We start from the raw sequence: 55289 nt of genomic DNA, 5'->3' as shown, positions 1-55289 counted from the left end.
TACCACCAGGACAACCGCTCGCCGGGCAGTCTGCCGGGCACGAAGACACAGATGACCATCCGCTCGAAAACCTATAAAGGTAGCGGATTTAACGAACTGCGTTTTGAGGATGCGACGGACCAGGAGCAGGTGTATATCCATGCGCAGAAGAACATGGATACCGAGGTACTGAATGACCGTACCACGACGGTGAAGCATGACCATACGGAAACCGTAACCAATAACCAGAAGGTGACGGTGAGCGTGGGACAGACTGTCAACGTGGGGAGTAAAAAGGAAGGCGGTCATGACCAGACGGTGACGGTAGCGAATGATCAAAAAACAACGGTAGTTAATAATCAGATCACCGAAATTACTGAAGGAAATAAAACAACCGATATAGATAAAGGGGATCAGGAAATTATCCTGCATGAAGGTAAGCAAACAATAAAGGTAAAAAAAACCATCAGTGTTTCCTCAGAAGAGAAGATAGAGTTCATTTGTGGGGAGTCACGTATTACCTTGCTGGAAAATGGCGAAATTACAATTAGTGGAAAAATAATCAAGAATAACGCGAAGGATGAATATCATGTCAATACCAAAAAATTATCAGCGGATGGTAGTGAAGAACAAGTGCTGACCGGTGGCTTGCTGAAATTAAATCCATAAGTAAATCAGTTAATTACCTCACAAAGGAATACGATATGGGTAAGGAAGCAGCAAGGCAAACGGCAGATACAGCAGGACATGATGGTCCAATAACATCAGGTAGTAGTAATGTTACAACTGGAGGGTTCCCGGCAGCTCGAATGGGGGATGCTTTTATTTGTAAAGAGCATGGGCCCGGTGTAATCAGTGAAGGTTCTAAAACGGTTACAATAAATGGAATACCCGCTGCCAGAAAGGGGGACAAGGTTATTTGCGGTAAAAAATCATTACCTCCTACACAAGGACCAAAACCACCTGAATATCATTATGCGACAATAGCTAAAAATACAAATGAAGATGGCTCGGTAAAAAATCCAAATGGATCAAATGATTCTAAAACATATGTAGGATATGCAGTGTCAGCCTTATCGGATGAGGATGGTGACGGTCGATATGATACGAGTAACCTGCAAGCAGGAATTATTGATTTTCAGCTAAGTCATCCGATGGGAGATAGCGGTATAAATTTTAATCTTGGTAGTACTGTTGGCAAGGTTGGTATGACAGCAGGGACTACATCTGGAGCAAAAGGTAGCTCAGCCTCGTTCGATGTAAAGGCAACGGGAGTTTCAGGAAATATTGGCCTTAGCGCAGGGACTAAAGGCGGTGATTATGGAGAGCTAAAAGCAGAAGGGACACTTGGTACTGCGGAGGCTAAAGGCGAAAGTGTTATAATTCATGATGCTGCTGAACATCAATATGGGTTCAAAACCGAGCTGGGTGCAGAAGCTGCGGTAGCGAAAGGAGATATAACCTTTGATGCCGAATCTCCTTTCTGGGGCCTAAAAGTGAAAGGGGGTATCTCTGGTACCGCTGGTTCAATTGGGTTAGCTGGCGGAACTGGACTTTTATTTGATAAGGATGATGTTATGCTTAAGATAAATTTGTCTGGTGATATAGCGTTAGGGTTAGGATTTGGCGGAGATATAGAAATCCAATTTGGTCCATTTTTTAATCATTCAACAGGTGGTTCTGGTGTTATTCTTTCAGGTGTGGCAACTGTTATCATTGGAGGTTAAATGAACCGATACAATATAATGTTTAGAATGTTATTTGGGGTTATAGCTTTTTTACTACTTTCCTGTATTAGTGTTATGTTAAATGATGATTTACAATACACTCGATCGTCAACTATATGCTTTCTTACCGGCTGTTATCTGTTTTTGTATTTTTTTGTATTTTCTCTTATTGATGCTGGCGTCAATAATATAGCGTCATTTCATCAGAAATATAACCAAGAAAATACCAAAAAATCATTTCTTAAAAATTTCATTGAAGGAGAAAACCTGGTATCTAAAGGATATAAATTAGCTTTTAATTTGGGTTTTTTAGTTGTGATGTATTTTATGTTAAAAAATGAAATGTAAATAATCCAGAGAGAATTATTATAATGAGAGAAAGCAATAACAAACCATCCTTTCCAGGGTCAGTGACATATAGTTTTGAATACCAGAAAGAACACTTTTGGCGATGCCGCTATACATCCTCAGAAGTAACAAGCTTACATTACAAAATATTACTCCCCTTGGATGTGAAACCGGTTAGCATTAAACCTGAGCTAATTGCAGGAACCAATAACCTCTATGCTATTGGTTGCTATCAGACCATTTCTGGAGCAAAATCTCCCTTTACAGAAGTTGATGTAGTCTATGAGCATATAAATAATGACATCGATGCCAGTGACTGGGGAGAAAATATATTAAACCTTTTAGGTGAAGAAATTCTTTACTGTAAATATTATTATAGCGTTAGTGGTCGATATGCTGACTTTTTGACAAAAAAAGATATCGATAACGAAACCATCACATCAAGAATTAGAGTGTTTAAAAATTATGATTTTGAAAACAACAGGGCCAATGTGATAATGGTAAAAGCCTGTTGTAACTGGAAGGATTATGAATCGCTGGCTGAAGATCTCTTTCATTGCGTGAAGTTTTTCACTTTAATTAATGACTCAAAGTGGCATTTAGCGGAAGAATTAAAGAGTATAAATCTGGATATGCCTGCAAATTATTCTTTTTATTACCCGGCCTCATGGCTGTATTCAGAACGATATAAAAATGAAAAAATGAGCTACTATTCGTTATCTTTAAAAGAAGAAAGTAACGTTCATGGCATTATTGATGGTTATTTTTTATACCATGATGCAGCAATCAATAAAGAACAGATTTGTAAACTAATTGTCAGTCAACTAAAAGAGAATAATTACCCTGAAATTGATGAAATTTCACTACGAGAACGCAAAGATACTTTCAATAAAAACATTACGGAACTATGGGCGGGTGAGTTAAAAGTAAATAACGCAAGAAATGGGGAAGGCATGCTAGTTGCTTTTGCCGGAAAAATTCAGGAAAGTTGGTTCTATGTAATTGGGTCATTTGCTCTACAAAAACAAAATTTCGGTTCCTGGGCTGCGGGAAAACGAGCAATAGATATTATTTTAAATTCACTTAATAACTACGATTTAGAGTATGAAGATCAGTTTTATCTTGAGCATTGATATAACGTTCAATAGATCCAATAAGTTAACTAAATAAATTCATGCTTTCGCCCTTGTAGCGTGCCTGAACGCAAGCGTAACACTGTACTGTCATAGCCACTGAACCGCTGGCAGTCTTTTTTCCTGTCATCATCAGGGATGGTTATATGTCATCAAAAGGATTGCGCTTTACGCTGGAAGTGGACGGGCTGATGGACAGGGAAAGATCACGAAAAGTACGTTTTTCGTACTAATAAAGCCGCATTTTTTGTTTAAAAATCAAGTCAATCCTTATCCTATGCAGGTGTCCTTCTGGTATTACATATGATCAAATATCCCCTGAAAAATAAGGAGAACAGATTATGGAACTTGGAAAGCTAGTGGCACATATTTCAATTATTCCTGATTACAGACAACCCTGGAAAGTAGAGCATAAATTATCAGACATTCTGCTTTTGACAATCTGCACTGTCATTTCTGGTGCCGAAGGATGGGAAGATATCCAGGATTTTGGCGAGGCTCATATTGATTTTTTAAAGGAATAGGGTGATTTTGAAAATGGTATTCCTGTTCATAACACTATTGCCAGAGTGGTATTGTATAAGCCCTAAAAAATTCCATGAATGTTTTATCAACCGGATGCGGGATTGTCATTTATCAGAAGAAGGCGATGTTATTACGATTGACGGGAAGACTCTGCGTCGATCTTATGATAAAAGCCGTCGTCGGGGAGCAATTCATGTAATCAGCGCATTCTCTACCATGAACAGTGTCGTTCTTGGGCAGATAAAGACAGCTGAGAAATCAAATGAGATCACTGCAATACCAAAACTTCTTAACCTTCTGGATATCAAGAAAAAATTGATTACAACTGACGCAATGGGATGTCAGAAAGATATCGCTGAGAAGATTAATAATCAGGGGAGTGATTATTTATTCGCAGTGAAAGGAAATCAGGGACGATTACAATAAGCATTTGAAGATAAGTTTCCATTAAAAGAAATCAACAATCCGAAGTATGACAGCGCAGCAGGTGTTCTTTTAGGTCCCATTACAGTTTCTGGTATACTGTACAATGTGTATTATGGAATTTTTAAATGATTACCCCACAGCGAGCTATTGATATCGCAAAAGATTATTGCGTTCGAAAAAGACTTGGTTGGAGTGAAAGTAGCCTTTATGTTGAAACCAAAATGATAAAAGGCGATCCTTGCTATGTTATTTATACATGTAATGTTGATTTATCAAAACTGGACTGGTTAGAGATGGTTACAACAACTCCTTTTCATGTATATGTCAGTATGGTTACCGGAAAGTGCATTGGTTGTGAGACTGGAAACAGAGGTATAGCATTTGAACGTTAATATATAAATAAAATAACATCTCACATTAGCCCCACATTCTAACTTAAGCCTAATACATAACAAAGAAAATCTCAACTTCGCATGAAATTATAAAATTTATGATGTATAATTATCATAAAATATTTCTCTATTGAGATTGATTAATAAAGTGATATTTTATTATAACCAGTTACAATTTATGATATAGACTATAATGTATATTATGGAGTTACTAAATGATCACACAACAGGCTGCCATTGATATGTAAGTATCCCGCATAATCGTGCCATTCACATTTAGAGATCTTCCGGCATACTCACTCTGCCAACGAAGGAGATCGCTATGCGTAAAGCCCGTTTTACTGAGCACCAGATCATCGCCGTGATTAAGTCGGTTGAATCTGGACGTACCGTCAAGGATGTCTGCCGGGCGGCTGGTATCTCTGAAGCCACTTACTACATCTATGGACTACCTCCGTTTTGCAAGTACAAAATCTGGTTTTGGGTTGTTGCTTACATCTATCCGGCATCAGGAAAACCTGTGCCCAAATGGGTAATCCGCACACAATCGCCTCAACAACTGGACGGCCTCTGAGGCCAATATAATAGTCAGGTTCCGATTGTGCAGGTGCAACCTGTCACCATTTTTCAGTACACTGCAACTCGTCTGGCTGGGTACTAACGTCCAACTGCCTGATATTCGGTATCATTTCTAAGCATCGACCAGATTATTCTCGCGTTCTTGTTAGCCACTGTCACGGTCGTTTTATTAAACCCGCGCCGTTCCTTTAACTGGTTAACCCACTGATGCAGGCCGCCATCATTGTTATTCGTGGCAACTCTGACGACAGCGCGGGCACCATGAATAAAAAGTGTCCGCAAATGCTTGTCGCCTTTTTTCGTCATATTCATTTGTACCTGCCTGTCGCCACTCGAGTGCTGTCGTGGAACCAGACCAGGCCATGCGGCAAAGTGACGACCATTTTTTAATTCAGTTCCTTTGCCAGTCGCGGCAACAACAGCTGTTGCTGTTTTAGGGCCAATGCCTTTAACTTTGGCAATGCGCTGGCAGGCTTCTGATTGCCTGAACACAGCATCAATTTCTTTATCAAAAAAGTTTATACGACGACCAAGATCGTTAAAGAGATCATATAGCTCTGCAATCGTCCTGCGCATTCCAGCGCTAAGACCATTTTCAGCATTTTCAAGGATAAGCGGAACAGCACGACGAACTCCTGAGACTGCCGCGCCGATTGTTATTCCCCGATCAAGCAGCAGTCCCCGGATTTGACAGACTGTCGCAGTACGATGATTGACAATACGCTGTCTTGCACGGTGCAGAGCCTGAATATCCTGCTGTTCAGGGCTTTTCGGTGGAACAAACTGCATCGTAGGTTGCATCAGAGCCACAGCTATCGCCTGCGCATCGTTCCCGTCATTTTTTTTGCCCACGGACAAAAGGTTTTACATACCGGGGGCTGATGACTTTTACGTTATGACCCAGTTTCTCAAACTCACGTTGCCAGTAAAATGCGCCTGTAGATGCTTCTATACCGATCAGACACGCCGGAATATTCACCACCGTCTGGAGTAATTCATTTCGGCCGGTACGTTTTGAATAAACTGGCTTACCGGCCTGGTTTAACCCACAAAGCTGAAAGACATTTTTAGCCAGATCAATACCCAGAAATATGATATTCATGGTGATTCTCCTGCTGAACGCATTTTGTACAGTTAACCGCAGAGGGAGGAGGTAGTCCATCCCATTAACTGGAAGTCTAAATACGGCGGCATGGAAGCTTCTGATATTAAAAAGATAAAGGCTCTGGAGGACGAGAACCGACGCCTCAAACAGATGTTTGCCGATCTCAGTCCTGAGAACCGGGCACTGAAAGACGTCATCGAAAAAAAGCTTTAAAACCAGCCTTTAAGCGTGAGCTGGTAACGCATTTGATAACGACATTCGGACTCAGTATTCGTCAGGCCTGCCGGAGTCTGAATCTGAGCAGAACGGTTTACCATTATCGCCCGGATACCACTCGTGATGAACCTGTTATTTTCGCATTACAGGCTGCTGCCGAACGGTATCCACAATATGGTTTTCCAAAGTTATTTCAGATCCTGCGGCGTCAGGGATATCAGTGGAATCATAAAAGGATCCACCGCATTTACTGTCTGCTTAAGCTGAATTTTCGCCGCAAAGGTAAACAGCGTCTGCATGTGCGTAATCCATCACCGCTGGCTACGCCCGAAGCGTTAAACCAGAGTTGGTCCGTTGATTTCATGCATGACGCTCTGATTTGCGGTCGTCGCTTTCGCACGTTCAATGTCGTTGATGACTTTAGCCGGGAGGTATTGTCGATTGAAATCGATCTGAATCTGCCAGCCCCGCGAGTGGTCCGGGTGCCCGACAGGATCGCGGCAAACCGCGGCTATCCAGCCATGCTTCGCATGGATAATGGTCCGGAGTTTATCTCTCTGGCGCTGGCTGATTGGGCAGATAAACATGGAGTAAAACTGGAATTTATCCAGCCGGGCAGGCCGGCGCAGAACGCTTTCATTGAGCGCTCTAACCGGACATACCGTACAGAAATACTCGATTTTTATCTGTTCAGAACGCTGAATGAAGTGCGGGAAATCACGGAAAAATGGTTGTCAGAATATAACTGTGAACGCCCGCATGAATCACTGAGCAATATGACACCAGAGGAAAACCGACAACAACATTATTTGGCCGGGATCTCAAAAAATGCATGGAACTAAAACGGGTCTATTTACACTCTGAGCGCAGTAACAAAATTAAATATCAACAGACTTGTTATTTAATGTTAAATTTGTTAAACACCCATAGTAACATGACGAAATAAATTTAGATGTGATAATCACTGAATGCTGGACGTTATGGCTAAAACCAGGGCAATTAGACAATCACGCGAGAACAATCATTTTTTATTGGGAATATTCCGAATGCCTCGCGAGATGTTATTAATGCCTGACGGGCAATTAAAGGCTAACTTGTTGATTTAACCTTCTTTGTTGCAAACGATATCCCCCCTTGCTAGAATCTTCGATAACTTCTGTAGATTCTTTTGATAAAAACCATTGATGGTGCTTTTGCATTTTATCTCGTATAACTTGACCATATTTTTCCAGCGGAAGAAGTAAGTGTCTAACTTTATAAATTGAAATGCCGCAAAGATCGGCAATTTCCCGTGTAGACAGACCTTCAGCACTATGATCTTTTAATAGTTCAAGAATAAAAACTTGCTCGGGAACCCTGACCGTAGCAAAGCTGCTTATTCCCATTTCCGCCGCTATCATCTGCAGAGTGTTACACGGTGCGCTATACCGTACGGGTAACGCACCTGAAGGGTAAGAACTCAGCGAGAGTTTCATGGCACAGCCTCCTGGGTTACAAAGGAGTGCCCAGTATGCATTCACACCCGTTTAACTAGCAACATTAGCTGCAAATGATCATGAAAAAAGGTTTTTTATCTAACATTCACGTTGTTTTATTTTAAAAAACCTGCATGTTAGAGAAAAGCAGGGCTTAGCGCGGAGAGGAACATGAGGTTCGACATAGAGGGATTTATCACTTTTGATACCGAGGATGCGTCTCTCGTTAACCTGTTGACCGGTGATTGTATTGAATTATCTCAAACATCGACACGGCTTCTGGCGGAGTTGCTTAATCATCGCGGCGATATCCTCTCGCGCAATGAAATTTTCCAGTCTGTTTTCGATAAATATGGCGCCCGAGCGTCCAACAGCAATCTGAATCAGTATATTTCAACACTGCGCAGAAACCTGAACGATTTAGGCGTTGAAAAGGAAATCATCGTCACGGTGCCGCGTATAGGTTTTAAAATAGCGGAAGATGCAATCATCAATAACGATCGCGAGTATCGAACGCCCTTTCTTGAAGAAAAAGAACCTGAACCAGAACTGACTGAAGTACACCACTCGTTCCATCAGATGATTACCCGCGTTATCGCGCTGGCGATGGCCCTTTTGCTGCTGATCATAAAACCTGGCGCATACAAATCTGAACCCGACTTACATAAAATGGTTAAAGGTCAGTGTGTTATTTTTACGTCTACGTCCTTGTCGTTGATGGATGTTAAAAACAGCTTTGACTTAACGCCGCAAGTCCTCGATTGTTCGAAGGCTAAAGAATTGTACGTTTACAAACAGCAGGTAACAGGCACCCTGGGTAATATTATGCAACTACTCCTCATTAAGTGTGACAGCCGTGGTTGCGTAAGTTTTTATTACAGAGAAAAAAATAATGCCTAAGCGAATTATTTTACTTTTTATCAGTATCGTTGTGTTGTTTATCGGCGCAGTTTACGGTTTCACCCGCCTCCCGGCCTTTTCATGCAAGTCACAATTTTCGATTGTACAAAACATCAACAATGATACCATCCGTAGTGAAGGATTGATTTTTGCCAATCTCACAGATGACACGTTTCTGGTCAGCATTGACGGTTTGTTGGTCCATAATAAACAAAAGTATTTAATCTCGCGCACGCTCAAAATGAAATACCAGCCGTACAACGCCAGTGCGCATTTGTACAAAATAACCCGTGTGCAAATAGTTCGCGACAACACTGACAATGTTGATGATGAGATAGCTAATAGTTTACTGTTTGGCAAAGGGCCGGACGAAAAAATTATTTTTCTTAAAAAGCTCAATAACAATGTAATATTATTTGGTAACCACGCATTTCCGCAGTATGGTTGCAAACGAGATTAATTTGTGTGGTTTTCTTTCACGAAGCACAGCATATGTTAACTTTCTCATATCATGAATATAAACTTAATCGAATCTCTGGCTTGTATTTCAAAAATAATAGACATGATCAATCCCAGACTCAACCTGCATCATGTCAGAACGGCCTACATCGCCTGGCATTTAGCCAGGGAGTCGCAGTTTACCCCCGCGCAGTGTCGCAAGACCCTGCTGGCGGCGCTACTGCACGATATTGGCGGTCTGAATGAAGAGTCGCGCCTTCAACCGCTTAGCTACTATGACAATGAGCTCAATAACCATGCCGCGGTGGGCGCCGAACTGCTGGCCAGCGTGCCGTTATTGAACCCGTTAAGCCCTATTGTGCGCTACCATCACACCCGCTGGGATAATGGCCAGGGAGCAATGGTCAACGGGTCTAAAGTCCCAAAGGAAAGCCATGTGATCTACCTGGCGGATCGGATAGATGTTTTAATCGCGCGCTACCGCGCTAACGATATAATATCGGTCAAAGACGAAATTATTAATATTATTGCGGGCGGCGACAATCTTTTATATAAACCTGAATATATCTGCGCCTTCAGAAAAATAGCAAATTGTGAGCATTTTTGGTTAAAAATCAAATCGACAGACTTTGACGATTATATTAAAGATATTCCCCGGATTCATAACGACTCCGTCTCCTTGCATAATTTTCGTGACATCGCTGGCATGCTGGCTTTTATTATTGATGGGTTTAGCCAGCATGGCGTTCAGCATTCGCTGGTCGTGGGACGCATATCGGGTTATCTCGCCAAAGAGATGGGGATTACGCCAGTACAATGCCTGAAGATTGAAATTGGCGGTTTGCTGCACAATCTGACGTCCCTGACGTGCGGCTCAGCGCCAGCGCATACCGGTGATGAAAATGTGGTCTGGGATGAGCTCTACCCCATTGAAGCGATCAGGGATATCGCGGGCTGGTGCCACACGCATAAGACGGTAACGGCAAGATCCGCCGCGCCGCCAGAAGCCATGATTCTGCGGGCCAGCATCTGGCTGGCGTCATTGCTTCAGGGCGTAACCCTGTCGAGTGAATTCAAAGCACGCGTAGGAGAAACGGCGGAAATCGCCCCGGAACTGGCAGGGATCGTGCAACAGCACAGTACGGTGTTGTTGCAAATCTTTCAGGAGTCGGTCAAAGAAAGGCGAGCATTAGTGCAAAGAATCAACCAGTTAAGTCTAACGTAAACCGCGAGAAGCCTCACTTCTCGCGGTTTTCGATCATCAGGCAGACAAACCGCCGTCCAGTATCAGCGTCTGCCCGGTGAGATAACTGCTTCCCTCCCCCGCCAGAAACGCCACTGCACGCGCAACGTCCTGCGTACGCCCGAGACGGCGCAGCGGAATATTCTGCTGCATCGTTTTCAGATGCGCCGCAGGAATAGCCTGTACCATCTCACCTTCAATCAAGCCCGGCGCCAGACAGTTAACCCGAATACCAAAGCGCCCCACTTCCCGCGCCAGCGAATGCGTCAACCCGATCATCGCCGCTTTACTGGCCGCGTAAGCCGTCTGCCCGCTATTGCCCTTTACCGCCGATACCGACGACATAAACACAATCGCACCGCTGCCCTGGGTCATCATGGCGGGCAACAGGATCCGGTTCCAGTTCACGACGGAAACAAGATTGTTATTCAGCACCTCCTGCCAGTCCTGCGCGTTCTGATGAATGTGCAGACCATCACGGGTCATTCCGGCGTTATGGATGATAGCGGCTGGCGCGCCGAATTTTTCCAGCAGCGACGTTGCCAGTTGCGAAACACGTTCTTCATCGCTGCCGTCGCAGCAGTGCCCCTGCACCCAGGTTGCGGTGCGCAGACGCTGCGCGGCCTCCAGCGTCTGCGCGATCCTGGCCTCGTTGCGTCCGGTAAAGACAATATTCCAGTCCGGCAGCAGGTGGCTCACCAGCGCCTGACCAATCCCCCGGCTACCGCCGGTGATCAGCATCCATTTTTCCGCCATGTCAGTCCGCCATCGCCTTTTCAATACGCTGGCTCAGCTCGCGCAGCGTCATAAAGGGGTTCTTCATGAACATTTCCGGATTCACCGTCACATTAAATTCACGTTTCGCCAGCACCATCAGCTCAACGTAGTCCAGGCTGTCCAGCTCCAGTTCCGGCAGCGTCGTCTCCGGGGTCAACGCGTCCGGCGTCATATCTTTTGCGTCGCAGATCATTTCGCTGATTTTTTTATAGATCGTTTCTTGTTGGCTCATTTTATTTTCCTTTTGTCAGCGCGCCGACCTTCAGGGTAACGGCGCTGCAAATGAAACGTTGTTGATAACAGGTTCGCGCCGCGATCCGCACCACCGCGCCCGTAGCGAGGTCGCCGACGACCAGCGCAGGGAGCGTGTCGATCACCAGCCGCGGCGGTAACGTATTCGCCCGCCACGGCTCAAGAAGCAGACTGTCGAAAATGACCTCCTGATGGGTCTGCATGACCGGGAAACGGTTAAAAAGCGCCTCCAGAGAAGGGCAGTCCGGCAACATCGCGGCGACAGAGGGTTGATGTAGCAGCGCATCGTCCTGTAGCAGATGGCGGAACAGCAGCGCGTCCAGGAAATGCCACTGCTGGGCGTCGGGCAGCAGCGGCTGAAATGACTGATGCAGCCCGGCAAGCGTGGCGGAGTCCAGCACTCGCTGGCTCAGGCCGTCGTCGCGCGGAAAGCCCTGTTCCGGCGTAAGCTGACAGGACAGACAGGTTTCTCCCCCCGCGCGCTCTTTCACCGACACCACGACGCGCTCGCTCGCTTCACGCATCAGAGAGTACGCCGTATCCCGCCACATTGGTCTGCGCAGACGTACGGTGCATTTCAGAAACGGCGCGCTGTCGGCGGGTGGGCTGATAAAACGCTTCACGTCGAGTAACGCGCGCATCCCGTGAACACTAAGCGCGTGTCCCCCGCGTGCTTTCACCCACGCTTCGTCAAAATGCACCGGGTTGTAATCACCGGAAAACGCCGCCCAGCGGCTGGCGTCCTGATGACCATAATGCAGGGGCATCATGCGTGTTTCTCCAGGATCAGCGCCGCATTCGCTCCGCCAAAGCCAAAGCTCAGATTCAGCGTGCGGCGAATGTCGCCCGCGCGGTGACCCTCTATCACATAATCCAGATCGCAGCGTTCATCAGCCTGTTGGAAGTTGGCCGTCGCGGGCATCACGCCGTGGGCGATAGCCTGTAAGCAGACGATACTTTCGAATGTCCCTGCCGCGGAGATTAAGTGTCCGGAATAGGATTTGGTGCTGGAGACCGGGATAGCGTAAGCCGCGTCGCCCAACGCCATTTTGAGCGACTGGGTTTCGTTAATGTCGTTCAGCGGCGTTGAGGTCCCATGCGCATTAATGTAGTCCAGTTGTTCAGGCTCCAGCCCGGCCTGCTGCAGGGCATGGGTGATGGTTTGCACGCGGGCCAGACAGTCTTCCGCCGGCGAGGTGAAATCCCAGGCGTCCGAGAAGTTGGCGTAGCCGGTGATTTCGCCGAGGATCGTCGCCCCACGCGCCAGCGCCCCTTCGCGTTCCTCCAGACACAGCACCGCCGCCCCTTCAGAAAGCACAAACCCGCTGCGATGGGCGCTGAAAGGACAGCTTGCCCGCTGCGGGTCCGACGGCTCCTTGCTGAGCGCCCCCAGCACGTCAATGTTCCACACCGCACAGTGACTGGTGAGCGACTCGCCCGCGCCAGCCAGCATCATCTGCGCCCTGCCGCTGCGAATCACCTCATACGCGTCGCCAATAGCAATCGTGCCCGTCGCGCAGGCGGCAATCACTGTATTCTGATAGCCGTTCAGCCCCCAGAACTGACTGCATGCGGCAGTCGTCACGCTTGGCATGGCGTAAAAACAGTTGAACGGCGAGGCGACGCCCGTCGCGGCAAATTCGCTCTGCGCCTCGTAACTTTCATCCAGCCCTGCCCAGCCGGTGCCCATAATCACGCCGCAGTCCAGCGGGTTATAGAATTCCTGGGGCGGTTTATCGCCGAAGGCCATGCCCATCGCCTGACGCGCCGCGCCAACGGTCAGGCGGGCAAACCGCGGCAGCCGACGCCGGATGGCGGCAGGCACCCCCATCAGACTCGGCTCGTTATCCACCAGCCCGAGAAAATGGGTGTTGATATTCAAGGCAGTTTTGTCGACGTAGCGATAGCCATGTCGTTTGTCCATGATTGCCTGCCAGCTTTCCTCTGCCGTTGCGCCAAGCGGGGTCACGGCGCCATACCCGGTAACGACAACCCGCTTAAAGTCATTATTCAGCTTCATGTTCCATCATCCTGTATTGCGTTTCGCCACCCCCTTGCGCCAGCCAGAGCTGCAGCGTGGCGTAGAGGTAGTCGTATTGGGTTTGTGCAAGGGCGTTCTCTAACGTCAAGATGTCGTCCTGCGCATTGAGCAGCGTCTGAAAGTCCACGGCCCCTGCGCGATAACGGCTTTCCGTCAGCGTTAAGCGCTGCTGGCTCAGCGCCAGCGACTGATGCAGCCTTGCGCGCTGCTCGCTCGCGCTCAGCCGGTTTTCCATTGCCTCATCCACCTCGGCGAGCGCGGCATAGGCGGTGGAGCGAAAGGTAATCGCCGCCTGTTTAACCGCTAAATCCGCCTGCCGCACGGTAAGGCGCTGGGTGTTCCACTGGATAAACGGCAGGGCCAACGCGCCGCCCACGGTGCGAATCGGATCGCTGAACCACTGGTTAAATACCTGACTGCCGGCATTCAACGAGGCGTCAAGGGAGAGCGAAGGGTAAAAACGCAGCCGCGAGGCGTCGTATCCGGCAAGCGCCGCACGCAGACGGGACTCCGCCGCCTGAATATCCGGACGCTGAGCGATAACATACAGCGGCGTTTTTTGCGCAACCGGCACCTGTTGATTGACATCCAACGCAGGCGACTCGTCAGCGTGCTGTTCCGCCGGTCTGTTAAGCAGCAGCGCCAGCGCATTACGCGCGCTGCTGCGCTGTTGCTCCAGCGTACGCAGTTGGTTTCGCCGCTCCAGCAGCGCCTGCTTCGCTTGCAGGACGTCAAGCTGTCCCACTTTCCCGGCCAGAAACCACGACCTCACCTGCTGTAAGGTCTGCTGAGAAATGGTCAATGCTGCGCGCTGGTTGCGGATCTGCTGGTTATACAGCGCGATACGCCAGTAAAGCTGGGCGGCCGTCCCTTGGGTGGAAAGCATCGTCGCGTGATAATCCTGTTCGCTTGCCACCGCCTCCCATTCGCTCTGTTCACGGATACGGGCCAGCTTTCCCCATAAATCCACCTCATAGCCAATAGTGATCCCGCTGCTGTAACTCTCCTGCGACGCGCTACCGCGCCGCACATTTTTGCTGTTGCTGGCTGAACCGCTCACCGTGACGTCAGGGGTGAGGTTGGTATTAGTCAACCCTGCAGCCACGCGCGCCTGCTGGAGGGCGATCGCGGCAGCCGCAAGATCGTTATTGCTGATGAGTACCTGCCCGATAACCCGCGTCAGGCGCGGGTCGCCAAAACGCTGCCAGCCAAAAACCGCTACTGTATCCGGCGCCACTTGCCATTGCCGGGGCATTGAGAGCAGCGGACGCTGGTAGTCGCTGCGGGTCAGTTGCCCACAGCCGGAAAGCAGTAGCGCTGTCAGAAAAACCGCGCCCCAGCGCAATTTTTTGCCGGATGGCGACGTACTACGTGGTGGTAATAGCTTCATCGTCATTCGCGTGCCAGCGCCTCTGTCGGGTTAAGGCGAGCCGCTCTGCGCGCCGGGAAATAGCCAAACGTCAGGCCTATAAGCGCGGAAAACCCACACGCCATCAGCACCGGAAAGGCGGTAAAGACCATCGTGAAGGCGTCGGTGGCGACAGCGAAGATATGTCCTGCCACCCACGAGCCCATAACCCCGAGCAGGCCGCCGAGAGCGCAGATCATCACCGCCTCGATCAGAAACTGATTCATAATGTCTGACGGCCTTGCGCCCACGGACAGGCGAATACCGATCTCATGGGTACGCTCGGTCACCGAAACCAACATGATGTTCATCACCCCCACGCCGCCCACCAACAGCGAAATAGCGGCGATTGCGGTGATCAACAGCGACATAGAGTCGGAGGTTTTTTGCAGGGCGTTTGCCAACTGATCGTCGGTCTGGATAAAGAAGTCTTTTCTGCCATGCTCACGCAGCAGATGCCGTTCCGCGCGCTGCGCCGCGTCATGCGGTTCCAGCGTCGGCTGAAAACGCGCGATCAACGACTCCAGCGGTTTCTCGCCGGTTAGTCGCTGTTGTAAGGCCGTATGCGGCGCCCAGGCCGCCATAAAGCCGCCAACCACTTTCGGACCAGGGCGCGTGGCAACACCAATGACCCGCCACGGCGCACCGGCAATTTGCACGATCTCGCCGAGGGCGTTTTCACCGCCGGGAAACAGCGTATCGCGTCCGGTTTCATCAAGGATGAGCACCGGTTCGCCTTCGGCGACGTCACGCGCGGTAAAGCCATTTCCCTCGACGAAGCGCAATCCCTGCAGCGAGAAGAAGTCCTGTGACACGCCGGAAAGCATCAGCGAAGAATCCAGCCCCTTGCGGACCGCGAGCGTGGTGCTGCTCACCACTGGCGAGACGCCCATAATCCACGGCAGCGCTTGTAAACTCCGCACATCGTCCAGCGACAGCGCGCGTTCCATATCCGGGCGTTTACTGCCCCATCCCGTTCCAGGACGGATCTCCAGCGTGGTGCTTCCCAGCTTGCCGATTTCGCTCATGATCGCCTGACGCGCCCCTTCGCCAACGGCCATCGACGACACGACTGACGCAATACCGATGATAATCCCGAGCATTGAGAGAAAGGCCCGCATCCGGTGCCCAAGCAACGATCGCCACGCCATGCGTACCGACTCATGCAGGCTGCGCCCTAACGACGCGCGTCCGTTGTCCTGATCCGGTAACGCCGAAGCCTGCCTGACAGCGACATGCTGTTCATCGCTGATGATCCGCCCGTCGCTGATTTCAATAATGCGCTGCGCCTGACGGGCCACGTCGCGGTCATGGGTCACGATAATCACCGTGTGCCCGGCGGTATGCAGCTGATGCAGTACATCCATCAACGCCTTACCGCTCACGCTGTCGAGGGCGCCAGTCGGCTCATCGGCCAGAATGATATGGGCGCCGTTAATCAGCGCCCTGCAGACGCTCACACGCTGCTGCTGACCGCCGGAAAGCTGAGCAGGCCGATGTTGCAGGCGGTTCTCCAGACCGAGCTGGCGCGCCAGTCGCTGTATACGGGCTTTACGCTCTGGCTCCGGCATGGCGGTATAAAGCGCAGGAATCGCGATGTTTTCTTCTGCGGTCAGATACGGCATCAGGTGGTAGCGTTGAAAAATAAAGCCCAGATAGCGGCTGCGAAGGTCTGCCAGGCGCAGTTCGTCGGCCTCATGCACCGGCGTGCCGTTAATCAGCACTTCACCGGACGTGGGTTTGTCGAGGCAGCCAATAATGTTCATTAGCGTGGATTTCCCCGACCCGGACGCCCCGACAATCGCCACCATCTCGCCGGCGTGAAGGGTCAGTGAAATATCGCTGAGAACCGGAAGCACCTGCGTTCCGGCGTTAAACGCGCGGCAAACCTGACGTAAAACGATAATCGGCTCCATCCGCTATCCCCGCCCTGCATCCTGCGCCAGCACCACCTGTTCACCCGCCGTTAACCCCTCCAGCACTTCAGCATACTGCCTGTCATTAATGCCGATACGGATGATGCGGGTGCGCGTTTTGCCATTCTCATAAGTGGTAATGGCGTAACGCTCGGTGTCCTGTGCCTGTCCCAGCGCGGCAACCGGTACGCGCAGAACGTTTTTGGCTTTCGCAATCTGGATAAACACCTGCGCCGTCATTGACGTTTTGAGCTCGCGCTCCGCGTTAGGCACTTCAAACGTTCCGGTGTAGTAGACCGCCATCGCCTGCTGATTGCCGCCCATTCTGTTTTCCCCGGACGCCTCCAGCGCCTCCTGCGGCGCGGGCTGAACAAAGCCCATCGTGCTGCTATAGCGTTTTTCCGGGTTGGCAATGACGTAGAAACGCAGCGGCTGACCGGGGCGGATCTTCTGCACGTCCGCCTCTGAAATCCGCGTTTGCACCTGCATGGTGTCGAGATTCGCCAGCACCAGGATGGTCGGCGCGGTTTGCGAGGAGACGATGGTCTGCCCTTCCCGGGTCACAATCCCCAGTACTTCGCCGTCGATCGGGGCGACGATGCGGGTATAGCTCAGGTTAGCCTGCGCGGATTTCACCGCCATCTCCGCCTGTACAATCTGCGCATCGCTCACAGCGATCTGCTGCACCTGCGCGTCGTACTGCGCCTGCGCCTGCTCAAATTCACTGCGCACGCCAGAGCCGTCGCGCATCATCATCCGCTGACGGTTAAGCTCCTGGCGATAACGTAACAGGGTCGCCTGCGCCGACAGCTTTTGCGCTTTGGCGCTGGCAAGCTGCGCGTGGGCGTTGTTAAGATCAGACTCCTGAATGGTCGGGTCGATCTCCGCCAGCAGTTGCCCTTTTTTTACCTTGTCGCCCTGACGCACGTACAGCTTGCGAAGCTGTCCGTTGACCTGCGCCCCAACGTTGACCTGCACCGCCGGTTTCAGGACGCCGGTGACCAGCACGACTTTTTCGATATCCCCTGTACCAATGGTTTCCAGCGCCAGGTGTTCATCGGGAGAGTCAGAGGCCAGCGTCGTCCACGCCACGCTGCTGGCGACGACAAACGCCAGTCCGAAAGCAGCCAACATCCAGCGGGTTTTACGCGTCATACATCGGCCTCCAGAGGGCGCAACTGGCCTGCAATAAGCTGATAAACGCGCGGAAAATGCGACAGTACCTGTTCGCTGTGGGTTACAACAATCAATGATTTACCGGTTTCGTGACAGTGACGGCGGAGCGTCTCCATCACGGTCGCCGCCGTGTCGTCGTCAAGATTCGCGGTCGGTTCGTCGAGCAGCAACACCGGACGCGTACTGTACAGCGCCCGCGCCAGCAACAAGCGCTGACGTTGCCCAAGAGAAAGCGCCGCGTGGCTTTCCCGAATCAGGGCGTCAACACCGCCTGGCAGCCCGCGCACCACGTCACCCAGCGCGAGGGAATCAAGCAGCGCCTCAATGCGTCCGCGGTCGCGTTCACGGTACTGTGCGTCAAACAAAGTGATGTTTTCCCGCACCGAGGCGTTAAACAGGATGTCCTCCTGGCTTTGCAGACAGACAAGCCGCGTGAGCAATTCCGGCGACAAGCGCGTTTCGCCGGCATAACAGCCGCCCGCCTGAGGTGCCAGCAGTCCGGCGATCAGCCGCAACAGGGTACTCTTTCCGGCCCCGGACTCGCCGACGATCGCCATCTGCTCTCCGGCGTTCAGGGTGAACGATACTCCGTTCAGAATCGGCCTCGCCGGATCGTAATCGTAGCGCAGGGCATCAAAGTGAAGCGTGGGCACCGCGCCTGACGGCAGCGCCGGGGTCAACGGCACGGGCTCGGCTTCGTCTCTGCGGGCAAACAGGCTATGGGCGCGGGTATCAATAACGTTGAGCTGTGTTTTTTGAATAATGCCGTAGAAAATCCGCGTCACGTAAGAGGTAAAGATCTGGCGCAGAAAGCTGTAGGCAAAAAAGTCGCCCAGCGAGATGAGTTTGCTGTGTACCATCGGCAGCACCACCAGCATAAACACCACCATTTCCAGACTGCCGGTCAGCTGATACAACCCCTCTTTAACCTGCTGATAGACTTTCTGGCGCTGCAGGCAGGAAAAAAGATCGCGGCTGAACGCTGCAAACTGCCCTTGCCGCTGGCCTTCCAGCCCGGCGGTTTTGACGGTCAAAATGCCCTGGATAGTCTCCATAAAGAAGTCGTTCAGGGTGGCGCTTTTAAGCTGCAACTGCTGCGTGAACCAGCGGTCGCGGATCACCGCCCAGACGCTGATGATCCCCATCACCGTCACCCCCACCGCCGAGATCGCCGCCAGTACCGGGGCGATCCAGAACATCACCGCCAGCGCAATAACGCAAATCACCCAGTCGGAACGCAGACCGTTATCCAGTTCAATCTTTTGCAGCAGACCCACCTGCCAGGCGGTGAAGCGGCTGAAGATCTCCCCCGGCGCGCGTTTTTCAAAGAAGCGCAGCGGATTGCTGAGCAGACGGGAAAATCCGACCCCGCTGTGGATCAACACAAAGCGTTTAATGAAACGCTCGCTAATCACCCGTACGCCCAGCGCCATCAGCGAGGAAACCATAAACGCCAGGATAAACCAGCCGTAGGGAAAATCGCTGTTCCCGACGCTGGAAAACGCCTGATTAATGGCGTTGCTGACCATTGTCGGCATCAGGAACAGCGTGAGGGAGACCAGGAAGGTCAATAACATCAGCCGGTAAATCCCCGGCACCGCCGCGGTTTCCTGCATACTCATGGCGCGTGGCGCAGTCTGCGTCTCATCCGGTAACGACAGGTCAGGATCGGCCTCCAGCGGTCGATCCGGTTCGACAATCAACGCATAGCCGCTGATCTCCTGCTTCAGCGCGGAAAACGGCAACCACTGCTCGCCAATCGCCGGGTTCATCACGCACACCTGATTCCCCTTACGCCAGGCCAGCAGAACGTAATGGCTGGCGCCGTAGTGCAGAATAGCCGGCAGCGGCAGGTCATTCAGTTCGTGATGCTCAAACAGGACCGGCGTGGTGGCAATGCCCAGCCGCGCCAGAATTGTCATCAGCGTATCCAGCGACGTGCCGTGATCGGACGCCGGAAAAATATCGCGCAACGTCTCCAGCGAAACGGTTTTCCCCTGCGTCTGCGCCAGCATCGCCACGCACGCCAGGCCGCATTCGTTGGTTTCTTCCTGAAAGATCTGATTCGGGATGGTGGTTTTCATTTTTATAATTAGTGATTAATAAAATAGAGGGAATGGCTGTGCCAGAGCAGCCACTCCTGCGGATAGTCGCGCAGGGTGGACTCAATAATTCCCGGCAGCGTCTGCGCGACGTCGCGGCTGGCGACCGGAGGATGAATGTGGATACGCAGGCCGTTGTCGTAACTCAGGTGGTAAAACACCACCTGGGCCTTGATCACCGCGGAAAGACGAACCACGCCGTTGTGCAGCTTCGCGCTGCGGTCAAATAAACGGCACGGCAATTTCGCCGCCAGCGCACCTTCGGCCTGCAAGGTATAGTCGGGCGAGATATCGGGAAATATGATCATGTTTTGCCGACCGCAGGCGACATCCGTAATGAGCGTCATCAGATCGCCTGCCAGTGCTTTGTTTTCCTGGTGAATTGAGCAGTACGAAAGCGCGACGCCCCCCAGCGCGCGGGTCTGGGCGTTATAGAGTTCCGCGCTTGCAGAGACCACCACACTGGCGCTTCCCGGCGTGACGCAGGCGCCAACCATCGCCGCCAGCACGTCCGAGACCGTATGCAGCGGCGCCAGAATATAAGGTGTGTTTTGTTGATGCAGCGGCGCGACCACGGCGTCGAGCTGCGCCGCGCAGGCGCGAATCTGTCGCAGCAGCGCCGGACTCTGCCCCCAGGTAGCGGCTTCTTCCAGCAAACGACGGCGGACGGCTATCCATACGGCGTCCACGCGCCCCGAATACCCTGTCAGACAGCGTGCGTTTTCATTGGCCACCGCGTGTTGACAGCGAAACGAGCGTCCCGCCAGACGCAGGGCGCAAAGCCCCCTCGCCACTGCCAGCACCGCGGGGAGGTATCCGTAGCGCAGAATTTTCCGCAGCGCAAACATCGCCGCCCGGGACAGTTCCCGGCGCAGGCGGCGCACTTGTCCCAGACGGTTGCGGATGCTAAAGACGCTCCAGATAATAAAAAACCTGACCACGGAGACTATTTATCCTCTTTAAGCAACTGCTGCATCCGCTGGGCAAATTGCGGAAACTCCCGATCCTGCGCCACCACATAACGTTTATTGATAATAAATATTGGCGTGGCGTTAATCGCATAATGTTCGGTAATTGCCGCCATTTCGCTGAGGCGTTTTTTTACAGCCTCGCTCTGACGGACTGTATTGAATTTCGTCGTATCGATATTATTTTTTACCAGCCAGCCTTGCAGCGCATTGTTATCCGTCAGATCAACACCACGCGTTATCACCGCATTATAAGCGCTGTCGCGCACCTGCTTTTCAATGCCCATAACTTCCAGCGTGGCAAATAACGGAGCGTACGCCGCCAGACCGTTATTATCACCGGCGATGTGAATAGAGGTAAATGTGCTGCCGGGCGGTAACGACCGGCTAAATTCAGCGAGGTTATCTTCGTTTGCCGCACAGTAATGGCAACCGTAGGACATAACTTCAATAATACTGCGCTCTTCTTTTATCGGGCTGTTCGCCACCTGCTCAACGCTGACTTCACGAAACGCCTGCGTTTGAGAATCATCCGCTGAAAATGTTTTGAAAACAAAAATATGATAACAAAGCACCGTCATCAGCGAAGAGATCACGATGAGAAACAGTGAATAACCAATAAGGGTAATACGTTTAAAATGCGTCGCCATAACATTCTCGCCACGGAAAAGAAAAGCCTGGGGGCATGTCCTCCCCCAGGCTGAGCCCGATTAGAAACGGTTCGGGATACCGCCACATTTGCTGGAGTCAGCATCTTTCATGGTCGTGGTGCTGCCGTGTTTGTCGGTGCAGGTCGTCAGTTCCTTACAGGAGGTTACGCCACCGATAGTCACGTTCTGATAGGTTGTTTCGCAGGTTTTGCAGGTTCCGCCCACAACCATTGCAGCTTCGATCGCAGTTAATGTTTTCATTTCTGTTTTCCTTCATTAAGGTTTAATAAGGTGCATTCATTTGCACCGGGAATTCGGCGAAAGCGTTCGCCAAAAATTTTCCACACGCTCAGGGCATAATTCCCTTAAACGCCGCGAACAGGGCAATATTGTTGCGGATATTCAACCGCTTCATTAAATGGCGCTTGATATAACTCAGGCGACGCACGTCCACGTTCACTTCATCGGAAATCTGCGACAACGATTTCCCTTTGAATATTTCTTCCATCAGCCACCACTCATTACCGGAAATGGTGTAATCTTCTTCCCTGTTGTGCAGTTTTTGCCGTGTGTAGTTCACCAGCGAGTGGCTAAAGCAGCATCCCCGATGGCCTTTATCAAACAGATCCTGAAAAAAGGGACCGATATTGTCGATATTTTCACTTTTCAATAACCAGTGCGCACTCGGCAATATGGTATAGAGCGCAAAAAACAGCGGCAAATTATGCTCGCTCAATAAAATCACCAGACTTTTATCTTCCTGCTGATAAAAATCTTTCATCAGTTGCAGCGCGCGAAAACGCTCTTGCGGCAAACTGTCAAGATCGCAAAGAATCAGCAGTCGATGATGATCATCGACTTTTGTCTGGAGCACAGAAATCAGCTGGGCGTAATCATCGGTTAAGGAATATTGCGTCTCAGCCTGCTCGCCGACTAAACGGGCAATTACCGTTTTTAAGCCTTGCGAATAAAAGAAATTCTTATCATAAAGAAAACACTGATACACCATGCCTCAAATCCCTGTTGACGCGCTACTGATAGCTCAATGTGTAATTCGCCGTCGCGGTAAATGGCCCGGTGGTAAGGGTTCCGTTTGCTAAGGCATCTGGCTCCGCTTCAACGAACGCCTGAAAGTTCAGCCGTAAAATCGTGTCGTTAATGGCCACTGGAGTCGTGGCGGCGTTCAGCTGTACCGGGGTGTCGTCGGCCTCCAGCAGACCAATACCCACGCCGCTTGCGTTACCTGGCGCGGTGGCGCTGATCGCCAACCGATCCGCGAGATTAGGGTTAGCCGTCCCGCTGAACGTCACCGTTACGCTGTTAAAAACGCTCGGGGTACAGCCCTGAAGCTTGATGGTGAAGGGCACGGGGACCGTTTTGCCGTTAATGTACAAAGACTTGGTTGATATGTTGCCAAAGTCGACCGGCACCCGCTCTGACTCAGGCGCGATGCTGCACGGATAGGCCATCACCACACCCTTAAAGCTCAAATCGCCGCCGATCAGCTGCCCCAGCGCCCATGCGGAGGGGGTGATAAGCGTCGTCACGAAACAGGCGAGGATCATCATAATGCGCTGCATATTCCCTCCTTACTGGAATTCAGCCACGACCGTGGCCGACGCGTGAAATTCGCCTTCCGGAACTGTCGACGTCGCGCTTTGGGCGATCGGTGCGGCAACCAGATTCCAGTCGCCCTCGTTATTCGCAAATCCGGGCACGTTATAAAAGGTGTTCGGCTTAATGAGATTGCGCTGAGCGTCGCGCAGCGCAATACCCAGCATCGAACGATCGACGCCGCCGGTGCCCTGCGTGCTCAGGTACGAGCCGTCCGTAAAGGCCGGGTTAGGCTGCTGGATACCAAGCTTGATATTCAGCGCCCCCTGGGAAAAGCTGCCGCCTTCGCACTTCACGTGAATCGGCACGTGCTGGCTGAAATTATTGCCGTCCAGCGCGCTGCCGGTGCCCGGAATAGTGCCGAAATCAACGACAATCGGCGTCCCCTGGTTCACCACGCACTTATCCGGTACGGTGATCACCCCGGAGGCGATGGTAATGCGCGATAACGGCGTGCCGCCGATGGCCCCTGGCCCGAGACGCCCAAACAGCTTAGCGATTTCGGACCCCTGTAAGTTCACGCCGTTGATAATGGGTTTGGTGATCATAAAGGTCACCCTTCCCTTAGCCCCGGAAGCAAACTCGTTATCCAGAATCGTACTCGGCACGTTGCAATAGTTTTGCTCAATCCCGTTGGACAGACCTGTAAACGGAACCACTTTATAGTCCCGCACCGTTCCGCCGATATAGATCTCAATTTTGACGTCCATATAGTCATTGAGCTTCAGATAATCCGGGTTGCTCCCCTGCTGGGTTAACGTCGCCTGCGCCGTGTAGTACACCGCCTGATTCGTCATCGGCACAGAACAGTAAGCGCGGCCCTGGAACATCCCGGCCAGGTCAAACGTATCCGTATAGGTTGACCCTGGCTGATTATTGGTAATGTTCGTATTGTTAATGTTGACCATATAGTCATAAGTGCCGCCGACCGGTTCAATTTCGCCATCCACCGCCGACCATGCGGCTCCCGGCATCCCGAGTGCGCAAGCCACCAGTACAGCCGACGCTTTGCGGCGCAACAGGCCTGATACATTCATTACAGATACTCCATCTTCAGGCGCACCAGGCTACTAAACTCACCGGCGCTGACGTGGGTGCCGGTAGACTCCAGCGCCGCCATAAAGCTCAGCTCGCTGTCGCCGTTTTTAATCAGCCAGGGGGCATGGGTCTGCCCGACGTCCAGCGCATTGCCGCTTTTATCCAGCAGCCGAACACCCGCGCCGCGGGTGGTACCGGTCGTGCGCAGCAGTTGCGTATTGTTGATATCCGCCTCGCCGACAAACGTCATTTGCACGGCCTGCTCGCCAGTGCTATACGCGCGCCAGTCTTCGCCGGTGGTACGGGAAGCCAGGCTTCCCCGCGCCTGCGACGCCCCTTTCAGGCAATCTTTCAGATACAGCTTGAAGCGCACCGGCTGGCTGCGATCGCCCGCCTGATGAAAACGCTGGGCGCTAATGTCACCCAGTTCGACGTCCTGGATACGTCCCTGTGTCATAAACACGCAGGGAGAGGCATACACCGAGCCGTGAAACCGGACAATGCCGCTATCTTCGCCGACCTGCTCCAGCGCATTGTGCTGCGGCTGTACCGGTACGTCCGCCGAACTGGAAAACGTCACGCCCATCGCCAGGAGGGCAATACATGGAAAAGGATTTTGCATTGTCAGGTTCCTTCTTGATTAACCCTGTTGAGCAGGCGGCAACGCTTTACAGGTGTTGCCATCGCAACGGAATTTCAGTTCCGGGTGACCGCCATAGTCATTCACAAACATCATTGAGAACTGATTGACGCTTGCATCTGTCACATCAAACTGCTTGCTGGACTTCGGCGCGACCATGATCCCCGGGAATTTGGTGATCTTCTGTCCGGCGCCTTTCGACAAGCCAAGGATGGTGATGTAGTAAGGCGTCGGGTTCTCTGCCGTCATCTTGCTGCCGTTCTTATGGAACACCACCTGATCCTGCCAGACTTCACTTTTTGACTTCGGGATCACCGCCGCCGGGCGGTAAAACAGCTTGATGCGCGACTGCATCGCCAGCTGTAGCGTGTTCGGTTTGTCCGGCTTCGGCGGGATCTCCCGGACGTTGAGATAAAACAGGCTCTCTCTGTCCTTCGGCAGCTTTTCGATACCGTCGGTTTTGGTCACGCGCGCGATCCCCTTCTGCCCGCCGTTGATCCGCTGTAGCGGAGGTAACACCAGCAGCGGCGACGTGATCTTGTTCCCCTTCTCATCTTCAACCCATGACTGGGCGAGGAACGGAACATCCGGGCTGGTGTTGCTCAGATTGGCGCTCGACGACACATCTTTCTCCGTAATAATCACGCGGGTCCGATCCAGCGAGACGCCTGCCTGCGCATAGCCACCCACCGCGCTCAGCGCTAACGCCGCCAGCAGGTATCCGTTATGTCTTTTTTTGCTCATTTTTGGCCTTTTATTACAATGAGATAACTCGTTCTGCCCGGGATTAACGACACGGCAGCAGCGTATCCGCGCGTCCATTTGTCGCGCCTGGTGGGATGGTGATCTTGCACTGCTGTTTTCCGCCCCACATCACGTTCAGCGTTTCGTCAGGGTTGACGCCCGCAAGCCAGGCTTTACCGTCTTCCAGCACCATCGCGACGCTGATACCGTCGGCGTTGTAGACTTCCGCGCCGAACGGCGGAACGCTGTTATCAGCGAGGCGCAGCGTGCCCATCATCTTCATCCCTTTCGCCATGCCGAAGGCCTGATAACCAATCGCCCCTTCGGTAAGCGTTGTGGTGCTGATGGCTTTAGACGGTTCGATGTCGCCGTCCATCGCGTCTACATCCACGCGGGTGTCAAAGCTGTTGTAGCTCACGACATCCGGCACCACGGCAATGCCGAAGCGGTTGGTCCGCGACTTCTCGCCGTTGAGCGGTACGCCGCCAATACCGTTGGTATCCACCATGACGCGAGCGGTGTTCAGCGTCGCGCCGCTGTTGTGAATGGCTGCGCCGTGTCGGGTCGCCGTAAAGCCGCCACGTAACGTGGTGCTCAGCGCCATGTATTCATTCTGGCGATAGCTGGCGTTGGTATTAATTTCCGCCACCTGCGAGCGATGGTTGTAATAACCGTCAACGCTGACGTTGCCTTGCTGGCTGGCGCCTGCGCGAACGCGCCACAGGTTGTTGTAATCGCTGTTGTCGGTATAGGACGCCATCGGGCTGGTTTTGCCGTTGTTGGTCTGGACATCCAGCCCCGCCCATCTGTTGTCGCCCACCGGCACTGACAGGGAGAAGGAAATCGAGTCGTCTTTACTTCCTTTATAGTCAGTACGATAAGCAGAGAGGTTGGCGGTAATACCGTTAATGTCTCCGATACGGAAAGAGCGTCCTACCGACATGCCGTAGCGGTCCTGGCTGCGCTTATCCCAGTAGTTCTGATGCGTCCAGGTCAGGAAGACCGTGGTCGCTTTGCCCGGTTCATCGGCCCAGAACGTTTTATTCCCGGTAATGGTATAAAGTTCTTTTTCGCGGCCCAGGTGGTCATAGCCTTCGTAGCGCTCATCGAGGTATTGCGCCATTGAGCGGAAATCTTCCTGCGAGAAACGGTAGCCCGCGAAGGTGATGGAGCTGTGGTACTCATCAAACGTTTTCGCGTAGCTCAATTTGTAAGAGGTGCCTTTCTTGCGATCGCCTTCCCGCGTGCGGCTCCACGACTCGGTGGCGTCAACCGATATGGCGCCCAGCAGGTTAAGATCGCGGCCAATACCCAGCGAGGCGGCGGTGTATTCTTCACCGGAGGATTGCAGGCCGCCGTACAGCGACCACGCGTTGCTGACCCCCCAGGAGAAATCGCCGGAGAGGAAGGTTGGCCCCTGAAGCTTATGGTTGTAGCGCGACGGCGTACCGCCCGAAATGTTGTAGCGCACATAGCCCGGACGCGTCAGGTACGGAATATTGGCGGTGTTCACCTGGAAGGTAGAAACCGATCCGTCCTGTTCTTCCACGCGCACATCGAGCGTACCGCGCACCGAACTGCGCAGATCCTGAATATTAAACGGACCGGCGGGTACGGTGGTTTCATAGATAACGCGCCCGCTCTGGCTGACGGTGACTTTGGCGTTCGTACGGGCGATACCGTGAATTTCGGGGGCATAGCCCTGTAGCGCTGGCGGCAACATCCGCTCATCGCTGGCGAGGTTGATCCCGGTGAAACGCACCGTGTCAAATACCTGCGAATTCAGGTAGATCTCACCGAGCGTCAGCTTTGCCGCCATCATCGGTAACGGACGGTATGCGTAAATCTGATTCCAGTCGAAATCGAACTGATGGTTCTGGCTGTAGTAGCTGGTCTGATACTCGCCGCGCAGACGCCAGCCGCCAATATTGGCGCCCGCCTGGCCGTAGCCGGAAAGCGAACTGTAGTTTTCATGATCGTTGAACTGGCGGGTAATCTGCCCGTTGAGGCTGTAGTCGAAAATCAGCCCGGCGATGCCCTGATCCCAGCGTTCGGGAGGCGTCCAGTCAGGATCGTTATATTTCATCCACGCCTGCGGCACTGTGATCTCCAGTACGCCGGCATAGTTGCTTAATTTCGCCCCCGGCAGGCTTTGCAGTGAATAGCAGTTTTCATACACCTGAGTAACCTGCATACGCGCGTCTTCTTTCAGCGCCAGTTTGTCCAGCAGGTCGCCATTAATGCACGGCAGCGTGCGTTTGCCTTCGGGAGCATCAATATAACGAATCTTCTCCTGCCCCACCGGCTGGCCATTGATACGAATATCTAACAGGTAGTCGCCAGGGGTAACGTAGTTGTCCGTCGCAAAGCGCGACAGATCGATACGCGTACGATCTGCAGCATCCAGGACATCGGTATTAAATTCAACGCTTTCTTCCGCCCACACCGGTGCCGCATAGCAGCAGCTCATCACATGAAGGGCTATTATCGTTATCTTTGTTTTTAATTTTACCGACATGATTTTCATCCCGAATAAATCCGTAAAAAACGTCCTGCTTCCCGCTACGTTATTGTTATTTTGTTAGTTGTAATCCATAAAAAATTGCGCAACGGCTGTAAATTCACCCGCCTTTATATATTTCTCTACCGGCACCAGTGATGCGGTAAATTTTAAATCGTTATCACTGTCGCTCAGTTCATATCCCCGGGAAGGCTGCCCAAGCGTTAATATTTCACCGTGGCTGTCACGCAGCTGAATGCCAAAACCGTCCGCCTTGCCGCTAATTAATAATGTAGTCGGATCGGATGCCGCCGCGCTGCCAATAAAAGTGACTGAGGCATAAGGATACAGCGAACCGTCATTGCCTCTTTTTACAATCGAGCAACCGGTAAGGCGTACCCGAAATGGCCGCGTAATATTGCCTTCATCATTGCGGTTAATCTGGCTGGCAGACACATTGCCAAATTCGACTTCCACATCGCGGCTTGTCGGGTCCAGACTGCAAGCGGCTTCAATGAGCTCACCGCTCATGGCTAATTTTCCCGGCGTCACGGTTGCACCTGAAGCAGAAGCCGATGCCACCAGAGCACACAAATACAGCGAAATAACGCCTGCGTTGCCTGATTTCATGTTGTCCCTCCCTGGTACGAATAACGCGCTGAAATAAGTGCGGGAATCGCTCCCGCACTCAGACCTGCAAATGGATTACTGGTAAGCAATCTCGAAGTTAACCGTTGACTGGAAGGAACCAGCCGCCACGGTCGCGCTCGCGCTTTCTGCTTTCACATAAGCCACAAACGGAATGGTATTGGTGCCGTTAACCAGCTGAACCGGGGTAGTCGCCTGGCCCCAGACCACGTCCTGGCTGGCGCTGTCGCGCAGGCCGATACCTGCGCCAGACGCGGTGCCGGAAGTGAAGGCTGCGAGAGTGGCATCAGTCGGGTTCACGCTGGTCGGGTTGTAAGACACTTCAGCGGTAGAAGCGACGGTGGTGTCGCAGTGCTGCAGTTCGATGTTCTGATGCACGTTACCGGCGCGCGCACCGTTTGCCAGTGCAGAAACAGGGATCTGACCAAAATCAACAACAACCGGGCTGGAACCTGGCGCCAGACCGCAGGCGGTATTCACCAGTTCACCCTGAAATTCGATCTGGCCATTCGTCGTGTCAGCTAATACCGACATAGAGCCCAGAGCAGCAGTGAAAGCAACAGCCATAGCAACTTTATTCAGTTTCATAACAATATCCTGTTTGTACCAATATCCTGAGAAATAAAGAGTCATCACGTCGCGATCGATATTTCGCTCTGTAGAAAACAACTCTTGGTTTTGTTCCGGAAATGTTCTGGTAATAATTAAAGTTGAAATTATTCAATCTTAATTACCGCCATTCCTTCGAACTGTGCAAAATGCTATCAAATCAAAAATTCACCACAAAGCACTACATTTGCTATGGAAAAGATACGCATTGATAACTCGCAAAAACAAAAAACAGGATGTTATATCTCGCGAAGCTGTGTGATTAATCCTAAACACATGAGGAATTGAGGCGGGAATATTCCTAAGACATAAAAAAAAGACTTAGGATAATTCATATAAACGGCAGAAATAATTTTTCTAACAACACTCGTGAATAAGCGGAAACGCGATGAATAACGTTTAATTCAGGAACATCCTCGCTTATTTCAACCCCTACCGCTCCAGCCTAACGGCATCGTAACCGCACTGCACACGGCATTCTCCGCAGCCGTTACAGCGTTCGGCATCCACCGTGGGGACACCGCTGGCGCTGATAGCGCAGGCCTGTTCCGGGCACGCCTCCACACACTGATTACAGGCGCGCGCCGGGTTTACGCAGGCGTCGTGAAACACGAGACGCAAACCAGTGTCCGGACGCATTTGTGGACGCAGCGCGCCGGAGGCGCAGGCGGCGATGCACAACCCGCAGCCGTCGCAGCTGGCGTAGTCAATTGCCAGCTGTGGGAAGCCATCGTCGTGCGGCGACAGAATGCCCATCGGGCAGGCATCAATACAGTGATGACAGCGGGTACATTGCACGCTAAAAAGCGCGTCTGGCAACGCGCCCGGCGGCAGAGGGTGGGAAAGGTGAAAAGAGGCATCTTCGGGCGCGGTATGTTTTGCCGCGCTGACGAAGGCGCGAAACAGTCCCCGGCGGCTCACGTGCCGGTGAGTCATCAGTTCCTGATAATATTTCTCCGATTTATTCATCCGAAATAAAGCCGTTTCGCAGGCGGTTGCAACGCCTGCTGCTGTTCAACGTCCCGCAGATAACATTCCGCCACCGCAGCAAGACGGGAATAGAACGGACTGATCGTGTTGGCATGCAGCAGCGCGAGATAGCGATACCCCCACGGCAGTAAATGTGTTTCCAGCAGCGTATTCGCGGCGGCGTCATTCCCTTGCTCAAGCAGCGCGCTGTAGGCCAGCAGCATCAGTCCGAACTGATCTTCCGGTTCGGTATGGCGGGCGTCAAAGGCCATACCGTGAGACTGTAAAAACGCACGGTATTCTGCGGTTGTGTCGCCCATCAGCAGGTTATCCCGCTCCAGCCAGACCGATCCCCAGGGCGGTACAGGCATGTCGCCCTGCCCTTCAAACAGGACCGAAAACTGCCAGGCCAGCGCGTCCGCGTCGGGCTGCGGCCAGTCGGCGCATAAACGTGAGATCGGCGTCAGATCGCGCCACGGATACAGCTCCGGCAGCGTCGGCAGACAGTCGATAAGCGCCTTGACGTCTGGCTTTTCCGGCGACCAGTAAAACAGTGCGCCGAGGATACGCGGTAATACGGCACGGGTTGGCATAGTAAAGCTCCTGAAAAATGCCTGAGTATTGCCTGTTGGCGCTACGCTTGTCAGGCCCACAGGTTAGCGCCGCAGGCCTGACAGGTAGGGTTACATCGGCAGCGTCCAGAGATTGTAGAACGCGATACGGCCAACTAACTCCGCGGCGATCACCACCAGCGCCGTCGCCGCGAGAACCGCTACGTTCGTTTTCAGTCGCGACCAGACAACCACGCCCACGATACCCGCCGCCAGCAGCACCGCCTGCGCGGTGAACCAACTGGCTTGCGCCGCGGTCAGGGCGCCGTCAGCGCTCATAAGCGTCGTCATATAGCCAGGACGCAGACAGAAGCTGACGAGGATCGCCAGCACGCTGATCAACAGTCCCAGGCGCAAACCAAACAGCCCGGCGAGAATACCGCCGCCAATGAGCGGCGTCAGCACCATCATCACGGTGGTATAAGAGGAACGCCACGTCACTACCGTTGGCAACTGGTAGATCTGCGGAATCGCCAGAATAAAGACCACGCCGACGATCGCCGCCAGCCACACCAGCCCCTTACACAGCGTGGCGCCACGGTTGAGCAGCAGCCCGAGGGACCCCAACCCGCCCAGCGTAGCAAACACCGCCGACAGCACGATTTCATTGCTCATAGGCGAATGCCCGACGCGCAACAGCATATTCAGCGCGCGCAGCGGCTGGCCGACATGGAAGATCCCCAGCAGGACGCCAACACCAAACAGACACATGACGGAAAACAGCCCCACCGCCATTCGTCGGGCGTCAATCTGCCCGAGCGTGCCGCCGATCAGCAGCAGAATAAACGCCCCAACCGCGCTTTGGGTAAAGACGGTAAAAAAGACCAGCGGTAACTCATGCATGGCGCACCTCCCCCATGTTCACAATTGCCCCTTCCTTGTCCCCCGACGCGCGCGCCTTCGGGTGCGGCTTAATAATCAGGTTCGGATGGGTAAACGACGCGGACGGCAGCGGCGCGATTTCGTTTTCACTGCCATATTTCGCGCGCAGCTCGTCGATCGGACCAAAATCCAGCGCGCGCTGCGGGCAGGACTCCACACAGATCGGGCGCAGATTACGCTCCAGGCGGTCGAGACAGCCGTCGCACTTGCGCATGACTTTCGCCTGCGCATCGAACTGCGGCGCGCCGTACGGGCAACGCATTTCGCAATATCGGCAGCCCACGCAGACGCTATCATCCACCAGCACCAGACCGTCCTCTTCACGCTTGTGCATCGCCCCGGTCGGACAACCAGAGACGCACACCGGCTCGTCGCAATGGTTGCAGGCAATAGAGAGATAATAGGTAAAGGTGTCGTTGTGCCAGCTTTCGCCCTCTTTCACCCAACTGCCGCCGCCGTATTCATACACGCGACGGAATTTCGGGCCGACGTCCAGATCTTTGTTATCCTTGCAGCTGACCTGGCAGGTTTTACAGCCGGAGCAGCGCGAGGAGTCAACGTAAAAGCCATACTGTTTCATTGTGGTTCACTCCTTAAGCGCGTTTGATGTCGACCAGGTTGGTATGCTGTGGATTCCCTTTCGCCAGCGGCGACGGCAAATGGCTGGTCAGGGTGTTGATGCACCCGCCAACGTCCACGCCATTGCTGTCCAGCCGGGTCCACGCGCCCTGCGGCATCGCCACTACGCCCGGCAGAATGCGCTGCGTTACCTTGCAAGGGATCGCCACGGTCCCGCGATCGTTAAACACATGTACCAGGTCGCCGGACTTAAGCTGACGCGCGTTAGCGTCGATCGGGTTGATCCACACTTCGTCCGGAACCGCTTCATGCAGCATCAGCACGTTGGTATAGGTAGAGTGGGTATGGCCTTTGGTATGGAAGCCGCTCAACTGGAGCGGGTATTTTGCCGTCAACGCCTTGTTCAGGTGCGACTCTTTTACCACGCAGAACTCCGGAATCGCCGGAATACGATCGCCTTCCGGTAGTGTCCAGGCTTTCTCCAGATCCGCCAGCGCCTGAGAATAAATCTCGATCTTCCCGGATGGCGTGGTCAGCGGGTTCGCCTCGGCATCGGCGCGGAAGTCGGCAAACGCCAGGCTTTGTTTTTCTGTCGCGACGCGCTGATCGATCACGCCCATCTCTTTCGCCACCGACCACTCCGGCAGATACGGACGCTTTTCGCGGATCTGCTGATAATGCATTTCCGCCCACTGCGCCTGGGTTCGCCCTTCGGTATATTCCTCGCGCAGCCCCAGGTGTCCGGCAATATCGGCGCAGATGTCATAGGTGCTGCGCACTTCCCACATCGGGGTCACCGTTTTTTGGAGGGCGATCATATAGTTGTGCGACCCTGCCGCGTAAGAACTGTCAACCAGATCTTCCGCTTCCAGATAGCTGGTTTCCGGGAGCAGGATATCGGCGTACTTCGCGCTCGGCGTCATATGGTTTTCAATGACGATAATGGTTTCGCACAGCGTTTCGTCAGCGAGGATTTTACGCGTACGGTTGGTTTCACCGTGCTGATTCAGCAGGGTATTACCGGCCTGATTAAAGAATAATTTGATACCGGTTTTTAGCCGCTCGGCGTTTTTCACCCCCATCGTGGTGGCGGTCATTTTCTCCGGGCTTTGAATGGCGTCGGTCCACAGATAACAAGGAATGGAGGTTTTTACCGGGTTGGTCAGAATCGGCAACAGCGGTACGCCGTACGGTGTACCGTATGGCCAGTTACCATTATTGGTGCCTGGCAGGCCGAAATGGCCGGTTAACGCGGGCAGCGTCTGGATCGCACGCACGGTCTGTTCGCCATTGGCGTGACGCTGCGGTCCCCAACCCTGACAAATGTAGCAGGCGCGCGCCGAGGCGATATCCCGCGCCAGTTGGCGGATGCGCGCCGCCGGAATACCGGTGATATCCGCCGCCCACTCTGGCGTTTTCGCTATCCCGTCATCGCCAGTGCCCAGCACGTAATCTTTATAGCTGGCATTCGGCGCCGCGCCTTCCGGTAGCGTACTGCTGTCATAGCCGACGCAGTATTTATTGACCTGTGCTTCGTCAATAAGCTGCTCGCTAATCAGTGTATGGGCGATACCGGCCACCAGCGCGGCATCGGTGGTCGGGCGAATCGGCAGCCATTCCGCATGTTCCGTCACCACTGAGTCGGTATAGCGAGGATCGATAATGACTACTCGCGCTTTAGAGGTCTCCAGCGCGCGACGCAGTTCTTCCACCTGCCCGCCGCCGGACATACGCGTTTCAGACAGGTTAAGGCCAAACAGCACCACCAGATCGGAATGGGCTATTTGGGTGAAGTGGCTGCCCACGTAGGTGCCGTGGGTGTAAGGCGTCGCAGTGGCGATTTGCGCGGTGGAGTAGGTGTTGTGATAGTTCAGATAGCCGCCGGTAAGGTTAAGCAGACGCTTCCAGGCTGGCGATCCCTGGGTGTGATAGTACGCGCCGGACTGATAGTTATAGTAAATCGCTTCGCGGCCATATTTCTCCGTCACGCGCTTCATTTCCGCAGCGATAAAGGCGGTCGCTTCGTCCCAGGAAATACGTTTGAATTTTCCTTCGCCACGTTTACCCACGCGCTTCATCGGATACTTAATGCGATCCGGGCTGTAGACGCGCCAGCGGCTGGAACGGCCGCGCAGGCAGGGACGTATCTGGTGCTCACCAAAGACCGCGTCGTCTTTCGCATCTTCCGGTTCGATACGTACGATACGATCGTCTTTAACGATCACCTTTAGCGGGCAGCGGCTGCCGCAGTTAACGAGGCAAGCGCTATGGCGGACGGTTTCGCCATTCGCGGCGGGTGTCGCATCGGAAGGGGTGTCGGCGTGGGCAGAGGTCGAAAAGGGAAGGGTTATCGCGTTACTCAGGGCAACAGCGGCCCCCACTTTCGCCGTGCCGGTGACGGCGTCTCGTCGGGACAATTTGGCGTTGAGCCACTCTTTTATTTCCATGTTTTATTTCCCACATTGCATCCATAGTTATTATTAATAAGTAATCAATTCTCATCATAAAGGAGTATGCTTGTCAGACGATTGACTATGATCAAGCGAAAAATCCCAGACGAAATAATCTTCCCCTCAGATTCCGCGCGGCTTAGCGAGAAATTTCCCTTTAGCGAATAGCAGCAGTTATACTTTTTACGTATTCATCACCGGGTTTAATTATGTCCCTGTTACAACGCACCCCCTCGCGACGTCTGACGCTGGCCTGGCTCCTGACCCTGACGCTGTTGATCATGGGCTATACCCTGCATCTACACTGGGGGGCGTTTATTCAGTGGTGTCTGGCAGCGCAAATCACGCTGCACCGTTATCTGGTGATGTACCTGCTCCAGTTAAATAATCATCAGTACAGCGGCGGGTTCTGGCTGCTGATCGGCGCGTTTATCTATGGCGTGCTGCATGCGGTGGGCCCGGGGCATGGGAAATTCATCGTCACCACGTATCTGAGCGCCAATAAAGAGAGTTTGCTGGCCGCGCGGGTTGTGCCGTTTATAGGCAGCCTGATGCAGGGGGTGAGCGCGATTCTGTTCGTGTTTATTCTGGCGATAGGCTTTAACTTCGCCTCAGGCGATCTCAGTACCAGCCGCTGGTATGTCGAAAAAATCAGCGCCGTGTTAATCGCCGGTTTTGGCGGATTTCTGATTTATCAGGCATTTCTGTCCCTGCGTCCCGTCACCTTTACAGGTTTTACGCGCGTAACGCCCCAGCATCTCCATAATGAGAAGTGCGGATGTGGTCATCACGGAGTGGGACGCGACCTGACGGACAGCAACTGGAAAACCCGTCTGGGCGTAATTCTCGCCATCGGCGCCCGCCCCTGCAGCGGCGCCATCATGATCCTGCTTTTTTCCAATGCCCTTGGCATTATCAGTTGGGGGATCGCCGCGGTCATGACCATGTCCTTTGGCACCGCGCTGTCGATCATGGGATTGTCGCTGGCGGTACGCTATGCGCGTAGTCAGACATTGGCCTGGTTTGGTACAGGCCATCCCGTGGCGAAATGGCTCGCGCCCGCGGTAAAAATCATCGGCGGCGTGCTGCTGATCCTCTTTGCCGCCGTGTTGTTTTTAACGGTGATCCCGATTAGCGCGAACGGTGACTATATCGCCGCCGGTTGTTAACCTGCAGGGCGCAGAAAATATCTGATAGTGACTCCAGACCCTGCGCTTTTTCCCCACCACCTTTTAATTACGCGTCTCAATAGGGATAATAACCCCACGAATTGTGAATCCGGGACCACCATGAGATACCCCCTGCCCTACCGCAAGCTGCGTAAACGGCCGATGAAACTCGGTACGACGGTGATTTTGATGGTCAGCGCCGTCCTGTTTTCCGTGCTGCTGGTGGTACACCTGATTTACTTCTCGCAAATCAGCCACATGACGCGGGAAGCATTGGCTGATAAAGCGCTGGCGGTGGCGCGAACGCTGGCCGATTCTCCGGAAATTCGTCAGGGGTTGATGAAAAAACCCGAGGAGAGCGGAATTCAGGCCATCGCCGAAGCGGTGCGCAAGCGAAACGACATGCTGTTTATTGTCGTGACCGACATGCAAAGCCTGCGCTATTCCCATCCCGAAGCCCAGCGTATAGGGCAGCCGTTTAAGGGCGACGATATTTTGCTGGCGCTGGATGGCAAAGAGAATGTCGCCATCAATCGTGGCTTTCTCGCCAAAGCGCTGCGCGTTTTTACCCCCATTTATGACGAGCAACACCGGCAGATTGGCGTGGTGGCGATAGGCCTTGAACTGAGCCGGGTGACTGAGCAAATCAATGACAGTCGCGGCAGCATTATCTGGTCGATACTCTTTGGCGTGCTGGTTGGCCTGCTGGGGACGTGGGTGCTGGTGAAGGTGCTTAAGCGCATCCTTTTTGGCCTTGAGCCGTATGAAATCTCTACCCTCTTCGAGCAGCGCCAGGCGATGTTGCAATCCATAAAAGAAGGGGTAATTGCTGTAGACGCCAGCGGCGAAGTCACACTGATCAACGCGGCCGCGCAGGAACTGCTCAGCTACCGCAAATCACAAGATGACGCGCAGTTGTCCACGCTCAGCCATGCCTGGTCGCAGGTGGTGGATTTAACGGAAGTGCTGCGCGACGGCACGCCCCATCGCGACGAGGAAATCAACATTAAAGATCGGCTGCTGCTGATCAACACCGTACCGGTGCGCAGCAACGGGAAAATTATCGGCGCGATCTCCACCTTCAGGGACAAAACCGAGGTCCGCCAGCTTATGCAGCGGCTCGACGGTATGGTTAACTATGCCGACTCACTCCGTGAACGCTCCCACGAATTTATGAATAAATTGCATGTGATTCTGGGTTTGTTACATCTGAAGCGTTATAAGCAACTTGAAGACTATATTATAAAGACTGCGAATAACTATCAGGAAGAAATCGGCTCGCTACTGGGTAAAATAAAATCACCGGTGATCGCCGGATTTTTACTCAGTAAGATTAATCGCACCTCCGATGCGGGGCACAAACTGCTGATTAGCCACGACAGCCAATTGCCGGACAGTGGTAATGAAAATCAGGTTGCGGTATTGATCACCGTGCTCGGAAATTTAATTGAAAACGCGCTCGACGCGTTAGCGGAACAGCCAGGAGGCGAAATCAGCGTCTCCTTATACTATCGCAATGGCTGGCTACATTGTGAGGTCAACGACGACGGTCCGGGCATTACGCCGGAGCGTATTGACTCGATTTTCGAAAAAGGCGTCTCGTCTAAAGGAAGTGGACGCGGCGTAGGTTTAGCGCTTGTTAAACAACAGGTTGAAAGTCTTGGCGGCAATATTTTCGTGGAATCCGAACCCGGCGTTTTCACACAATTTTTCGTACAAATACCCTGGGATGGGGAGAGGGCCAGCACATGATCAATGTCTTTATTATCGATGACGATGCGATGGTTGCGGAGTTAAACCGCCGTTATGTCGCGCAGATCCCCGGCTTTCAGTGCTGTGGCACCGCCCCGACGCTGGCGAAAGCCAAAGAGGTTATTTTTGACAGTGACACCCACATCGATCTGATTTTGCTGGATATCTACCTGCAAAAAGAGAACGGGCTGGATCTGCTCCCTCTCCTGCATGCCGCCGGTTGTAAAAGCGACGTCATCGTCATCTCCTCCGCCGCCGATGCCGCCACCATTAAGGATTCGCTGCACTATGGGGTGGTGGATTATCTGATCAAACCCTTCCAGGCATCGCGCTTTGAAGAAGCGCTGACTGGCTGGCTGCAAAAGAAACGGGACATGGATAAGCACCAGTACTTCGAGCAGTCGGAACTGGACCAGTTGATCCACGGCAGCGCGTCAAACGAGCAGGACACCCGCCGCCTGCCGAAAGGGCTGACGCCGCAAACCCTGCGCACGCTCTGCCAGTGGATAGACGCCCATCAGGATTATGAGTTTTCCACCGACGAACTGGCCAACGCGGTGAATATTTCGCGTGTCTCCTGCCGTAAATACCTTATCTGGCTGGTTAATTGTCATATTCTGTTCACCAGCATCCATTACGGCGTGACCGGTCGTCCGGTATACCGTTACCGTATTCAGGCAGAACATTATTCTTTACTTAAGCAATATTGCCAGTAGAAGATAAATTCACCGTCGGCCATTATTACGTTATCTATTGGTAACAATTATTGCAATAATGAAAAATCGGGAACGTAAAAGTAAAAAGAAGAAAGAGAATACATTGTGCCAGATCAAAATGAATTTGCTGGCCGTATTTCTTTCGAGCCGAAATTATTGCCAGAGGTCACATTGTTTTTAATTTCAAAAACGCTAACAAAAGTTAATAAAGTATTAACTAACCAGTGGAGTGTGTATTTTTAACCACAAAGGAGTAGTCTGGAAATATAACCGGACGAATAAAAAAAGATAAACAGTGGCAATGGAATCGATGCTGCAGCTTAAGGATAAGCGCATTTCGTGAGCAGAGTAGATGTTCATAAATTTCATAACGATACAACAAGAAGCACACGCCTTGCCTCTGCTCTCCTTTTCAAACCTGCCCATCGCCGGGAAGCGCTGCTTCCTGAGTATCATAAAAGCCGATTCGCATCGTCCGCATAAACATGACGAATGCTTATCGAATGTTTAGAAATTAATCACGTTTCAGACGCAACGCATATTCGCCAGGCTCTGCGCCCAATTCACAAAAAACAGAACATGGCTGTGATCGATTTATCAAAATTGATGAGTTTTATCGCGAGGGTAAAGAAATGCTATTTAGTATACAACTTCTAATAATATTAATATGTTTGTTTTATGGCGCCAGAAAGGGCGGTATCGCGCTGGGTTTGTTAGGCGGTATTGGCCTGGTCATTCTGGTGTTCGTTTTCCATCTCCAGCCGGGTAAACCGCCTGTCGATGTCATGCTGGTTATCATCGCCGTGGTCGCCGCCTCGGCAACGCTACAGGCTTCCGGCGGCCTGGACGTCATGTTGCAGATTGCTGAAAAGCTGCTGCGCCGCAACCCAAAATATGTCTCTATTGTCGCGCCGTTTGTGACCTGTACGCTGACCATTCTTTGCGGTACCGGCCACGTGGTGTACACCATTTTGCCGATCATCTACGACGTGGCGATCAAGAATAACATCCGCCCGGAACGCCCTATGGCCGCCAGCTCCATCGGCGCGCAGATGGGTATCATCGCCAGCCCGGTATCCGTAGCGGTGGTTTCGCTGGTCGCTATGCTGGGTAACTTCACCTTTAACGGTAAGCACCTGGAGTTCCTCGACCTGCTCTCCATCACCATTCCGTCCACCCTGCTGGGCATTCTGGCGATCGGGATTTTCAGCTGGTTCCGCGGTAAAGATCTGGACAAAGACGAAGATTTCCAGAAGTTCATCTCCGTACCCGAAAACCATCATTATGTGTATGGCGACACTGCCACGCTGCTGGACAAAAAACTGCCGAAAAGCAACTGGCTGGCGATGTGGATCTTCCTGGCGGCTATTGCTGTCGTCGCGCTGTTGGGCGCCTTCTCTGAGCTGCGTCCGGCGTTTAACGGAAAACCGCTGTCAATGGTGCTGGTCATTCAGATGTTCATGCTGCTGACCGGCGCGCTGATTATTATCCTGACGAAAACCAATCCCGCTTCAATCTCTAAAAACGAAGTCTTCCGCTCGGGTATGATCGCCATTGTGGCGGTGTACGGGATCGCGTGGATGGCGGAAACCATGTTCGGCGCGCACATGACCGAAATCGAAAGCGTGCTCGGTGAAATGGTGAAAGAGTATCCGTGGGCCTACGCCATTGTCCTGCTGCTGGTTTCCAAGTTTGTTAACTCGCAGGCGGCGGCGCTGGCGGCTATCGTTCCTCTGGCGCTGGCTATCGGCGTTGACCCGGCGTATATCGTAGCGTCTGCGCCGGCGTGCTACGGTTACTACATTCTGCCGACCTATCCAAGCGATCTGGCGGCGATTCAGTTCGACCGTTCCGGTACGACGCGCATTGGTCGCTTCGTCATTAACCACAGCTTTATTTTGCCAGGTTTGATTGGCGTCAGCGTTTCCTGCGTGTTTGGCTGGATCTTCGCCGCCATGTACGGATTCCTGTAAAGGTTCCCCCGTGCCGCTCCTTTTCGGGCGGCACGGGATTAATAATATTCAGAAAAATCAACAGGCTGGAAGCACATGTCAAACAAAGAATTCTTTTATCAGGCGCCTTTCCCGATGGGGGAAGACAAAACAGAGTACTATCTGCTCACTTCCGACTACGTCAGCGTGAGCGAATTTGAAGGAGAATCTATCCTGAAGGTGGAACCGCAAGCCCTGACGCTGCTGGCGCAACAAGCCTTCCACGACGCCTCTTTCCTGCTCCGCCCTGAACACCAGCAACAAGTCGCCTCCATTCTTCACGACCCCGACGCCAGCGAAAACGATAAATACGTGGCGCTGCAATTCCTGAGAAACTCCGAAATCGCCGCTAAAGGCGTTCTGCCGACCTGCCAGGACACCGGCACCGCGATTATCGTCGGTAAAAAAGGCCAGCGCGTCTGGACCGGCGGCGGTGATGAAGCGGCGCTTTCCAAAGGCGTTTACAACACCTACATCGAAGACAACCTGCGCTATTCCCAGAACGCGGCGCTGGATATGTACAAAGAGGTGAACACCGGCACCAACCTGCCTGCACAGATCGACCTGTATACCGTCGACGGCGACGAGTACAAATTCCTTTGCGTGGCTAAAGGCGGCGGTTCGGCCAACAAGACCTATCTTTACCAGGAAACCAAAGCGCTACTCACTCCGGGCAAGCTGAAAAACTTCCTTGTTGAGAAAATGCGCACGCTCGGCACTGCGGCCTGCCCGCCGTACCATATCGCTTTCGTCATTGGCGGTACCTCCGCTGAGAGCACGCTGAAAACCGTGAAGCTCGCCAGCACGCATTATTACGACGGTCTGCCGACCGAAGGCAATGAGCACGGCCAGGCGTTCCGCGACACGCAGCTGGAGCAGGAACTGCTGGAAGAAGCGCAAAAACTCGGCCTCGGCGCGCAGTTTGGCGGGAAGTATTTCGCGCATGACATTCGCGTGATCCGCCTGCCGCGTCACGGCGCTTCCTGCCCGGTGGGAATGGGCGTCTCCTGTTCCGCTGACCGTAACATCAAAGCGAAAATCAACCGCGAAGGGATCTGGATTGAGAAACTGGAGCACAATCCGGGCCAGTACATTCCCGATGCCCTGCGCCAGGCGGGTGAAGGCGACGTGGTGAAAGTTGACCTTAACCGCCCAATGAAAGAGATCCTCGCCCAGCTTTCGCAGTACCCGGTCTCCACACGCCTGTCGCTGACCGGCACGATTATCGTGGGACGCGACATTGCCCACGCGAAGCTGAAAGAGCGCATTGAGTCCGGCGAAGGGCTGCCGCAATACATTAAAGATCATCCGATCTACTACGCGGGTCCGGCGAAAACCCCAACGGGCTACCCGTCCGGTTCATTAGGCCCAACCACCGCAGGCCGTATGGACTCCTATGTCGATCTGCTGCAGTCACACGGCGGTAGCATGATCATGCTGGCGAAAGGCAACCGCAGCCAGCAGGTGACGGACGCGTGCCATAAACACGGCGGCTTCTATCTGGGCAGCATCGGCGGCCCGGCGGCAGTGCTGGCGCAGCAGAGCATCAAACATCTGGAGTGCGTTGAATATCCGGAACTGGGTATGGAAGCAATCTGGAAGATCGACGTGGAAGACTTCCCGGCGTTTATCCTGGTGGATGACAAAGGCAACGATTTCTTCCAGCAGATCGTCAGCAAACAGTGCGCTAACTGCGCGAAGTAATCACAGCATCACGCCGGATGGCGGCTGCGTCTTATCCCTCCTGGACTCCCCTCCCCAGGCTGGATAAGCGCAGCGTCATCCGGCTTTCACTTTCCCATGCCGGCTGCGACAACGCATCCGGCAACATTACGTGCAGAACTCCCCATTATCCCCGGCGAAACGTCATAACCAGAATCGGCAGCGCGAATACCAGCGTCAGGAGATTCGCCATGCTGACGGCCATGTCGTCTATTAACAATCCGTAAATCAGCCACATCACTAACCCACAGACAAACATCACGTACATTACGCCAGAAATGCCCTGCGTGTTGCGGGTAGCGATCACTTTTATCGACTGGGGTAAAAAAGAGAGCGTCGTCAGGCTTGCCGCCAGATAACCCACCCACGAAATCCATTCCATGATTACGCCTTCGCTTCGCCTGTCACGCTAACCGGAATTGCCGGTAGCTCGGGCTGCTCAACGGTGGTCGGCGTCCGCCGATATTTATCCAGCAGATGGATCTGGATCTTGCGCAGCATATCGCCGTTCAGATGATAAAAACGGAAGTAGAGAATCAGCGTCAGGACGAAAAACAGGGTTGGCAGCGCGATCATAATAAACTGCATTCCTTGTAGCGTTTCGGCAGACTGCGCGACATTTGGCGCGTAGCCAATCAGCCCTAACACAATAGCGATAAAGAACGCTGCGAACGCGGAACCGCCTTTTACCACCATGGTCTGTACCGAATAGGCAATGCTTTCGCAGCGAACGTGCAGCTTGTACTCGCCGTAATCTACGGTATCCGCCACCATGATGACCTGGAGCACCCAAAAAAGCGCGGTGCCGATATTCATCAATACCCCAGCGAATACAATCAGCGCGGCATTATGATATCCCGCCAGCGCCATTACCAGCAGCGCCGCGCAGCTCAGCACCGGTAAAACGGAAGCGCTTGCCCACAAAATTCGCCGTGACAGCAGTTTCACCAGTCGCGGGAAAAAGACCAACGTCAACAGGTTGGCGGCTCCGGCATAGGACATGTAATACGGAAACAGATCGGCATCGCCAATCACATAAGTGAAGTAATAAATCGCAAAACCGTTGATGATGTTGGAGGCCACGTTATAAGCCAGCGCCATCCCCAGCAGGCAGGAGAGCTGATCGTTTTTATAAATCAGCGCGACGATGGCTTTTAAGGTCAGACGGCTGCCGTCGGCGTTCGCCGAGCTGTCGGAAGAATAAACCTCGTGTACGTTGCGCAGCGTAACGATCGTTGAAGCAATAAAAAACACAATCAGCACCAGCGTGAACATTTGAAAGCCAAATCCACGATCGGCGCCCCCCACATAATTGACAAACGGCAGCGTCACCCCGGCGGTGACAAACCCGGCGAGGCTGGCGAAAAAACGAGGGAATGGCACCAGTTGTTCGCGTTCGCGCTTGTCCAGAGTGATGGTTGGCACCAGCGACCAGAAGGGAATATCCATAATGGTATAGGTCATGCCCCACAAGATGTAGGTCACGCAAACAAACACTATCTGCGTTATGCCTTCGAACAGGTGGGCGCTAAAAACCAGAAACAGCACCAGCGAGTTCGCCAGCGTGCCAATGAGGATCCACGGCTTAAACTTCCCCCAGCGCGTACGGGTGGCGTTGACGATCCACCCCATAATCGGGTCGTTGACCGCATCCCAGATTCGGGCGACCAAAAACAGCGTACCGATAAGCCCTACCGACAGTCCGACCACATCGGTGTAGTAATACATGAGGTACATGTAGACTATGCCAATCGCGAAATCCTTACCAAACGCCCCGAATCCATAACTGAGTTTTGTTGTCATTGATATGCTCATAGGGTACCGGGTCGCTGTTGCCAGCGCCCGCCTTCTGTAATGGGAAACGTCAGAGATAAAATGCCGGGGCTTCCCCGGCGTCATGAACATTAACGATGTAGCCAGGCCGGTAACCAGTCGCCGTGTGCGGCGATCAGGTCATCCACCAGCGCATAGATTTCCTCAATGCCCAACACGGCGGCGGTATGCGGATCCATCATCGCCGCGTGGTAAACGCGATCGCGGTTTTCCGTCAGTATCGCTTCAGTAAGCAGTGTCTGAACGTTGATATTGGTCTGCATCATCGCCGCCAGATGCGACGGGAGCATTCCGGCCTTCGTCGGCTGGATACCGTTGGCATCGACCAGACAGGCCACTTCGACACAACACCCCTGCGGCAGATTGTCGATAAGCCCGTCATTGCGTACGTTGCCGTAAATCACGCTCGGTTCGCCGGTCCACAGGGCGTTCATGATTGTGCTGGCATATTCACGCGACGGCTTAATCTCAATGCGATCCGCCGTTTTGTACTCCTCCAGCTCTTTACGCCAGTTCGCCAACTGCTCGACGCAGCGTTTCGGGTATTCATCCAGCGGCACGCTGTACCGCGCGATCAGATCTTCACGGCCTGGCTTGATAAACCACGGGGTATACTCGGCAAAATGCTCCGAGGATTCCGTTACGAAGTAGCCCAACTTTTTGAACATTTCGTAGCGCACGATGTTCTGACAGCGCGTATTACCGTGAATGTTTGGCTTCGGCGCCTGTCCGGCGTCATACGCCGCCAGCAATTCCGGATAAAGATTGACGTAGCGCCCCTCGGCGGTCTTTCGCTCCAGTTCCAGGTAAAACGCCATATGGTTAATGCCCGCGCAGCGATAGCGCAGCGAGGCCGGGTCGATATCCAGATCGCGCGCCAGCTCTTCCGCCGTACCCTGCACCGAATGACACAGCCCCACCTGCTTAATGTGCGGATAGCGAGCGTACATCGCCCAGGTATTCATCGCCATCGGGTTAACGTAGTTCAGCATGGTAGCGTCCGGGCATACCTCGGTCATATCCTCACAAATCCGCCAGAGATGCGGAATGGTACGCAGCGCCCGCATGATGCCGCCGGGGCCAAGTGTATCCGCGATCGTCTGCTCCAGCCCGTGGCGTTTACAGACTTCAAAATCGGTGACGGTACAGGGTTCATAACCGCCAATCTGGAACGCCACCACCACAAAGTCGGCATCCTGAAGCGCCGTTTTCTGATCGGTATGGCAGGTGATTTTTCCGGTTGCGCCCGCGGAATCCATCAGCTTGCGCACCACAATGTGGGACTCCTCAAGCCGTGTCGGATCGATATCCATCAGCGCGATATGGGCCGACTTCAGTGCCTGGCGATGAAAGACGTCGCCGAGGATATTTTTCACGAAAATCGTCGAACCGGCGCCGATAAAGGTAATTTTTGGTGCAGACATCATGACTCTCCAGATCGGTGTTGTACTGCACTCATCGTGGCATGCGATCCGCGGGAAAACCTCCGTCTTCTCCAATGAGCATTCCCGAAAACTCAGATCGCCCGCCGCCGGGCATCAGATCTGAGCTTTTGGGAGTAAATAGCCAGTAAAGCAGAGTATCCGGCCTGTTTCGCCGACTATTATTGTTGTTAGCGGACCGACTTGTGCGCCTGTTCGCGGTATCTTTGCGCAGCCGCAGGCATGATTCTGATGATTCAGGAAAGGGAGAAAGTATGAGTACCCAACCGATAGCGTTTCTTCCGCCCGATCCGCATATGTGCAATGGCGATGAAAAGCAAACCCGTAGCCCGCTGTCGCTCTATTCTGAATACCAGCGAATGGACATTGAGCTACGGCGGCCTCACGCTATGGCAGCCAGTCACTGGCACGGTCAGGTGGAAGTCAACGTGCCGTTCGACGGCGACGTGGAGTATTTAATTAACAACGAAGTGGTGCGGATAGAACAAGGCCACATTACCCTGTTCTGGGCCTGTACGCCCCATCAGCTTACCCGTCCCGGTGAATGCAAACAGATGGCGATTTTTAGTCTACCCATGCACCTGTTTCTTTCCTGGCCGCTGGACCGCGAACTGATCAACCACGTCACCCACGGAATGGTGGTGAAATCGCTGGTCAGCCAGCAGCTCAGCACATTCGAAGTGGTGCGTTGGCAACAGGAGGCCAACAGCCCTAATGAACAGGTTCGCCAGTTGGCGATCGATGAAATCGGTCTGATGCTAAAGCGCTTCTGCCTTTCCGGCTGGCAGCCCGTCCTGCTGAATAAAACCTCGCGCACGCATGAAAATAGCGTCTCGCGCCATGCGCAGTTTTACGTCAGCCAGATGCTCAGCTTTATTGCCGATAACTACGATCAGGCGTTGACCATCAACGACGTGGCGGATCACGTGAAGCTCAACGCTAATTACGCGATGGGGATATTCCAGCGCGTCATGCAACTCACCCTGAAGCAATACATTACGGCGATGCGCATCAATCACGTGCGCGCGTTATTAAGTGACACCGACAAAACGATCCTTGACGTCGCGCTGACCGCCGGGTTCCGCTCAAGCAGCCGTTTTTACAGCACCTTCAATAAATACGTCGGCATGTCGCCGCAGCAGTATCGCAAACTGAGCCAACAGCGCCGCCAGACAGCAACCGGGTGAGGGGGCGCAAAAGACCGCCCGGTAATATCACTATCAGCCCCAAAAATAATCGACCTGTCGATAAAAACGCGCCAATAAACAGGATATTTTCCGCCTAACCTATTGATTAGTAATTTTTTTATCGTAACACCCCTGCCCTTGACGCCCTCTTTACTCTCTGTTTTGCCGGGACAATACTTGCCCGCGTCACACATTCCTTCACTACCGGGTAAAGATGATGAAAGTATTAATTGTTGAAAGTGAATTTCTGCATCAGGACACCTGGGTGGGCAGCGCCGTAGAACGTCTGGCTGACGCCTTAAGTCGGCAAAATGTTACCGTCATTAAGTCCACGTCTTTCGACGACGGCTACGCCATCCTTTCTGCCAACGAAGCCATTGATTGCCTGATGTTCAGCTATCAGATGGAACACGCGGATGAACATCTCAACGTCAGGCAACTGATCGGTAAGCTTCATGAGCGCCAGCAAAACGTGCCCGTCTTTCTGTTGGGCGACAGAGAGAAAGCCACCGCATCGCTGGACCGCGACCTGCTGGAGCTTGTCGATGAGTTCGCCTGGATCCTTGAAGATACCGCCGACTTTATTGCCGGGCGCGCCGTGGCGGCGATGACCCGCTATCGTCAGCAACTGTTGCCGCCGCTGTTCAGCGCGCTGATGAAGTACAGCGACATTCATGAATACTCGTGGGCCGCCCCGGGCCACCAGGGCGGCGTGGGCTTTACCAAAACGCCTGCCGGTCGTTTCTATCATGACTTCTACGGCGAAAACCTGTTCCGCAGCGATATGGGCATTGAGCGTACCACGCTCGGTTCGCTGCTCGACCACACTGGCGCATTTGGCGAAAGCGAAAAATATGCCGCCCGCGTCTTTGGCGCAGACCGGTCATGGTCAGTGGTGGTCGGGACGTCCGGCTCCAATCGCACAATCATGCAGGCCTGTATGACCGACAATGATGTAGTGGTGATTGACCGTAACTGCCATAAATCCATCGAACAGGGGCTGATCCTGACCGGGGCGAAACCGGTTTATATGGTGCCAAGCCGCAACCGCTATGGCATTATCGGGCCAATTTATCCGCAGGAGATGCAGCCGGAAACGTTGCGGAAAAAAATCGACGCCAGTCCGCTGACCCGCGAAAAAACCGGGCGACAGCCCACCTACAGCGTAGTGACCAACTGTACCTATGACGGCGTTTGCTATAACGCGAAAGCGGCGCAGGATCTGCTGGCGCAAACCACCGACCGCATCCATTTCGACGAAGCCTGGTACGGCTATGCCCGCTTTAACCCAATTTACGCCGATCATTTCGCCATGCGCGGCGAGCCGGGCGATCACCGCGGTCCTACCGTTTTCGCCACCCACTCTACTCACAAACTGCTGAACGCGCTTTCGCAGGCGTCGTATATACATGTGCGTGAAGGGCGCGGCGCGGTAAATTTCTCCCGCTTTAACCAGGCGTACATGATGCATGCCACCACCTCGCCGCTGTACGCGATTTGCGCATCCAACGACGTGGCGGTTTCAATGATGGATGGCAACAGCGGCCTGTCGCTGACGCAGGAAGTGATCGATGAAGCGATAGATTTCCGTCAGGCGATGGCACGCCTGTACAAAGAGTACCGTGCCGACGGCGACTGGTTCTTCAAACCGTGGAATAAAGAGCAGGTTACCGATCCGCAAAGCGGGGAAACGTATGATTTTGCTGACGCGCCGGCGTCTTTACTGGCCACCGACCAGAACTGCTGGATAATGCGTCCGGGTGAAAGCTGGCATGGATTTACGGATTTACCGGATAACTGGAGCATGCTCGACCCGATCAAAGTCAGTATTCTCGCACCGGGTATGGGTGACGATGGCGAACTGGAAGAGACCGGGGTGCCTGCCGCGCTGGTTACCGCATGGCTGGGACGTCACGGCATCGTGCCGACCCGCACCACCGACTTCCAGATTATGTTTCTGTTCTCGATGGGGATCACCCGCGGGAAATGGGGCACGCTAATCAACACGCTGTGCTCGTTTAAACAGCATTATGACGCCAACACACCGCTGGCGCAGGTAATGCCGGAACAGGTGGAAGCGCATCCTGACGCTTATGCGAATATCGGGCTGCACGATCTGGGCGATCGGATGTTCGCCTGGCTGAAAGAGAATAACCCTGGTGCGCGCCTGAACGCGGCCTATTCCAGCCTGCCTGTTGCAGAAATGACGCCGCGTGACGCCTATAACGCCATTGTTAATGATGCAGTCGAAAGGGTGGCAATTGAGAATTTACCGGGGCGTATTGCCGCTAACTCGGTTATCCCTTACCCGCCAGGCATTCCCATGCTGCTTTCCGGGGAAAACTTTGGCGATGACAACAGTCCGCAGGTGGGGTATCTGCGCGCGCTACAGTCGTGGGATCGTCACTTCCCGGGCTTTGAACATGAAACGGAGGGGACGGAAATTATTGACGGCGTGTATCACGTCATGTGCGTGAAAGCCTGACGTCAGTTCCGACGACTGCGTCATGGCCCGGCCAGCGTGACGCAGCCAGATTTTGGCCAGAGGATGTGACAGCCTTTTCCTGAGTATTGTTGCAACATGAGCATTGTCATACCTTTTTGCGCGGGTCCCCCCGCGCTTTTTTTATCTCTCATTCCGGTTTCCACCCTCGTAAAAAATTCTGTACATAAGAATCATCTGCTGACGCTTGAAATAGAAAATAAAAAGATTATTTTAATGCAGGATTGGATTCATCATACAAATTTTACGGCTTCCGTTATCTCTCTCCATTGGCGGGATCGGGTATTTTATGTTCATATTTCAGGAGTTGGGGTATGAGACTTTGCAGCACAGAACCCTGCATCGTGGTGTTAACAGAAAAAGATGTTTGGCTGAGGGTAAATGGCAAAGAGGCGATAAATTTAAAAGCACATCATATGGCGCTTATCGCCTGCGAAAATAACATCATTGATATCTCATCGCTTAATAATGCACTTGTCGCGCATATAAGTCGCGATATCATTAAAGAATATCTGCGTTTTTTGAATAAAGATTTATCTCACGTCCCCCTCTGGCAGCGAAGCTCATCGCCAGTGTTAACCGCATTATGCGTAACGCCAGACGTTTTTCGGGTCGCGGCGGAACACAGCGTCCAGCATACCAACAGTCCCGGCGAAAACGAGCGCACCCGCTCCCTGCTGTTCACCGTACTGTCGCGCTTTCTCGACAGCAAAAAGTTTATGTCGCTGTTAATGTTTATGCTGCGTGACCGAATCAGCGACAGCGTTTACCATATTATTGAAAGTGATATACATAAAGCGTGGAACCTCAGCCAGGTTGCCAGCTGTTTATGCCTGAGCCCCAGCCTGCTGAAGAAAAAATTAAAAAGCGAAAATACCAGCTACAGCCAAATCATCACTACCTGCCGTATGCGCTATGCCGTTAATCAATTATTAATGGACGGTAAAAATATCTCTCAGGTTTCTGAACTGTGCGGATATAACAGCACATCCTATTTTATCTCGGTATTTAAAGAGTATTACGGCATGACGCCGTTGCATTATGTCAGCCAGTTTAAGAATCGCCCTGCGCCCTGACGCATTCCTGTTTTGTAATAAGCCACGATAATATCAGCATTAGCGATAAGCCTGTTCCGACATCATTCAGCGGCGCACTCCGGGCGTATTATACGACCTGATTTCACAGTCCTTTTCAGGAGTTGAATAATGTCTTCAGATGCTGATGCCCACAAAGTGGGCTTAATCCCCGTCACCCTTATGGTGTCGGGGAATATTATGGGATCAGGGGTTTTCCTGCTGCCAGCTAACCTCGCCGCCACCGGCGGGATTGCCATCTACGGATGGTTAGTGACCATTATCGGCGCGCTGGCGCTGTCGATGGTTTACGCCAAAATGTCGGCATTAGACCCCAGTCCTGGCGGCTCTTACGCTTACGCACGACGCTGCTTCGGCCCTTTCCTCGGGTATCAGACCAACGTGCTGTACTGGCTGGCCTGCTGGATCGGCAATATCGCCATGGTAGTCATTGGCGTTGGTTATCTCAGCTACTTCTTCCCGATCCTGAAAGATCCGTTGGTGCTCACCCTGACCTGCGTGGCGGTGCTGTGGATTTTCGTTCTGCTGAATATCGTCGGGCCGAAAATGATCACCCGCGTACAGGCCGTCGCCACCGTGCTGGCGCTGGTGCCGATTGTTGGCATCGCCGTGTTCGGTTGGTTCTGGTTTCGCGGTGAAACCTATATGGCGGCGTGGAACGTTAGCGGCATGAACACCTTTGGCGCGATTCAAAGTACCCTGAACGTCACGCTGTGGTCGTTTATTGGGGTAGAAAGCGCCTCGGTAGCGGCGGGGGTAGTTAAAAACCCGCAACGCAACGTGCCGATCGCCACCATTGGCGGAGTGCTGATAGCCGCCGTCTGCTACGTGCTCTCAACCACCGCGATCATGGGGATGATCCCGAACGCCGCGCTGCGCGTTTCCGCCTCGCCGTTTGGCGACGCCGCCCGCATGGCGCTGGGGAATACCGCAGGCGCGATCGTTTCCTTCTGCGCCGCGGCAGGCTGTTTAGGTTCGCTCGGCGGCTGGACGCTGCTGGCCGGTCAGACGGCGAAAGCCGCCGCCGACGACGGCCTGTTCCCGCCCATTTTCGCCCGCGTCAACAAAGCCGGTACCCCGGTCGCCGGGCTGATCATCGTCGGGATCTTAATGACCCTGTTTCAGTTCAGTAGCATGTCGCCAAACGCCGCCAAAGAGTTTGGTCTGGTGTCCTCTGTCTCGGTGATCTTTACCCTGGTGCCGTATCTGTATACCTGCGCCGCACTGCTGCTGCTCGGTCACGGACACTTCGGCAAAGCGCGGCCAATCTACCTGCTCGTCACCTTCGTGGCATTTGTTTACTGCATCTGGGCGGTGGTTGGCTCCGGCGCAAAAGAGGTGATGTGGTCGTTTGTCACCTTAATGATCATTACTGCACTGTATGCCCTGAACTACAACCGCATCCATAAAAACCCGTATCCGCTGGATGCGCCAGTGAGCAAAAATTAGTTCGCCTGCCGGGAAACGCCCAAGGGCGCGGCTTTTCAAAACAGCCAACCTTAATTTCTTAAGGTTGGCTTAATTTTACTCTGCGAAGATTGGCGCCACTTCGTTGATGGACCTCACCCCATGTTAAAGCGCATATTCAAAAGACCGTCTATCAGCCTGCTCACCTGGCTGCTGCTGGTTTCGTTTTATCTTTCCGTTTGCCTGAATCTCGCCTTTTATAAGCAGGTCATACAGGCTCTGCCGCTGGACTCCGTGCGTAACGTGCTGGTCTTTCTGTCGATGCCGGTGGTGGCGTTCAGCGTGATCAACATCGTCCTGACGCTGGCCTCGTTTCTCTGGCTGAACCGCCCGCTGGCCTGCCTGTTTATTTTGATGGGCGCGGCGGCGCAATATTTCATCCTCACCTACGGCATCATCATCGACCGTTCGATGATCGCCAACATGATGGATACCACGCCCGCCGAAACATTCGCCCTGATGACGCCGCAGATGGTGCTTACCCTCGGTCTGAGCGGCATTGTAGCGGCCCTGATCGCCTGCGGGATCAGAATCAGACCCACTACGCCGCGTTTGCGCAGCGTACTGGCGCGTGGGATCAGCATTATTATCTCCGTCCTGCTGATCGTCCTGGTCGCCAGCTTTTTTTATAAAGATTACGCCTCGCTGTTTCGCAACAATAAGCAGTTGGTGAAAGCGCTCAGTCCCTCGAACAGTCTGGTGGCCTCCTGGTCCTGGTACGCGCACGAACGGCTGGCTAACCTGCCGCTGGTACGCATTGGCGAAGATGCCCATCGCACTCCGCAGAGCGTGGACGGCGAACGTAAAAACCTGACCATTTTGATCGTCGGGGAAACCTCGCGGGCGGCAAACTTTTCGCTGGGCGGCTATCCGCGTGAAACCAATCCGCTGCTGACAAAAGATAACGTGGTCTACTTCCCGCGCACCACTTCATGCGGGACTTCTACCGCAGTCTCCGTGCCGTGTATGTTCTCCGGGATGCCGCGCAAGCACTATGACGCAGAGCTGGCGCACCATCAGGAAGGGTTGCTGGATATCATTCAACGCGCGGGTATCAGCGTGCTGTGGAACGATAATGACGGCGGCTGCAAAGGCGCCTGCGACCGCGTACCGCATCAGAATGTCACTACCCTCAACCTGAAAGGCCAGTGCATTGACGGCGAATGTTATGACGACGTGCTGTTTAACGGCCTGGAGTCGTACATCAACCAGTTACAAGGCGATGGGGTCATTGTGTTGCATACCATTGGCAGTCACGGCCCGACGTATTACCACCGCTACCCGCCGCAGTTCAGGAAATTTACCCCAACCTGCGACACCAATGAAATTCAAACCTGCTCACAGCAGCAGCTCATCAATACCTACGATAATACCGTTCTGTATGTCGACTATATAGTTGATAAAACGATTAATATCCTGAAGACGCATCAGGATAAATTTACCACCAGCCTGGTGTATCTTTCCGACCACGGCGAATCGCTGGGGGAAGATGGCGTGTATTTGCACGGTCTGCCTTACGCCATTGCGCCAGAAACGCAAAAGCATGTGCCGATGCTGCTGTGGCTGTCGCCGGATTATCAGCAACGCTACGGCGTAGACAATGATTGCCTGCAAAAACAGGCGCGGGAACAGGATTACTCGCAGGACAACCTTTTTTCGACCATGCTGGGACTGACCGGCGTGCAGACAACGCAATACCGGCCCGCGGATGACATTCTGCGGACCTGCAGGAGAACCGCTGAATGAAAATACTGATTGTGGAAGACGATACGTTGCTCTTACAGGGGTTGATCCTGGCGGCGCAAACCGAGGGATACGCCTGCGACGGCGTCTCCACCGCACGCGCGGCGGAGCAGTGTCTGGAAAGTGGTCATTACAGCCTGTTGGTGCTGGATCTCGGCCTACCGGACGAGGACGGCCTGCATTTTCTGGCGCGTATCCGGCAGAAAAAATACACCCTGCCCGTGTTGATCCTGACCGCCCGCGATACGCTCAGCGACAAGATCGCCGGGCTGGACGTGGGCGCCGACGACTATCTGGTGAAACCCTTTGCGCTGGAAGAACTTCATGCCCGCATCCGCGCGCTGCTACGCCGCCACAATAACCAGGGCGAAAGCGAACTGGTGGTCGGCGGCCTGACTCTCAATATGGGGCGTCGCCAGGTCTGGAAAGCTGGCGAGGAGCTGGTGCTGACGCCAAAAGAGTACGCCCTGCTTTCCAGGCTAATGCTGAAAGCCGGCAGCCCGGTGCACCGGGAAATTCTTTATAACGACATTTATAACTGGGACAACGAGCCTTCGACCAACACGCTGGAAGTCCATATCCACAACCTGCGCGACAAGGTCGGTAAGTCGCGCATTCGCACCGTGCGTGGCTTTGGCTACATGCTGGTGGCGACCGCGACCGAGGAAGGCTAAGTGAACCTGACGCGTTTTCTGCGCCGGCCCATGACCCTGCGCCAGCGCCTGATGTTGACCATCGGCGTTATCCTGCTGGTTTTCCAGTTGATCAGCGCCTTCTGGCTCTGGCATGAAAGCACTGAGCAGATTGAGCTGTTTGAGCAGGCGCTACGGGATAACCGCAATAATGACCGCCATATCATGCATGAAATTCGCGAAGCGGTCGCCAGCCTGATCGTCCCCGGCGTGTTGATGGTCAGCCTGACGCTGCTGATCTGTTACCAGGCGGTGCGGCGTATCACCCGGCCGCTCGTCAGCCTGCAAAAAGAGCTGGAGAGCCGCACCGCGGATAACCTGACGCCGATCGACCTTCGCAGTTCAACGCTGGAAATTGAAGCGGTGGTTTCCGCGCTGAACCAACTGGTGAACCGGCTGACCGCGACGCTTGAGAACGAGCGCCTGTTTACCGCCGACGTGGCGCACGAACTGCGAACGCCGCTGGCCGGGGTACGTCTGCATCTCGAACTGCTGTCAAAAGCGCATAATATAGACGTCGCCCCGCTCGTTGCGCGGCTGGATCAGATGATGGACAGCGTCTCGCAGCTGTTGCAGTTAGCCCGCGTCGGACAGTCGTTCTCGTCGGGTAACTATCAGCAGGTCCGGCTGCTGGAAGACGTCATCCTGCCGTCCTGGGATGAGCTTAGCACCATGCTGGAACAGCGCGATCAGGCCCTGCTGCTGCCCGAGAGGCGCGACGACGTGACGGTAAAAGGCGACGCCACGCTGCTACGGATGCTGTTGCGTAACCTGGTGGAAAACGCCCATCGTTACAGTCCCAAGGGGACGACGATCGCGATCGCGCTGAACACGGATAAACAGGCCGTCATGGCGGTTGAAGATGAAGGGCCGGGGATCGATGAAAGTCAATGCGGC

At 53.3% G+C, this 55289-nt stretch carries 47 protein-coding genes and 4 pseudogenes (1 of these 51 cut by a window edge); 22 read left to right on the top strand and 29 right to left on the bottom strand.

Features of this window, described 5'->3' with window-relative positions:
- The 6 genes and pseudogenes from OGY07_RS14210 to OGY07_RS14185 form a co-directional block, all read left to right on the top strand.
- A partial coding sequence (locus OGY07_RS14210; protein ID WP_286601302.1) for a bacteriophage T4 gp5 trimerization domain-containing protein occupies positions 1-648 on the top strand: 648 nt, incomplete at its 5' end.
- Between the two features lie 35 nt (positions 649-683).
- Positions 684-1706, top strand: a complete 1023-nt coding sequence (locus tag OGY07_RS14205) for a PAAR domain-containing protein (RefSeq protein WP_211934924.1) — start codon at positions 684-686, stop codon at positions 1704-1706.
- Between the two features lie 371 nt (positions 1707-2077).
- The gene (locus OGY07_RS14200; protein WP_286601298.1) at positions 2078-3187 is read left to right on the top strand and encodes a hypothetical protein; all 1110 of its coding nucleotides are present in this window, start codon (positions 2078-2080) and stop codon (positions 3185-3187) included.
- 341 nt (positions 3188-3528) lie between these two features.
- Positions 3529-4198: pseudogene (locus OGY07_RS14195) on the top strand (ISAs1 family transposase); the annotation flags it as partial.
- Positions 4199-4263: 65 nt separating this feature from the next.
- On the top strand, positions 4264-4530 hold the full coding sequence (locus OGY07_RS14190) for a hypothetical protein (RefSeq protein WP_286601296.1): 267 nt from the start codon (positions 4264-4266) through the stop codon (positions 4528-4530).
- Between the two features lie 322 nt (positions 4531-4852).
- Positions 4853-4969, top strand: a pseudogene (locus tag OGY07_RS14185) (transposase); the annotation flags it as partial.
- Positions 4970-5187: 218 nt separating this feature from the next.
- Here OGY07_RS14185 and OGY07_RS14180 read toward each other — a convergent pair.
- Positions 5188-6211: pseudogene (locus OGY07_RS14180) on the bottom strand (IS110 family RNA-guided transposase).
- A 66-nt stretch (positions 6212-6277) separates the two neighbouring features.
- On the opposite strand from OGY07_RS14180, the pseudogene OGY07_RS14175 reads away from it, so the two are divergent.
- Positions 6278-7272 (top strand): annotated as a pseudogene (locus tag OGY07_RS14175) (IS3 family transposase); the annotation flags it as partial.
- A gap of 240 nt (positions 7273-7512) precedes the next feature.
- Here the strand turns inward: OGY07_RS14175 and OGY07_RS14170 are convergent.
- Positions 7513-7905, bottom strand: a complete 393-nt coding sequence (locus tag OGY07_RS14170) for a FaeA/PapI family transcriptional regulator (RefSeq protein ID WP_042290968.1) — start codon at positions 7903-7905, stop codon at positions 7513-7515.
- 171 nt (positions 7906-8076) lie between these two features.
- On the opposite strand from OGY07_RS14170, the gene OGY07_RS14165 reads away from it, so the two are divergent.
- The 3 genes from OGY07_RS14165 to OGY07_RS14155 are packed head-to-tail and all read left to right on the top strand — an operon-like array spanning position 8077 to position 10489.
- Positions 8077-8805 (top strand): winged helix-turn-helix domain-containing protein, encoded by a 729-nt coding sequence (locus OGY07_RS14165; RefSeq protein WP_205612969.1) that lies wholly within the window; start codon positions 8077-8079, stop codon positions 8803-8805.
- Positions 8798-9265: a FidL-like protein gene (locus OGY07_RS14160; RefSeq protein ID WP_286601293.1), complete on the top strand. Its 468-nt coding sequence runs from the start codon at positions 8798-8800 to the stop codon at positions 9263-9265. Before OGY07_RS14165 ends, OGY07_RS14160 begins: the two co-directional genes overlap by 8 nt.
- Positions 9266-9316: 51 nt before the next feature.
- Positions 9317-10489 carry an HD domain-containing protein gene (locus OGY07_RS14155; RefSeq protein ID WP_042290973.1) on the top strand — a complete coding sequence of 391 codons (1173 nt, stop codon included), beginning with the start codon at positions 9317-9319 and terminating at the stop codon, positions 10487-10489.
- Between the two features lie 36 nt (positions 10490-10525).
- Here the strand turns inward: OGY07_RS14155 and OGY07_RS14150 are convergent, their stop codons facing one another.
- The 24 genes from OGY07_RS14150 to OGY07_RS14035 form a co-directional block, all read right to left on the bottom strand.
- On the bottom strand, positions 10526-11263 hold the full coding sequence (locus OGY07_RS14150; protein WP_286601290.1) for an SDR family oxidoreductase: 738 nt from the start codon (positions 11261-11263) through the stop codon (positions 10526-10528).
- Between the two features lies 1 nt (position 11264).
- Positions 11265-11516, bottom strand: a complete 252-nt coding sequence (locus OGY07_RS14145; protein WP_042290976.1) for an acyl carrier protein — start codon at positions 11514-11516, stop codon at positions 11265-11267.
- 1 nt (position 11517) lies between these two features.
- Entirely contained in the window at positions 11518-12306 is a 789-nt protein-coding gene (locus tag OGY07_RS14140; protein WP_286601287.1) for a hotdog family protein, read from the bottom strand.
- Positions 12303-13556, bottom strand: a complete 1254-nt coding sequence (locus OGY07_RS14135) for a beta-ketoacyl-[acyl-carrier-protein] synthase family protein (RefSeq protein ID WP_042290979.1) — start codon at positions 13554-13556, stop codon at positions 12303-12305. Before OGY07_RS14135 ends, OGY07_RS14140 begins: the two co-directional genes overlap by 4 nt.
- Positions 13543-14967 (bottom strand): TolC family protein, encoded by a 1425-nt coding sequence (locus tag OGY07_RS14130; RefSeq protein ID WP_352486370.1) that lies wholly within the window; start codon positions 14965-14967, stop codon positions 13543-13545. Before OGY07_RS14130 ends, OGY07_RS14135 begins: the two co-directional genes overlap by 14 nt.
- A gap of 2 nt (positions 14968-14969) precedes the next feature.
- The gene (locus OGY07_RS14125) at positions 14970-16901 is read right to left on the bottom strand and encodes a MacB family efflux pump subunit (RefSeq protein ID WP_042290981.1); all 1932 of its coding nucleotides are present in this window, start codon (positions 16899-16901) and stop codon (positions 14970-14972) included.
- Between the two features lie 3 nt (positions 16902-16904).
- The gene (locus tag OGY07_RS14120; protein ID WP_060570358.1) at positions 16905-18056 is read right to left on the bottom strand and encodes an efflux RND transporter periplasmic adaptor subunit; all 1152 of its coding nucleotides are present in this window, start codon (positions 18054-18056) and stop codon (positions 16905-16907) included.
- Positions 18053-20161 carry a peptidase domain-containing ABC transporter gene (locus OGY07_RS14115; RefSeq protein ID WP_181822154.1) on the bottom strand — a complete coding sequence of 703 codons (2109 nt, stop codon included), beginning with the start codon at positions 20159-20161 and terminating at the stop codon, positions 18053-18055. Before OGY07_RS14115 ends, OGY07_RS14120 begins: the two co-directional genes overlap by 4 nt.
- Before the next feature lie 8 nt (positions 20162-20169).
- A complete protein-coding gene (locus OGY07_RS14110) occupies positions 20170-21120 on the bottom strand; it encodes a hypothetical protein (protein WP_060570360.1) in 951 nt (316 codons plus the stop codon).
- 5 nt (positions 21121-21125) lie between these two features.
- Positions 21126-21797, bottom strand: a complete 672-nt coding sequence (locus OGY07_RS14105) for a DsbA family protein (RefSeq protein ID WP_286601281.1) — start codon at positions 21795-21797, stop codon at positions 21126-21128.
- A gap of 60 nt (positions 21798-21857) precedes the next feature.
- Positions 21858-22058 (bottom strand): DUF4762 family protein, encoded by a 201-nt coding sequence (locus OGY07_RS14100; RefSeq protein ID WP_060570362.1) that lies wholly within the window; start codon positions 22056-22058, stop codon positions 21858-21860.
- Between the two features lie 88 nt (positions 22059-22146).
- Positions 22147-22806, bottom strand: coding sequence for a helix-turn-helix domain-containing protein (locus OGY07_RS14095; protein WP_060570363.1), 660 nt, complete (start codon positions 22804-22806; stop codon positions 22147-22149).
- 22 nt (positions 22807-22828) lie between these two features.
- Positions 22829-23377, bottom strand: coding sequence for a fimbrial protein (locus OGY07_RS14090; RefSeq protein WP_060570364.1), 549 nt, complete (start codon positions 23375-23377; stop codon positions 22829-22831).
- Positions 23378-23386: 9 nt separating this feature from the next.
- Complete coding sequence (locus OGY07_RS14085) at positions 23387-24448, bottom strand: fimbrial protein (protein WP_060570365.1); 1062 nt, start codon at positions 24446-24448, stop codon at positions 23387-23389.
- Positions 24448-25071, bottom strand: a complete 624-nt coding sequence (locus tag OGY07_RS14080) for a fimbrial protein (protein ID WP_060570366.1) — start codon at positions 25069-25071, stop codon at positions 24448-24450. The genes OGY07_RS14085 and OGY07_RS14080 overlap by 1 nt, the downstream gene beginning before the upstream one ends.
- 18 nt (positions 25072-25089) lie before the next feature.
- Positions 25090-25833, bottom strand: coding sequence for a fimbrial biogenesis chaperone (locus OGY07_RS14075; RefSeq protein ID WP_042291001.1), 744 nt, complete (start codon positions 25831-25833; stop codon positions 25090-25092).
- Positions 25834-25876: 43 nt separating this feature from the next.
- Complete coding sequence (locus OGY07_RS14070) at positions 25877-28351, bottom strand: fimbria/pilus outer membrane usher protein (RefSeq protein ID WP_286601276.1); 2475 nt, start codon at positions 28349-28351, stop codon at positions 25877-25879.
- A 63-nt stretch (positions 28352-28414) separates the two neighbouring features.
- Positions 28415-28963 (bottom strand): fimbrial protein, encoded by a 549-nt coding sequence (locus tag OGY07_RS14065; RefSeq protein ID WP_211934938.1) that lies wholly within the window; start codon positions 28961-28963, stop codon positions 28415-28417.
- 75 nt (positions 28964-29038) lie between these two features.
- Positions 29039-29569 (bottom strand): fimbrial protein, encoded by a 531-nt coding sequence (locus OGY07_RS14060; RefSeq protein ID WP_060570369.1) that lies wholly within the window; start codon positions 29567-29569, stop codon positions 29039-29041.
- Positions 29570-30022: 453 nt separating this feature from the next.
- Positions 30023-30526 carry a ferredoxin-type protein NapF gene (gene napF, locus OGY07_RS14055; RefSeq protein ID WP_286601272.1) on the bottom strand — a complete coding sequence of 168 codons (504 nt, stop codon included), beginning with the start codon at positions 30524-30526 and terminating at the stop codon, positions 30023-30025.
- A 29-nt stretch (positions 30527-30555) separates the two neighbouring features.
- Entirely contained in the window at positions 30556-31152 is a 597-nt protein-coding gene (locus OGY07_RS14050) for a molecular chaperone TorD family protein (protein WP_286601270.1), read from the bottom strand.
- Between the two features lie 90 nt (positions 31153-31242).
- The gene (locus tag OGY07_RS14045; protein ID WP_286601269.1) at positions 31243-32013 is read right to left on the bottom strand and encodes a dimethyl sulfoxide reductase anchor subunit family protein; all 771 of its coding nucleotides are present in this window, start codon (positions 32011-32013) and stop codon (positions 31243-31245) included.
- Complete coding sequence (locus tag OGY07_RS14040) at positions 32006-32632, bottom strand: DMSO/selenate family reductase complex B subunit (protein WP_042291014.1); 627 nt, start codon at positions 32630-32632, stop codon at positions 32006-32008. Before OGY07_RS14040 ends, OGY07_RS14045 begins: the two co-directional genes overlap by 8 nt.
- Before the next feature lie 13 nt (positions 32633-32645).
- Positions 32646-35078, bottom strand: a complete 2433-nt coding sequence (locus OGY07_RS14035) for a DMSO/selenate family reductase complex A subunit (RefSeq protein WP_060570371.1) — start codon at positions 35076-35078, stop codon at positions 32646-32648.
- Positions 35079-35290: 212 nt separating this feature from the next.
- On the opposite strand from OGY07_RS14035, the gene OGY07_RS14030 reads away from it, so the two are divergent.
- The 5 genes from OGY07_RS14030 (at position 35291) to fumA (ending at position 42413) form a co-directional block, all read left to right on the top strand.
- Entirely contained in the window at positions 35291-36250 is a 960-nt protein-coding gene (locus OGY07_RS14030) for a nickel/cobalt transporter (RefSeq protein ID WP_205612959.1), read from the top strand.
- A gap of 120 nt (positions 36251-36370) precedes the next feature.
- Positions 36371-38002: a sensor histidine kinase gene (locus OGY07_RS14025; RefSeq protein ID WP_286601268.1), complete on the top strand. Its 1632-nt coding sequence runs from the start codon at positions 36371-36373 to the stop codon at positions 38000-38002.
- Positions 37999-38718: a two-component system response regulator DcuR gene (gene dcuR / locus OGY07_RS14020; protein WP_042291022.1), complete on the top strand. Its 720-nt coding sequence runs from the start codon at positions 37999-38001 to the stop codon at positions 38716-38718. The genes OGY07_RS14025 and dcuR overlap by 4 nt, the downstream gene beginning before the upstream one ends.
- Positions 38719-39350: 632 nt before the next feature.
- Positions 39351-40691, top strand: a complete 1341-nt coding sequence (gene dcuB, locus OGY07_RS14015) for an anaerobic C4-dicarboxylate transporter DcuB (protein WP_042291024.1) — start codon at positions 39351-39353, stop codon at positions 40689-40691.
- Positions 40692-40766: 75 nt separating this feature from the next.
- Complete coding sequence (gene fumA / locus OGY07_RS14010; protein ID WP_042291025.1) at positions 40767-42413, top strand: class I fumarate hydratase FumA; 1647 nt, start codon at positions 40767-40769, stop codon at positions 42411-42413.
- Between the two features lie 145 nt (positions 42414-42558).
- On the opposite strand, the gene OGY07_RS14005 is transcribed toward fumA, so the two are convergent.
- The 3 genes from OGY07_RS14005 to melA form a co-directional block, all read right to left on the bottom strand.
- Positions 42559-42813 (bottom strand): SemiSWEET transporter, encoded by a 255-nt coding sequence (locus OGY07_RS14005; RefSeq protein ID WP_042291027.1) that lies wholly within the window; start codon positions 42811-42813, stop codon positions 42559-42561.
- Positions 42814-42815: 2 nt separating this feature from the next.
- A complete protein-coding gene (melB, locus tag OGY07_RS14000; protein ID WP_286601263.1) occupies positions 42816-44246 on the bottom strand; it encodes a melibiose:sodium transporter MelB in 1431 nt (476 codons plus the stop codon).
- 89 nt (positions 44247-44335) lie between these two features.
- Complete coding sequence (melA, locus tag OGY07_RS13995) at positions 44336-45691, bottom strand: alpha-galactosidase (protein WP_082636840.1); 1356 nt, start codon at positions 45689-45691, stop codon at positions 44336-44338.
- A 269-nt stretch (positions 45692-45960) separates the two neighbouring features.
- Between melA and melR the strand changes: the two genes are divergently transcribed.
- From melR to pmrB, 7 genes are all read left to right on the top strand, one after another.
- On the top strand, positions 45961-46893 hold the full coding sequence (gene melR, locus OGY07_RS13990; RefSeq protein WP_286601260.1) for a transcriptional regulator MelR: 933 nt from the start codon (positions 45961-45963) through the stop codon (positions 46891-46893).
- A 217-nt stretch (positions 46894-47110) separates the two neighbouring features.
- Positions 47111-49378: an arginine decarboxylase gene (adiA, locus tag OGY07_RS13985; protein ID WP_205612987.1), complete on the top strand. Its 2268-nt coding sequence runs from the start codon at positions 47111-47113 to the stop codon at positions 49376-49378.
- A 332-nt stretch (positions 49379-49710) separates the two neighbouring features.
- Positions 49711-50472 (top strand): AraC family transcriptional regulator, encoded by a 762-nt coding sequence (locus OGY07_RS13980; protein ID WP_286601258.1) that lies wholly within the window; start codon positions 49711-49713, stop codon positions 50470-50472.
- 129 nt (positions 50473-50601) lie between these two features.
- Positions 50602-51939 carry an arginine/agmatine antiporter gene (gene adiC, locus OGY07_RS13975; protein ID WP_042291043.1) on the top strand — a complete coding sequence of 446 codons (1338 nt, stop codon included), beginning with the start codon at positions 50602-50604 and terminating at the stop codon, positions 51937-51939.
- A gap of 120 nt (positions 51940-52059) precedes the next feature.
- Entirely contained in the window at positions 52060-53703 is a 1644-nt protein-coding gene (gene eptA / locus OGY07_RS13970; RefSeq protein ID WP_286601255.1) for a phosphoethanolamine transferase EptA, read from the top strand.
- A complete protein-coding gene (gene basR, locus OGY07_RS13965) occupies positions 53700-54374 on the top strand; it encodes a two-component system response regulator BasR (protein WP_042291047.1) in 675 nt (224 codons plus the stop codon). Before eptA ends, basR begins: the two co-directional genes overlap by 4 nt.
- Positions 54375-55289, top strand: partial view of a two-component system sensor histidine kinase PmrB gene (gene pmrB / locus OGY07_RS13960; RefSeq protein WP_269536229.1) — the 5' portion only. The gene runs 165 nt beyond the window's last position; only the first 915 of its 1080 coding nucleotides appear in the window; its start codon is at positions 54375-54377; the stop codon falls past the right edge of the window.

Origin of the sequence: Citrobacter sp. Cs237 (genome assembly GCF_030332325.1) — a bacterium.
In the GTDB taxonomy this organism is placed as follows: domain Bacteria; phylum Pseudomonadota; class Gammaproteobacteria; order Enterobacterales; family Enterobacteriaceae; genus Citrobacter_A; species Citrobacter_A sedlakii.
The sequence above is the reverse complement of the archived record's forward strand: the minus strand, read 5'-3'. Positions and strand labels throughout refer to the sequence as shown.

Bases quoted from the DNA above. Each gene is read 5' to 3' on its own strand.
- dcuB (WP_042291024.1), top strand. From the start codon at position 39,351: ATGCTATTTAGTATACAACTTCTAATAATATTAATATGTTTGTTTTAT.
- eptA (WP_286601255.1), top strand. From the start codon at position 52,060: ATGTTAAAGCGCATATTCAAAAGACCGTCTATCAGCCTGCTCACCTGG.
- OGY07_RS14065 (WP_211934938.1), bottom strand. From the start codon at position 28,963: ATGAAATCAGGCAACGCAGGCGTTATTTCGCTGTATTTGTGTGCTCTG.
- adiA (WP_205612987.1), top strand. From the start codon at position 47,111: ATGAAAGTATTAATTGTTGAAAGTGAATTTCTGCATCAGGACACCTGG.
- melB (WP_286601263.1), bottom strand. From the start codon at position 44,246: ATGAGCATATCAATGACAACAAAACTCAGTTATGGATTCGGGGCGTTT.
- OGY07_RS14060 (WP_060570369.1), bottom strand. From the start codon at position 29,569: ATGAAACTGAATAAAGTTGCTATGGCTGTTGCTTTCACTGCTGCTCTG.
- OGY07_RS14080 (WP_060570366.1), bottom strand. From the start codon at position 25,071: ATGCAAAATCCTTTTCCATGTATTGCCCTCCTGGCGATGGGCGTGACG.
- OGY07_RS14100 (WP_060570362.1), bottom strand. From the start codon at position 22,058: ATGAAAACATTAACTGCGATCGAAGCTGCAATGGTTGTGGGCGGAACC.
- OGY07_RS14050 (WP_286601270.1), bottom strand. From the start codon at position 31,152: ATGCCAACCCGTGCCGTATTACCGCGTATCCTCGGCGCACTGTTTTAC.
- OGY07_RS14200 (WP_286601298.1), top strand. From the start codon at position 2,078: ATGAGAGAAAGCAATAACAAACCATCCTTTCCAGGGTCAGTGACATAT.
- OGY07_RS14005 (WP_042291027.1), bottom strand. From the start codon at position 42,813: ATGGAATGGATTTCGTGGGTGGGTTATCTGGCGGCAAGCCTGACGACG.
- dcuR (WP_042291022.1), top strand. From the start codon at position 37,999: ATGATCAATGTCTTTATTATCGATGACGATGCGATGGTTGCGGAGTTA.
- OGY07_RS14155 (WP_042290973.1), top strand. From the start codon at position 9,317: ATGAATATAAACTTAATCGAATCTCTGGCTTGTATTTCAAAAATAATA.
- OGY07_RS14140 (WP_286601287.1), bottom strand. From the start codon at position 12,306: ATGATGCCCCTGCATTATGGTCATCAGGACGCCAGCCGCTGGGCGGCG.
- OGY07_RS14035 (WP_060570371.1), bottom strand. From the start codon at position 35,078: ATGGAAATAAAAGAGTGGCTCAACGCCAAATTGTCCCGACGAGACGCC.
- OGY07_RS14115 (WP_181822154.1), bottom strand. From the start codon at position 20,161: ATGAAAACCACCATCCCGAATCAGATCTTTCAGGAAGAAACCAACGAA.
- melR (WP_286601260.1), top strand. From the start codon at position 45,961: ATGAGTACCCAACCGATAGCGTTTCTTCCGCCCGATCCGCATATGTGC.
- OGY07_RS14125 (WP_042290981.1), bottom strand. From the start codon at position 16,901: ATGGAGCCGATTATCGTTTTACGTCAGGTTTGCCGCGCGTTTAACGCC.
- OGY07_RS14085 (WP_060570365.1), bottom strand. From the start codon at position 24,448: ATGAATGTATCAGGCCTGTTGCGCCGCAAAGCGTCGGCTGTACTGGTG.
- OGY07_RS14130 (WP_352486370.1), bottom strand. From the start codon at position 14,967: ATGAAGCTATTACCACCACGTAGTACGTCGCCATCCGGCAAAAAATTG.
- OGY07_RS14040 (WP_042291014.1), bottom strand. From the start codon at position 32,632: ATGAAACAGTATGGCTTTTACGTTGACTCCTCGCGCTGCTCCGGCTGT.
- OGY07_RS13980 (WP_286601258.1), top strand. From the start codon at position 49,711: ATGAGACTTTGCAGCACAGAACCCTGCATCGTGGTGTTAACAGAAAAA.
- OGY07_RS14120 (WP_060570358.1), bottom strand. From the start codon at position 18,056: ATGACGCGTAAAACCCGCTGGATGTTGGCTGCTTTCGGACTGGCGTTT.
- OGY07_RS14160 (WP_286601293.1), top strand. From the start codon at position 8,798: ATGCCTAAGCGAATTATTTTACTTTTTATCAGTATCGTTGTGTTGTTT.
- OGY07_RS14090 (WP_060570364.1), bottom strand. From the start codon at position 23,377: ATGCAGCGCATTATGATGATCCTCGCCTGTTTCGTGACGACGCTTATC.
- adiC (WP_042291043.1), top strand. From the start codon at position 50,602: ATGTCTTCAGATGCTGATGCCCACAAAGTGGGCTTAATCCCCGTCACC.
- OGY07_RS14095 (WP_060570363.1), bottom strand. From the start codon at position 22,806: ATGGTGTATCAGTGTTTTCTTTATGATAAGAATTTCTTTTATTCGCAA.
- OGY07_RS14030 (WP_205612959.1), top strand. From the start codon at position 35,291: ATGTCCCTGTTACAACGCACCCCCTCGCGACGTCTGACGCTGGCCTGG.
- fumA (WP_042291025.1), top strand. From the start codon at position 40,767: ATGTCAAACAAAGAATTCTTTTATCAGGCGCCTTTCCCGATGGGGGAA.
- OGY07_RS14075 (WP_042291001.1), bottom strand. From the start codon at position 25,833: ATGAGCAAAAAAAGACATAACGGATACCTGCTGGCGGCGTTAGCGCTG.
- basR (WP_042291047.1), top strand. From the start codon at position 53,700: ATGAAAATACTGATTGTGGAAGACGATACGTTGCTCTTACAGGGGTTG.
- OGY07_RS14165 (WP_205612969.1), top strand. From the start codon at position 8,077: ATGAGGTTCGACATAGAGGGATTTATCACTTTTGATACCGAGGATGCG.
- OGY07_RS14070 (WP_286601276.1), bottom strand. From the start codon at position 28,351: ATGTCGGTAAAATTAAAAACAAAGATAACGATAATAGCCCTTCATGTG.
- OGY07_RS14205 (WP_211934924.1), top strand. From the start codon at position 684: ATGGGTAAGGAAGCAGCAAGGCAAACGGCAGATACAGCAGGACATGAT.
- OGY07_RS14190 (WP_286601296.1), top strand. From the start codon at position 4,264: ATGATTACCCCACAGCGAGCTATTGATATCGCAAAAGATTATTGCGTT.
- OGY07_RS14170 (WP_042290968.1), bottom strand. From the start codon at position 7,905: ATGAAACTCTCGCTGAGTTCTTACCCTTCAGGTGCGTTACCCGTACGG.
- melA (WP_082636840.1), bottom strand. From the start codon at position 45,691: ATGATGTCTGCACCAAAAATTACCTTTATCGGCGCCGGTTCGACGATT.
- OGY07_RS14145 (WP_042290976.1), bottom strand. From the start codon at position 11,516: ATGAGCCAACAAGAAACGATCTATAAAAAAATCAGCGAAATGATCTGC.
- OGY07_RS14025 (WP_286601268.1), top strand. From the start codon at position 36,371: ATGAGATACCCCCTGCCCTACCGCAAGCTGCGTAAACGGCCGATGAAA.
- OGY07_RS14045 (WP_286601269.1), bottom strand. From the start codon at position 32,013: ATGCATGAGTTACCGCTGGTCTTTTTTACCGTCTTTACCCAAAGCGCG.
- OGY07_RS14105 (WP_286601281.1), bottom strand. From the start codon at position 21,797: ATGGCGACGCATTTTAAACGTATTACCCTTATTGGTTATTCACTGTTT.
- OGY07_RS14135 (WP_042290979.1), bottom strand. From the start codon at position 13,556: ATGAAGCTGAATAATGACTTTAAGCGGGTTGTCGTTACCGGGTATGGC.
- napF (WP_286601272.1), bottom strand. From the start codon at position 30,526: ATGACTCACCGGCACGTGAGCCGCCGGGGACTGTTTCGCGCCTTCGTC.
- OGY07_RS14150 (WP_286601290.1), bottom strand. From the start codon at position 11,263: ATGGCGGAAAAATGGATGCTGATCACCGGCGGTAGCCGGGGGATTGGT.